Below are 57,671 nucleotides of genomic sequence, written 5' to 3'. Positions count from 1 at the left end.
GTGAGCGTGCCCTCGGCCACCAGTTTTCCCGCGGCGATGACGCCGATCCGGTCGGCCATCCGCTCGGCGACTTCGAGAATATGCGTCGTCATGATCACGGTGCAGCCGGCGCGGACGCGTGCCTGCAGCAATCCCTTGACGTGACGCGCGGAGAGCGCGTCGAGGCCGGTGAGCGGTTCATCGAGGATGATCAGGCGGGGGTCATGGACCAGTGCACCGGCCAGCGCCACCTTCTGGCGCATGCCTTTCGAAAATCCTTCGCATCGTTCGTGCAGATGCGGCTGGAGCCCGAGCGACACCAGCAGATCCTGCGCGGAGGATTCGGCAATCGATGCATCGACGCCCCAGAGGCCGGCAACGAATTCGAGATATTCCAGTGGCGTCAGCTTGTCATAAATCATCGGCTCGTCCGACACCCACGCCATGATCTGTTTGGCGGCGACGGGATCGGCGAGCGCATCGATGCCTAATATAGAGACAGCGCCGGCGTCGGGCCGCAGCAGGCCGGCCACCATGCGCAACGTCGTGGTCTTGCCGGCACCGTTGGGGCCGAGCAGGGCGTAGAATTCGCCGCGGTGGACGGTGAGATCCAGCGCATCGACCGCAGGGCGGTCAAAACGCTTCGTTAACCCTCGCACCTGCAGCGCTGATACATCGGGGTTCATGAGGTCGGGACGGTCCGGGTTTCATGTGTCGCCGCGAACCATGGACCCAAGAACTTTCGGTGCGGTGAATCGAAGACCCCAAATCGCGCCGATATGAAGGCTTCCAAGGCCCCTTCGAAGGCCACTTCCGCCCTGCGGCATTTCTGCGCAATTGTTAACGCAGGCCGCAACCAGCGCTCTGTTGACAGTCGTCGGCGCTTTGGTCTCAATGGGGACGGACATATGTGGCTTTCAGCGCTTCGACACAAGAGCGCGAAGGCAGGATGCGTTAAGGCGATCCGTAGAATCGCGGGGCATCCGGGGGAGGGGAATCAATGCTGGACTTCGTTCAGCAACTGGTGAGTGGCATCGCACTTGGCTGCGTTTACGGCCTGATCGCGCTCGGCTTCGTGCTGGTGTACAAGGCCACCGAGGTCGTCAATTTCGCTCAGGGCGATTTGATGATGCTGGGCGGTTTCTTCGCCTTCACTTTCATCGGTATGCTCGGCCTCAATTACTGGCTCGGATTCGCCGGCGCCGTCATCTGCATGGCGCTGTTTGGCATGCTGGCCGAACGCGTGGTGGTGCGTCCGATCCTCGGCTATCCCCAGTTTTCCATCATCATGGCGACGATCGGGCTCGGATACTTTCTGCGCTCCATCGCCGGTATGATCTGGGGCACCGACGATCTCAAGATCGAGACGCCGTTCAGCCAGGGCGTGTTGCGGATCGGTTCGCTGGTGCTGGCCCACGACAAGCTCTCGGTGATCGCCGCGACCGTCATCCTTTGCGGGTTGCTCTATCTGTTTTTCAACCGCACCACGCTCGGCACCGCGATGCGCGCCAGTTCCGAGAACATGCTGGCTGCCTATTACATGGGCATTCCGGTCAAGCGGGTGGTGTCAATCGTCTGGGCGATCAGCGCTGCGGTCGCTACCGCCGCCGGCGTGTTGCTGGCGCCGATCACCTTCATTCATTCCAACGTCGGGCTGGTGCTGGGATTGAAGGCGTTTCCCGCCGCGGTGCTCGGCGGCTTCGGATCGATTCCAGGTGCGGTGGTCGGTGGCGTCCTGATCGGCGTGATTGAGAGCATGGCCGGCTTCTATCTGCCGCAAGGTTGGAAAGACGTCGCGCCTTACCTCGTTCTCCTCGTGGTGTTGCTGCTCAAGCCCGAAGGCCTGTTCGGCGTGCACACACGCAAGAAGGTTTAGGGGCCGCGATGCGTTTTCTCTTCAAGACCGACTACGAAGACGACATCCGGCTGATGCCGCACAGCGGCTATCTGGTCACCTACGGCGTGCTGCTGGCACTGCTGGCGGTCGCACCGTTTGTGCTGTCCAGCTATATCGTCAGCCAGCTGGTGTTCGTCTGCATCTACGCCACCGTCGGTGTCGGGCTGATGATCCTGACCGGCTTTACCGGGCAGGCGTCGCTGGGCCACGCCGCCTTCCTCGCCATCGGCGCCTATACGGCGGCCTTCCTGCAGCAATACAACGTCCCGTTTCCGGTATATTTCCTGGCCGCAGGCCTGCTGACCGGCGTGGTCGGCGCGCTGGTCGGATTCCCGGCGCTGCGGCTGCAGGGCATCTATCTCGTCATTGCGACAATTTCCTTTGCCTTCATCGTCGAGGAAATCCTGGCGCGCTGGGAAAGCGTGACCCATGGCAATGAGGGCATGCGCGTCAAGACCATGCAGTTGTTCGGCATGGCGATATCGCGCGATAGCCCGAGCTTCTATTTCCTTTGTCTGGGTTTCCTGATCCTGACCATCGTCGGCACCCTGAACCTCTTGCGTTCACCGACCGGCCGCGCCTTCGTCGCGATCCGTGACAGCGAGACGGCGGCGCGCAGCATGGGCATCAACGTGTCGCTCTACAAGGTGAAGTCGTTTGCGATCAGCGCCGCGATCACCGGGTTCGCAGGCTGCCTGTTCGCGCACAAGCTGTCGTTCATCAGCCCGGAAATGTTCACGCTGCTGCTCTCGATCGAGTTCATCATCGTGATCCTGATCGGCGGCTCGTTCAGTCTGCACGGCGCGGTGCTGGGCGCGATCTTCCTGGTCATGATCGATCCGCTCCTGACCTATCTGAAGGACGACTTGCCCGGCATGATCGCGGGCGTCGCCTCGACGTTTGGCGCGGGCAAGGAGAGTGCGTCTCAGATTCAGGACAAGGCCGCCGCCATCGCTTCCGCCAACGGCCTCAAGGGCGCGATCTACGGCCTGATCATCGTGCTGTTCGTGCTGTTCGAGCCGCTTGGCCTCTACGGACGCTGGCTGAAGATAAAGCTCTTCTTCCAGCTGTTCCCGCTCTACAAGCGCGCCACTTTCAAGCGGCAGAAAATCTATGTGAAGTCGGAGCGGAACCGATGAGCTATTTCCGGGCCGAGGACCTGTCCTTGCACTTCGGTGGCCTCAAGGCGGTCGATGCCGTCAGCTTCGCGGTGGAGAAGGGCGAAATTCTTTCGATCATCGGTCCCAACGGCGCCGGGAAGAGCTCGATCTTCAATCTGATATCGCGCATTTACCCGCCGACCTCGGGCAAGATCTACTTCGAGGATCAGGACATCACCCAGCAGCCGGCTTACGAAATTGCCGGCCTCGGCATTGCCCGCACCTTCCAGAACATCGAATTGTTCGAGAACGCGACGATGCTGAGCAATCTCTTGGTCGGCCGGCACCGCCACTCCACCACGCAGCTGTGGCAGGAGTTGCTGTTCCTGCCGAGCGTGCGCGCCCACGAAAAGGCGCATCGCCGCCGCGTCGAGCAGGTGATCGAGTTCCTCGACCTCGAAGTCTATCGCGACAAGCTGATCTCGGGGCTGCCCTATGGCGTCCGCAAGGTGATCGAGCTCGCGCGCGCGCTGTGCTCGGAGCCGAAGCTGATCCTGCTCGACGAGCCGTCCTCCGGGCTGAATGTCGAGGAGACCGGCGACATGTCGTTCTGGATCCGCGACCTGAAGACCGACCTCGGCATCACCGTGCTGATGGTCGAACACGACATGTCGCTGGTGAACCGGGTGTCGGACCGGGTGATCGCACTGAACTACGGCAAGGTGATCGCGATGGGTTCGCCCAGCGAAGTGCAGCGCCATCCCGACGTCGTCGCCGCCTACTTGGGTGCATGAGGATGTTGCCATGAGCGCTCCCGACATCATCCTGAAGCTCAGCAATATCGAGAGCTATTACGGGCCGATTCAGGCGATCAGGGGTATCAGCCTCGAAGTGCCGCGTGGCAAGATCGTCACACTGCTTGGCGCCAACGGCGCCGGCAAGACCACCGTTCTGAAAACCATTTCCGGCATCCTCGATCCGCAGAAGGGCACGATCGAATTTCTGGGCAAATCGATCCAGCGCGTGGAAGCCGACAAGATCGTGCGGCTGGGCCTAAGCCACGTGCCGGAGGGGCGCGAAGTGTTCCCGTTCCTCTCCGTGCGCGAAAACCTGATGATGGGCGCCTATCCGCGTAAGGATCGCGCCGGCGTCGCTGAGGACCTCGATCGGGTCTACGGTTATTTTCCGCGGTTGAGAGAGCGGATCAACCAGCCGGCCGGACAGCTCTCCGGCGGCGAACAGCAGATGCTGGCGATCGGGCGTGCATTGATGAACCGGCCGACGCTGTTGCTGCTGGACGAACCCTCGCTCGGGCTGTCGCCGATCCTGGTGAAGGAGATTTTCACCATCATCAAGCGCGTCAACGAAGAGCAGGGCATGTCGATCCTGCTGGTCGAGCAGAACGCCAAGGTGGCGCTGGAGACGGCGCATTACGGCTATGTGCTGGAAATCGGCCGGGTCGTCATGAACGACAGCTGCGAGCGGCTGATGCATTCAAAGGACATCCAGGAATTCTATCTCGGCGCCAAGGAAGAGGGCGCTCGCGGTGAGCGACGCTGGAAAAAGAAGAAGACATGGCGCTAAACGACGCAGTTAAGACCTTGGCGTTCCTAGTGATTTGGAGCTAAATTCGAGCCTGCTTCGAAAACAAGACCGGCTGACAAGACCGGCGTCGGACGCAGGCGAGAGAGGGAGGAAGACGCATGGCCAGACCGGCAGTGCTGACGGTCGCCGACACGATCGCGAAGAGTTTTTTGCTGGCCGCGGAAACGCGCGGCGACCGGCCGGCGATCCGCGAAAAGACGTTCGGTATCTGGCAGCCGACCAGCTGGCGGCAGTGGCTGCAGATATCGAAGGATATCGCCTACGCCTTGCATGCCACCGGCTTCAAGACCGGCGATGTCGCCTCGATCATCTCGAACGCGGTCCCCGAGTGGGTGTATGCCGACATGGGCATCCTCTGCGCCGGCGGCGTCTCATCCGGGATCTATCCAACCGACTCGTCGGTCCAGGTCGAATACCTCATCAACGATTCCTCGACACGAGTGATCTTCGCCGAGGATGAAGAGCAGCTCGACAAGATCCTGTCGTGCCGCGAGCGCTGCCCGACCTTGCAGAAGATCGTCGTGTTCGACATGGAGGGCCTCTCTGGCTTCAGCGACCCGATGGTGATGTCGCTGGCCGAATTCACCGCCTTCGGGCGCAACCACAGTCACGACGATCCGGCGCTGTGGGATGCGATGATCGCAAGCCGTGGCGCGGGCGATCTGGCCATCCTCGTCTACACATCCGGCACGACCGGTCCGCCCAAGGGCGCGATGCATTCCAACCGCAGCGTCACGCACCAGATGCGCCACGCCAACGATCTGTTCCCCTCCACCGACGCCGAAGAGCGGCTGGTGTTCCTGCCGCTCTGCCACGTCGCCGAGCGGATAGGTGGCTATTACATTTCGCTGGCGCTGGGATCGGTGATGAATTTCGCCGAAAGCCCGGAAACCGTGCCGGACAATCTGCGCGAAGTGCAGCCGACCGCGTTCCTGGCGGTGCCGCGGATCTGGGAAAAATTCTACTCCGGGATCACGATTGCACTCAAGGACGCGACGCCGTTCCAGAACTGGATGTACCGCCAGGCGCTGGGAATCGGCAATCGCGTGACCGAGAGCAAGCTCGAGGGTAAAACGCCGCCGCTGACCTTGCGGATCGCCAATCAGTTCGCCTATTGGCTGGTGTTCCGCAACATCCGCCGCATGCTCGGGCTCGATCGCTGCCGTCTGGCCTTCACTGGGGCTGCGCCGATCGCGCCGGATCTGATCCGCTGGTATCTCGCACTCGGCATCGACATGCGCGAGGTCTACGGCCAGACCGAGAATTGCGGCGTGGCCACCGTGATGCCGCCCGACCGCATGAAGCTGGGTTCAGTCGGCAAGGCCGCGCCCTGGGGCGAGGTCGCGATTTCCCCGCAAGGCGAAATCCTGATCAAGGGCGACTTCCTGTTCATGGGTTATCTCAACCAGCCGGAAAAGACCGCCGAGACCATCGACGCCAAAGGCTGGCTGCACACCGGCGACGTCGGTTCGATCGACAATGAGGGTTTCGTCAGGATCACGGACCGGATGAAGGACATCATCATCACCTCGGGCGGCAAGAACATCACGCCGTCCGAGATCGAGAACCAGCTGAAGTTCTCGCCCTACGTCTCGGACGCGGTGGTGATCGGCGACAAGCGGCCGTACCTCACCTGTCTCATCATGATCGACCAGGAGAATGTCGAGAAGTTCGCGCAGGACCACGACATTCCCTTTACCAACTACGCGAGCCTGTGCCGTGCACCCGAGATCCAGGACCTGATCCAGCGCGAGATCGAGGCGGTCAACGTCAACTTCGCGCGGGTCGAGACCATCAAGAAATTTTTCCTGATCGAGCGTCAGCTGACGCCCGAGGATGAGGAATTGACGCCGACCATGAAATTGAAGCGCAGTTTTGTGAACAAGCGTTACGCGGCCGAGATCGGCGCCATGTACGGCGAACGGGCGGTGGCGTAACGGACGAACTTTGAGCAAAATTTGTAGAAACGGCGAAGGACAAGAAGGCCCCACCCTTCGCTCAACACGGGCCAACGAAGAGGAGACTGCAATGTCGAAATCGTCTAGGGCGTTGTGCCTTGCGGTGAGCGCCCTCGCGCTGACCCATTTGCCGGCCCACGCCCAAACCAAAGTCACCAATGAAGGCGTCTCGGCGAGCGAGATCGTCATCGGCACCCATCAGGATCTGTCCGGCCCGATCAAGGGCTGGGGCGTTCCGGTTTCCAACGGAATGAAGATGGCGGTCGAGGAAGTCAACGGCGCCGGCGGCGTTCACGGGCGCAAGATCAAGTTGGTCCTGGAAGACTCCGGCTACGATCCGAAGCGTGCGGTGCTGGCGTCGCAGAAGATGGTGGAGCGTGACAAGGTGTTCGCGATGGTCGGACCGATGGGCTCGCCCACCGTGCTCGCCTCGCAGGACATTCTGTTCGATGCCGGCGTGTTGCAGCTGTTTCCGCTGACCGCGGCCGAATTCACCTACAAGTTCGACCCGGCCAAGCCGCAGGAACGGCTGAAGTTCAATAATCTGCTGCCCTATGTCGAGAGCACCCGCGCTGCCGTCAAATACATGATCGAGAACAAGAGCTTCAAGAAGCCCTGCATCATGCATCAGGACGACGAGTACGGCAAAAACGTGCTCGATGGCTTCAACCAGCAGGTCGCCGCGATGAAGCTGACGCCGGCATCGGTGACCAGCTACAAGCGCGGCGCTTCCGACTTCAGTGCGCAGGTCGCCAAAATGAAATCTGACGGCTGCGATATGGTGGTGCTCGGCACGGTGCTCCGCGAGACCATCGGTGCGATGGGCGAAGCCAAGAAGCTCGGATGGGACGTGACGTTCCTCGGCGCCACCCCAACCAACGTGCTTGAAGTGCCGGCGCTCGGCAAGGAAGCGGTGGAAGGGCTGTATGCCGCCTCAGGCTTCGAAATTCCCTACGAGGACACCGCGAAGGGAAAAGTGAAGGACTGGCTCGTCAACTACAAGAAAATGTTCGGCACCGACGCCAACACCCAGGCGATCATTGGCTACAATGCGGTGATGACGTTCGCGCATTATGCCAACAAGGCCGGCAAGGACCTCTCCGGCCAGAAGATGCTCGATGCGCTGGAGTCCGGCGACAAGTTCCAGGATATCTTCAGTTCGCCGCCGACCGTGTTCTCGAAAACCAACCATCTCGCCACCACCATCACCCAGGTCCAGCAGGTCAAGAACGGCCGCTGGGTGTTGGTGAAGGAAGGCCTGATGTTCTGAGGAAGGCTCACCTTCTTCTTCCAAACGGCAAAGGGCTGCGCGATTGTCTCGCGCAGCCCTTCTCTTTTGTTGGCGGCTATCTCCGTCATGCCCGGGCTTGTCCCGGGCATCCACGTCTTGGCGACTTCAGAAAGAAGACGTGGATGGCCGGGACAAGCCCGGCCATGAAAGGTAATGATTCGCTAGAGCGGCCACGGTATTGAAGCACGATGACGCGATCAGTTCGGATATTGTTATCGGTTCTAGGAGTGCTGGCTTCCGTTGTGCTCGGGTTGGCAGCGCACGAAGTAGTGATTTTCGCCACGAGTACCGAAGCGAGCGCGCGGGACGAAGCCAAGCAAGGCTTCCTCAGTGAATGCGAACGTCGTCGGTTGGATCCAGATGAATTCAAGGGTCCGCAACGAATCAAATCGCGAGAGAGGACGTATGGATTTGTTTGGATGAATCCATCGAGCGGGGATCAGATCGTGACTATGGTTCGGTATTTTCCTGCGGGAGTAGAATCCTGGATGAGCCGCGCGCGGGACGGAAAGTTCGAGCCTTACTGCGACGTGAACGGTCGAGCCTGTCAGTAATGCTCTCGTCCTAACGAGAAAAACAAAGGGCTGCGCGATCATCTCGCGCAGCCCTTCCTTATTCGGCTTGAAGCCGCTTCGTTACTGCTTCGGCTGTCCCGCGGCTTCGGCGGGCTTCGGCCGGATTGCATCCGCCGTGCCCTGGATGAAGGCTGCGATCTTCGTCACGTCGGCCTCGGTCAGCTTGCCGGTGAAGTCAGGCATGCCCTGGTCGCGGAACGGACCCTTGAACACGAAGTCCTTCAGGTTCTCGATCGTCTCCTTCGGAACATAGCCGAGGTTACGGACATTGCCGCCCTTGTCTATGCCGGGCACGCCGTGGCACTGGGCGCAGGCGGTGACGTAGAGCGCGGTACCGTCCGGCACGTCCTTCGGGTCGTACTTGACGCCGGCGAGCAGGCCTTCGGTCTGATACTTCACGAAGGCCGGCAACGGCGCCTTGCCGTCGACCGCAAAGGTGTAGACCGTGCCCGGGCTCTGCAACTCGGTGGCGCGCATCGCAATCCCGTACACGCCGCCCCAGCCGACCGCGATCGACACATATTGCTTGCCATCGAGCATGTAGGTCGAGGCCGCCGCGACCACGCCGGTGCCGGTCGGCGACTCCCAGAGCTTTTCGCCTGACGTGGCGTTGTAGGCGATGAAGCGACCGTCAGCAGTGCCCTGGAAAACCAGATTGCCCGCGGTGGTCAGCGTGCCGCCGTTCCATGGCGAGACATATTCGGCGCGCCAGGCTTCCTTCTGCTTCACCGGGTCCCAGGCGATCAACCGGCCGAACGGTGCTGATTTCGGCGGCGTCGCATTCAGCATGAAGCCGACATTCCAGCCCGCAGCGGACGCGAATTTGCCCGGCTCCTGCGCATTGTGCTTGAAGGTCTTTTCCGGCGTCAGATTCACCGGAATGTTCTGCGCCGGCAGATAGACGAGGCCGGTCTGCGGATTGAACGACATCGGGTGCCAGTTGTGGGCGCCGTACGGGCCGGGAATGCTGTCATATTGTTCTCGCCCGCGCGCCGCCGGCACTTCGATCGGTCGACCATTGGCGTCGTAACCGGTCGCCCAGTTCACATCGACGAAGTTCTTGGCCGAGATGAACTTGCCGTTGGTGCGGTCGACGACGAAGAAGAAGCCGTTCTTCGGCGCATGAAGAATGACCTTCCTTGGCGCGCCATCGATGTTGATGTCCGCCAGGATCATCGGCTGCGTCGATGTGTAATCCCAATGATCGCCGGGGGTTTCCTGATAGTGCCAGACGTACTTGCCGGTGTCGGCATTCAGCGCCACCAGTGACGCCAAATAGAGATTGTCACCGCCGGATGGGCTGCGGATGTCCCGATTCCATGGCGAGCCGTTGCCGGTGCCGACATAGACCATGTTCAGGTCGGGATCGAAGGTGATGGTGTCCCACGCCGTTCCGCCGCCGCCGTTGAGCCAGTATTTCCCGGCCGGATCCCAGGTCTTGGCGGCTGCCGCCATCGATTCATCTTCGAACGGCTTTGAGGGATCGCCGGGCACCGTGAACCAGCGCCAGGCCTGGTTGCCGGTCTCGGCGTCATAGGCGGTGATGTAGCCGCGCGCGCCATATTCGGCGCCGCCATTGCCGATCACGACCTTGCCGTTGAATACGCGCGGCGCGCCGGTGATGGTGTAGGAGTGCTCCTTGCTGACGATGGTGTCCTTTTCCCAGACAACCTTGCCGGTGACGGCGTCGAGCGCGATCAGGCGGCCGTCATAGGCACCGAGGAAAACCTTGCCCTTCCAGAGCGCCACGCCGCGATTGACGACGTCGCAACAGCCCTTGTAGCCCTTCTCCTTGTCAATGCCGGGATCGAAGGTCCAGAGTCTCTTGCCAGTTCGGGCGTCGATCGCGTGCACCACGCTCCAGGAGGCGGTCTGGTACATGATGCCATCGACGACCACCGGGGTTGCCTCGACACCGCGGGAGGATTCGAGCGGATAGCTCCACACCAGGCCGAGCTTCTTGACGTTGTCGGTGTTGATCTGGTTCAGCTTGGAAAAGCGCGTTTCCGCATAGTCGAGGCCGATGGTCGGCCAGTCGTTCGATGTCGCGGTGTTGGCCTTGATCGAGGCGCCGTCGACTGCCGAGGTGACGGCCTTGATGTGCTCCGGCGATCCCTTGGCGGGACTTTGCGCGAGCGCCGCCGCGGAGGAGATCGCCAGCCCAAACCCGATCGCCAGCGCAAGGCGAACCGGCCGATGCAAATTGGAAAAGCTTTCAGGAAAAAAACGGCAAACAGAGTCACCGCACGGCGAACGCGTCATCCTAGTCCCCTCCAATGATCTCTAGCGGATCTGTCGGGATGGTATGCCGGTGAGAATGACGGCGTCAATCAAGCGCGAGCGCGAAAAGAAAAAGAGAAAATTTGTATCGTCATGCTTTCGCCAAACAGAATGCAGCGTGCGTTCCGGCTGCACTGCAGCATGGCATGATGACTCTCGTTGATCACGCAATGAAAATTGCGGGACGCCTTGTATCCGATATTCCAGATGCGCGATCATGGATCGCGCGGCGCGACGTCCAGTCCGGTCGGCTGCAGCGAGGCGTGAAGCGGCACTCAGTTGCTCAATCGTCGCCGCGGATGAAATTGCGGCCGGATTGCTGTCAATCGGCTTTCGTCGGAACCTGATTGGCAGGCGCGACAAGGCCGGGCGCTGCCAGCGCGCTGATGACGACCGGCGCTTCGGGATTGCCGGATGCGGCGGTGAGCAGGGGCGCATCGGTGTATCGCATGACGCTGTGCTGATCGATCACGAAGGTGGGCCGGTAATTCCGGATGTCGGAATCCTCAACCATCGCCATGCGGCGGTTATCGAGCGTCAGCCAGCGCCCGTCCAGCCGCGCCGCGGCAACGGCATGGTCCCCGCCGTGAATGGTGTCGCGCATGATCACGATTCGCAGATCGCCGGGCGCAATGCCGGCCAGGCGCAACGCCACGAATTTCGCAATCGCGTAATCCTCGCAGTCGCCGCCCCGCGTCAGCGTCGCGAGCGGCGAGGCCCAGACGTCGAGTTCGCCATATTGTGCGAGGTCGCTCATCGGCTTGACCGCAAGGTTGACGGCGCGGTTGATCTCGCCGAGCCGGGCGCGGCCCTCGCGGAGCTTGGCGGCATCGACGATCGCGAGGAATTGCAGCGCCGCTGGAGAGACGCAGCCTTCGCGGTCGCCCTCGCACAGCGCGAGCTGCACCATTTCGTCCTCAAGGCGGCGCTGTATGCGCTGCCATTTCTCGTGCAATCCGCCGTCGAAAAGCATGGCGGTGGGTTGGCCGAACGGCTCGACGGATTTCTTGATCAGGACCGCAGCGCCAGGTGACAGCAGCGTTCCGGCGGCCGCCGGTCCGAACCAGGCCAAGCCGCTTATGGACAGGCCGCACGCGAGGAAGGCTGCGCGCAACGCACGCGGATAATTTGAGATCGCCATCTGACACCCCTAGTCCGGGCATTATCGGCAGGCTCGCTAACCTACTCGTGACCGGATCATTTCGCTGGGGGCATAGTGGGTAGGTGGGCTTTTGATCTGCTTAAAACCGACGATTTCAGGCTGGAAAGCGCAAAACAGCTTAAAATTAGTCTCGCCGGTTTCTCGAAAATTTTATCGAACCTTTGTGGAGCCGTGACTGCCCTATCCATGGGATGGTGCTTAACCGTGCGTTATCGTTGTTTTCAGGTTAATATGACTAATCTGGTCAGATTCGCGTGAGTTGTAAGCCAAGTCACAGTTTTGACTTGGAAAATCGCATCATATGCCGGGGTTATACGGGGGAAGAGAATTGGTATGTATAAATCGAAGACGTTTTACTGCGAATACCTCAACTAATCTCCCTGGTGCTCAAGCTTAACTATGTATTCCTCCGTGTATGGCAGAGGAGTACTAGATCAGCTTGAGAAAAAACAGAAGACTGATCTGGAAAACGGCTCTAACCTAAGCAAACTGCACAAAAAATGGATGGTTCCGTAGAAGACCATCCGTGATATGCAAGCTTAGATCTTTGAATATTGTATTTGTATTAACCTTAGCGGCGGCGGGGCTCATTTGACTTTGGCCGGTAAATTTACCGACGTGCTGCCTGACGGCCACGGCGCTCACCTCCTGGGTGGGCACCTCCAGGTCGACAGTGTTTCCACGCATGCGCCGTCGGGCGCCATTATCGTTCCAGACGCCCATTTGCTCTTCACCGGCGATTTCAAGCGCGCGGGTGTCGACCTCGTTCTATCAGGCGACGGCCGCGAGCTCGTGCTGCATGACTATTTCAAGGGCGAGAAGCGCGCAGCCCTGGCATCACCCGATGGCGCCCATCTGACCGGCAATATTGTCAACGCGCTGACCGGTCACACCCAGCTGGCGCAGGCCGACGGCAGCCCGAGCGTGGCCCAGGTCATCGGCCATGTCACCAAGCTGGTCGGCACCGCGACCGCGATCCGCAACGGCGTTTCGATCATTCTGAACAATGGTGACAACGTCAACAAAGGCGACGTGGTCCAGTCCGGTTCCGATTCGACGCTCGGCATCACCTTCATCGACGGCAGCGTGTTCGGTCTCGCATCGAACGCCAAGATGGTGCTGAACGAAATGATCTACGACCCGAACGGGTCGAACAATTCGTCGCTGATCAGCCTGGTGCAGGGCACCATCTCGTTCGTCGCCGGCGCGACCGCCAAGAAGGGCGACATGAAGGTCGACACGCCGGTTGCGACCATGGGCATCCGCGGCACCGCGGTGCTGGTCGAAATCGATTTCGTGGTGCCGGGCCAGGGTGGCGCGCCGCCGGCGAAATTCCAGGTCCTGGTCGAACCCGACGGCACCACCGGCTCCTACATCCTGTTCGACAAGACCACGATGACGCCGATCGCGACCGTCAATCAGGCCGGAACGCAGACCATCGTCAGCGGCCAGGGCACGGTCAATTTTCTCTCCTCCGTGCAGCTGTCGCCCGATGCGCAGAAGATCATCTCCGATGTCTTCCAGCTGAAATTCACCGACCTGAACAATCCTCAGCAGCTGCACCGGTTCACCGATACGCCGGTTCCTATTACGGATTTCGTCAGAACGGCGAGCTTGCAAGACGCCCTCGTCACGTTAAAATTCACCCAGGTTACGGACGCTCCCCTCGTTACGACCACCCCCACGACCGTCAAATCGGGCGACCACATTCCGGGGAAGCCTGACGTCGTCACCTCCAATGCGGCTTTCACCGAGCGCGCAGGCCTGACCGGCAGTGCCGCGCAAGATACATTGACCGGCGCGATCGAGTATTCCGACCTCAATCCGGGCGACGTGCCGACCGCCCAGGCGAGTTTTGCCTCGTTCAAGTATGAGAACGCGCAGCACAGTGACGTCACCGCAACGCTGACGGCCGAGCAGATAGCCGCGATCAAGGCGGTAGAAGTGCCGCTTATCGTGGTGCAGGATCCCAACCAGAAAAACCGCGGCACGGCGACCTGGACCTACAGCGTCCCGGACGGCGCCTTCGACTTCCTGGCCGCCGGCGAGACCCTGACGCTGACCTATCTGGCGCGGGTCGACAATAATTTCGCGGCGAACAACGAGATCACGTTCAAGACCTTCACCATCACGATAACCGGCACCAATGACGCGCCGACCGTTGCCACCAGCGGCGGCACCGTCATCGAGCGGGACGGCACCGGCAATACCACCATCGATACGATCTCGGGCACCGTCACCTTTACCGACACCGATTTGACCGACCGTCCGGTGGTGAGTGCGGCGCTCTCGACCAACGAGCCGTTCCGATATCTCGACGCGCAGGGGCATAACGTCACCGCGACGCTGACGCAGGCGCAACTGGACGCGATTGCGACCGTCAAGGTTCCCTTGAAAGTGGTACAAGGGGGCGGAAACGGCCATAACGGTTCGGCGACCTGGACCTACAGCATCGCCGACCATGCCTTCGATTTCCTCGCCAAGGGCGAGACGCTGATCCTCAACTACGTCATCAAGGTCGACGACGGCCATGGCGGCGTGGTGTACACGCCGGTCAGCATCTCGATCAACGGCGCCGACGTCACCGTGATCGGCACCAACGACGTCCCCACCATCGCGACGACGGACGGCGCGTTCGACGAACTGTCGAACCCGGCTCAGCCAAATCCAACGGGATCGCCGACGCCGGATACGGCATCAGGCACGATCACCTTCACCGACGTCGATTTGACTGACCGTCCGGTGGCGAGCGCGGCCTATACTTCCTACGCCTACATCGACGCTTCCCAAAGCGCGCGGTCGCTGACGGCGCAGCAACTGGCCGACGTGGCCGTGACGCTGGGTGTGACGCAGACGCCGGGCAACACCCATAATGGTTCGGCGAGCTGGTCCTACAGCGTCGCCGACGGCAAGTTCGACTTCCTCGCGGTCGACGAAATCCTGACGCTGACCTATACCGCGACCATCGACGACGGCCATGGCGGGGTGGTTACGAAACCCATCACCATCACCATCACCGGCACCAACGATACACCTGCGATCACGGGCGGTCCGCTGGTCGGTACGACCACGGAACTTGTCGACACGCACGATTCGGCCGCGCCGGATGAGGCCTATGGCACGATACAGTTCGCCGATGCCGATTGGAGCGATACCCACGACGTGACCATCACCGGTGTCAGCGCATCAGGCGTGACCACCGGCCTTGCCGGTTATAGCTATGGCCTGCAACTCGGCTGGCTGTCGCTCGATACGCTGGTCGATTCCACCGGCGGCGTGACCGGCACACAGGACTGGTCGTTCTCGGCGTCGGATCATTATTTCGACTATCTCGCCGATGGCGAGTGGGTCAATCTGACCTACACGGTGAAGATCGACGACCATCATGGCGGCATCACGACACAGAACGTTGTCGTCACCGTCAACGGCAGTAACGACGCGCCGGAAGTCGCCGCAGATGTTTCCGGCGACGCCGGGACGGCGTTGCACGCGATCGCCGAACAGGCTGATGTCACCGGCGATTCCACTGTGCACATCGCCACGGGCTCGCTGGCGTTTCGCGACGTCGATCTGAGCGACACGCATGCGGCTGTCAGTTCCAAGCTGGAATTTGGCTGGCTGAATTCGAGCAATGATACGTTGTCTTTCGCCCAGGAGGGCATGCTGACGGCGGCGAGTGCGCTGACGCTGACCCTGAACGGCAGCAACGACAGCACCGGCACCGGCCTCGGCTCGGTTGATTTCAGCTACAGCGCGGTCGATAGCGCTTTCGATTTCCTGGCCTATGGCGAAACACTGACAGTCACCTACGACATCACCGTATCCGACGAGCATAACGTCGCCTCGACCCAGCCGATCACGTTCACCATCACGGGCGCCAACGACGCCGCGACGATCGATGGCGATTCGACCGGCAGTCTGGTGGAGGATGCGACCACCACGATCAACAGCGGCGAAGTCGTGCCCCTCGATACCGTCAGCGGCATGCTGACGGTCCACGATGTTGACCACGGCGAAGGTCATTTCGGGGCGGTTGATCCGGGCGCGCTCACCGGCACCTACGGCACCTTCACGTTTGACAGCGGCACGGGCGGCTGGGCCTACCAGGTCGACAGCTCCAAGGTTCAGTCGCTGGGCGACGGCGTCCACGTAACCGACACGCTGACGGTGACGTCGGCCGACGGCACCACGCACGAGGACATCGTGGTCACCATCACCGGCACCAACGATACCGCGACGATCAGCGGCGATTCGACCGGAAGCCTGGTGGAGGATGCGACCACCACGATCAACAGCGGCGAAGTCGTGCCCCTCGATACCGTCAGCGGCGTGCTGACGGTCCACGATGCCGACAGCGGCGAAGCTCATTTTGCGGCGGTTGCGCCGAGCGCGCTCACCGGCACCTACGGTACCTTCACGTTTGACAGCGGCACGGGCGGCTGGACGTACCAGGTCGACAGCTCCAAGGTTCAGTCGCTGGGCCAGGACGACCACGTAACCGACACGCTGGCGGTGACGTCGGCCGACGGCACGGCGAGCGAGAATATCGTCGTCACCATCAACGGCACCAACGACGCGCCGGCGTATTCGAATACGTATCTGGACTCGACCTACCATGCCGGCGACGCTCCGGTCGCGATTGTGGGCAGCGGCGTTGCCGTAAGCGACATCGACAGCGACAACTATGCCGGCGGAACGCTGACGGCGACGGTGATCGACGGAAGCCACGACGGCGACACGCTATCGATCGCCAGCGATCATATCTCGCTCATCGTCGCGAGCGGCACCACCGTGATGTATGATGCCGACGGCATTGGCGGTGCCGATGCGATCGAGATCGGGACGCTGACGAATTACGACTACAACAGCCTCTTGGTGACGCTCAATGCCGATGCCGGCGATGCGGCCGTTGCCGCGTTGACGGAGGCGATCAAGTTCTCGAATTCGACCGGGAACCCGGCCGCCGGCACCCGCACGGTGGCGTTCACGCTGCATGATGGCGGCGGCACCGCCCATGGTGGGCACGACAGCGACTATTTCGAAGCGCATGTGACGGTGCCTGAGAGTGCAGGGGCGGCGCCCGTGATCCAAACGGACCTGTTCACCATCTCCCAGGAAGGCCTTACAACGACGGTTGCCGGGCTCTACGTCACCGATACCGACGCCACGGGCGACGACGGCTTCGCGCTTCACGCAACGACGGGCGCGCCCGCGCAAAGCAGCGTCGATCCGTCGTCGAGCTCAGGCTATTTCTCGGATATCAACACGACGCTGCACGACGGCATCACTTACTATGCCGGCGAGATCGATCAGCCGGAGACGGACTCCGTCACCTTCACCGTGACCGATGGCTTGGGTCATTCCGACACGGTCAATTTCATCTTCAACGTGACTGGCGAAGGCAATGTCGAGCTGACCGGTACGGACGGGAAGGATGTTATCTTCGCGACCGGCAATACCGATGCGCTGACCGGTGGCGCGGGCGCGGATCAGTTCGTGTTCCGGGTTGGTGACGGCGACGACACGATCACGGACTTCACGCCGGGGCAGGACCACATCGACCTCAGGGCGTTTTTCGCAACGGTCGATGCCGACAACATCGCTGACTGGCTTGCTTCCAGTAACGTGACGACCAATGCCGGCGACACCCTGTTGAAGCTGGGCGATGACAGCATCCTGTTGAAGGGCGTCGATCTCCAGATCACGAGCCTCACGGCCAACGACTTCATCCTTCATCCCGGCCACATCGTCTGATCGCGCAGGCGCTTACAGCAGCCGTGGAATCCCGAGCCGCTCAGCCTCCTCCCGCACCGTCGCCGCGTTCTGATAACCCGCGCCAACCTTGCTTTTCGGATCCTGCAGCTTGATGGTCGCTACGTCCGGCACAGCATAATATTTGTCGTGAACCAGGCAATGGTTGCGGATCAAGGGCCACAGCATCAGGCCGAGCATGCGCTGGTCGTGGCCATATTTTGCCGTAGGCCCGGCGACGAAATAGCGGCGCATCAGTTCGACGACATCGATGCCGCAATCGGTCCGGCCGGCCCACATGCCGCCCATCATGAGTTCATTGTGCATGACATGGTCGCGGGCGACGTGGAACGGCAGGTCGCTGTCGATCCATTGTCGGACCAAATCGGCCTCGGCCTCCGATATCCGCGCATCGCAGTCGCGTACCAGAAACCGTCCGACCGTGGAATCGTTCATGACCAGGAAGCGCTGGAACAGTCCGACGCCGGGATACTCGTCCGCCATGTTGCGCAGCTCGGCGCCATTGTCGCGCAGGAACGCAATGCAGGGGGGCGGCACGGTGTCATCGACATAAAACCGGCAACGCCAGGCGGGATACACCGTGCGACTCAGCACCAGGTTGATCATGGCGCCGTAGCTATAAAAGGGTGTCGTGCCCCACAGCGAAAAGGAAAGGACGTTGTCGCCGGCAGGCGGCCCTTGCGGCGCCTTCAGCGCGAAGGGAAGCGGATTGCGGCGGGCTTCCGCGTCCCGCAGATCGAGCGCCCGCTGTCCGTGCCGGATCGCCTCCGCCGTCTTGCCGGTGTGGAAATTGGCGACCTTGAGCGTGTCGAGGATGGTCAGGTCCTCGCCGTGCCGCGCGACGTAATGCGAGGCCTTCTCGATGGTCTCCTCGTAGCGTTTCATGTTCGAGAGCGTGGCGATCAGGCCTTTCTGTAATCGCGGACTATCCGGCTGGCGGCGAGCCAGTTCCTCGGCCAGCACCAGCGCCGGCTGCCATTGTCGCTTCTGGAAAAAGGCGTCGAACAGCAATTCCTTCGCGGCCAGATCGTGGGGATGGGTGAGGATAACTGCGCATAAATGAACGATCGCGGCGTCGTTTTTGCCGGCCCGCAGCAGCGCGCGAACAGGATCGTGAGGCCGTGGCGGCGGCCGAAGGGTCCCGCCTGCAGTGTCTGGTTTCATCAATCTAGTTTGTCCTCCATGCCACCATAGCCAGCCATGGCCCGCCGGGAAAGCGGGCGAGCGCAGCCCTTTGGAAGCGTCGGGGTCCCATAATGCCGCGGCGCGAGGGCGCAACCCGTTGGAACAATCTGCCTGACCGTGATACCGAAGCAGCATGAAGCGGCTGAGAGTATTTTGGCGGTGGTTCAAGCGGCGCTTTGGCTATGCCCGGCTGGCGTGCGTTGCGCTGCTGATCGGGTTTGCCGCGCTGCGCGTGCTTGACCCGGCTCCGGTCGAGGAGATCCGCGTTCGAACCTTCGACGCCTTCCAGCGCGTCGACCCTCGGAAGAAGACCGCACGCCCGGTCACCATCGTCGATATCGACGACAAGAGCCTGGAAAAGCTCGGACAGTGGCCGTGGCCGCGGACGCGGCTTGCGGATCTGGTAACGGAGCTGACCAATCTCGGCGCCGTCGTGATCGCCTTCGACGTGGTGTTTTCGGAGCCCGACCGGCTCAACCCGGAATTCGTCGCCGATAGCTTCCGTAATCTCGACGAGGAAACCCGCAGCCGGCTGCGCGCGCTGCCGAGCAACGACCAGGTTTTCGCCGACGCCATCCGCGCCTCGCGCGTGGTGCTGGGTGAATCGGGTTTGCCGGAAGAACTCGGTGTGCTCGACAAGACGCTTCCGGTGACCGGGCTTGCGATGCTCGGCGAGGAGCCGCAGCGCTTCATGTTCGAATTCCCGGGCCTGCTGCGCAACACCAAGGTGCTGGAACACGCCGCCGCCGGACGCGGACTCTTCACCATCCGGCCCGAACGCGACGGCATCGTGCGGCGGGTGCCGATGATCATGCAGGCACAGGGCCAGACCATGCCCTCGCTGAGTTTCGAGATGCTGCGGGTCGCCACCGGTTCGGGCACGATCCTGATCAAGGCCGAAAAGGCTGGCATCAAGAGCCTCGGCATCAAGGGCTTTCAGCTGCCGACCGACGGCAATGGCCAGCTTTGGGTCCATTACGCCCGGCACGATGCGACGCTCTATGTCCCGGCAATCAACGTGCTGGAAAAGACCGTTGCGCCCGAGAAGATCGCCGGCAAACTGGTATTGATCGGCACCTCGGCCGTCGGTCTCAACGATATCAAGACCACGCCGGTGTCGCGCGCCATGCCCGGCGTGGAAATCCACGCCCAGGTGCTCGAGACCGCGCTGACCGGGGAGGTGATCTCGCAGCCGATCTACGGCATCTCGATCGAATTCGGCACCGCGGTTTTGTTCGGATTGCTGGTGATCGCGTTCGCGCCCCTGTTCGGACCGGTCACGCTGGTTGCCCTCGGTGCGGCGTTTGCCACCGCGCTGATCGGATCGTCCTGGTATTTCTATTCGCAGCATCGGCTGCTGATCGATTTCACCTATCCCTTGATATCGACGACGTCGATCTATCTCACGCTGATCTTCTCGAGTTTCGTCCGGGAGCAGCAGCAGCGCAAACAGATCCGTAACGCGTTCTCCCAGTATATGTCGCCCGCGCTGGTCGCCCAGCTGGCGCAGTCGCCGGAAAAGCTCGTGCTCGGCGGCGAGGAGCGCGAGATGACCATCATGTTCTCCGACATGCGTGGCTTCACCTCGATCTCGGAGACCTACAAGCGAGACCCGCAGGGCCTCACCGCGCTGATGAACCGCTTCCTGACGCCGCTGACCAACGCCATCCTCCACCGCAAGGGCACCATCGACAAATACATGGGTGACGCCATCATGGCGTTCTGGAACGCGCCGCTCGACGACAAGGATCACCAGATCAACGCCTGCGAGGCGGCGCTCGATATGCTGGAGCGTGTCGACGAACTCAATCAGGAGCGGATGGAGGAAGCCGAGGAAGAGGGCCGCCCGTTCATTCCGCTCAATGTCGGCGTCGGGCTCAATACCGGAACCTGCGTGGTCGGCAACATGGGATCGGACATGCGGTTCGACTATTCGGTGTTCGGCGACAGCGTCAATCTGGCCTCACGGCTGGAGGGCCAATCCAAGGAATACGGCTTCCCGATCATCGTCGGCTCGAAAACCGCGCTCGCGGTCAAGGACAAGTTCGCGATCCTCGAACTCGACTTCATCATGGTGAAGGGCAAGAAGGAGCCAGAGGTGATCTACGCGATCGCCGGGCGGGAGGACACCGCGCAGTCCGGCCGTTTCCAGCGCTTGCGCAACCTGACCATCGAGATGCTGGCCTGCTATCGCGGCCGCGACTGGGAAGGCGCGCTGGCGGCGATCGAACGCGGCCGCCGCACCGACGAGGTGCGGTCGCTCGAGCTGTTGTTCAATCTGTACGAAGCGCGAATTCGCAACTTCGAGCAAGCCCCGCCGCCGGAAGACTGGAACGGCGCGTTCGCGCTGCTGACGAAGTAGCTTCTGTCGTCCCGGCCTTGAGCTCAGATGCGCAATTGCGCATCGGGGGACCCATACGCAGCGGCCCATCCTTTGAAGAACGACGTTCGACGACTTGCGCATAACCACGAATGCCTGTGGTTATGGGTCCCGGCCTTCGCCGGGACGACAACTACCCTCAATCCAGCCCGATCGTCGTCAAATCCTGAAACCAGTGCTGCGCCTGCACGAATTTCTTCACCTTGGGCGAAAGCGCATGCGGGTTGGTGTCGTGCACCACCCACACCAGCACGGCGTCGTCGACGATCTGGGCGTGGGCCTGCGCCAGCAGCTCGTCCTGCTTGGTGGCATCGAAGGTCTGCTTGGCTTCGTCGATCAGCGCGTCGACCTTCGCAGACTTGTAGCCGCCCCAGTTGACGCCGACAGGCGCGATCTGGCCGGAGTGGAAGAAGCGCACGATGGCGTAGAGCGGATCCGAGGTGACATAGGCGATGTTGTTGGAGGTGATGCCGGCGTTCATCTCGTCGGCCGCGCCCTTGCGCCAGGCCGTATACAATGTCTCGAGCTCGACCACCTTGAAGTCGATCTCGATGCCGATTTCCTTGAAGCTCTGCTGCAGGAATTCGTTCATCGGCAGCGACAGCATCTGTCCGGTGCCGCCCTGCGCGATGATGAAGGTGGCCTTCAGCGGCTTCTGCTTGGAGTAGCCGGCTTCCTCGACCAGTTTCTTGGCCGCCGCCACATCATGTTTAAGCTCGAAGCTGGGCTTGCCGAACCACGGGCTCGACGGATCGACCTGACCCTTGGCGGGCTTTGCCAATCCGTTCATCAGGCCGACGACGCCTTCACGGTCGATCGCAAGGTTGAGCGCCTTGCGCAAGCGGATGTCGGTCCAGGGCGAACCCGGCAGCACGCTGAGATGATAATTCCAGACATGCGGCGTGATGTTGTCGACGATGCGCATCCCGGCGGATTTCAGCTGCGGCACCGCATCGGGGGCCGGCGTTTCGATCAGATCGACCTGGCCGGCGAGCAGCGCATTGGTGCGCGTCAGCGCTTCCGGCATCGGAATCAGGACGATCTTGTCGGCCTTCGGAATCCGCTTCTTGTTCCAGTAATCCGCATTCTTCGTGAGCTCGGCGAGTTCGCGCGGCACCAGCTTTGTCAGTTTGAACGGCCCGGTGCCGGAAGGCTGGCTGGCGAACTTGTCCCAGTCCTTGCCGAGCTTTTCATATTGCGCGGGGCTCGAGACCAGGAACCAGAGCATCTGGTAGGGGAAGAACGAATCCACCGTCTTGGTGGTGATCTCGATGGTGTCGTCGTCGATCTTGGCGTAGCTCGCGACCGAGGGCAGGCGGGTCTTCACCTGCGCGCTTTGGCGCTTGTCGAATTGCGGTGCCTTTTCGTTCAGCACCTTGTCGAGATTCCAGATCACCGCGTCGGCGTTGAACGTGCTGCCGTCATGGAATTTGACATCCTTGCGCAGACTGAAGCGCCATCTGGTCTTGTCCTTGTCGTCGACTTTCCATTCAGTCGCGAGCCCCGGCACCAGCTTGCCGGGCCGGTCAGCCACGTCCATTTCCCAGGCCACCAGCGGATCGTAGATCGTGTAGGCGCTGAACTGATAGGCGCCGGCGCCGCGGTCCGGCTGACCCGTGGTCAGGGGAATATCGGCCATCGAAATGCCGTAGCGCACCACGGATTCGGCCTGCACCGGCGTGGCCGGCAGGGCGCCAATGGCGAACGCCATAGCGGCGACGAGTAGCATCGAATTGCGGGTGCGCATGAACTAAGCTCCGTTGGCAGTATGCTGAATACCTAATGCCAACTTGCAAGCTTGATGCCAGAATAGGCATCACTGGCTTTTCTTCGTGCGGAGCGGGAAGAAACCATATGTCACATGGCTATTTCGCGAAGAACTATCTCTTTTGGCATAGGCGTTGCATAACTTTGCATAAGAAATAGTCACCTGAAGTAGAGAAGGGATTGCTGCAAATGCGTTACGAGAAATCAAAGAAGACAGCGACGGCGATCGCGCTGGCGATGGCACTGGCGGCGGGATTGCCGCTGGCCGCCAGCGCTGAAACCGTGCTGCGCATCGGCATGACGGCTGCCGATATTCCGCGCACGTTGGGTCAGCCGGACCAGGGCTTTGAGGGCAACCGTTTCACCGGCCTCACGATGTATGACGCGCTGACCATGTGGGACCTCTCCTCGGCCACCAAAGCGAGCGTGATGATCCCGGGGCTTTCGACCGAATGGAAGGTCGATGATGCCGACAAGAAGAAGTGGACCTTCAAGCTGCGTCCCGGCGTCACCTTCCACGACGGCTCGCCGTTCAACGCCGACGCCGTGGTGTGGAATGTCGAGAAGGTGCTGAAGCAGGATGCGCCGCATTTCGACGCCAGCCAGGTCGGTGTCACCGCCTCGCGCATGCCGACGCTGGCCTCCGCGAAAAAAATCGACGATCTGACGGTGGAATTGACCACCAAGGAGCCCGACAGCTTCCTGCCAATCAACCTGACCAATCTGTTCATGGCGAGCCCCTCGAAATGGCAGGCGTTTTACGACAAGGCTGAAGGCGCCGACGCCAAGGCGAAATCGCAGGCCGCCTGGGCGGCATTCGCGAGGGAGGCGTCGGGCACCGGTCCCTGGAAGATGTCGAAGTTCACGCCGCGCGAGCGGCTCGAACTCGTCAAGAACGAAGGCTATTGGGACAAGGCGCGCGTGCCCAAGGTCGACAAGATGGTGCTGCTGCCGATGCCGGAAGCCAATGCCCGCACCGCGGCGTTGCTCTCCGGTCAGGTTGACTGGGTCGAGGCGCCCGCGCCCGATGCGGTCAAGGAAATCAAGGCACGCGGCTTCGCGCTGCAGGCCAACGAATCGCCGCATGTCTGGCCGTGGCAGTTCTCCCGCATCGAGGGTTCGCCCTGGAACGACATCCGCGTGCGCAAGGCGGCCAATCTCTGCATCGATCGCGAAGGCCTCAAGGAGGGGCTGCTCGCCGGCCTGATGGTGCCGGCGACCGGCACGTTCGAGGCCGGTCATCCCTGGCGCGGCAAGCCGACCTTCGAGATCAAGTATGACCTGAAGGCGGCGCAAAAGCTGATGCAGGAAGCCGGTTACGGTCCGTCGAAGAAGCTGACGGTCAAGACCCAGACCTCGGCGTCCGGCTCCGGCCAGATGCAACCGCTGCCGATGAACGAATATCTGCAGCAGGCGCTGGCTGAATGTTACTTCGACGTCCAGCTCGACGTGATCGAATGGAATACGCTGTTCACCAACTGGCGCCGCGGCGCCAAGGATGCGTCCGCCAACAACGCCAACGCCACCAACGTGACCTATGCGGCGATGGATCCGTTCTTCGCGCTGGTGCGCTTCCTGCAGTCGTCGATGGCACCTCCGGTGTCGAACAATTGGGGCTACATCAACAATCCCAAATTCGATGAGCTGGTGACCAAGGCACGCCAGACCTTCGACCCCGCGGCGCGCGATGCGGCGCTGGCCGAACTGCATGCGGCCTCGGTCGACGATGCCGCCTTCCTCTACGTCGCCCATGACGTGTCTCCGCGCGCCATGAGCCCGAAGGTGAAGGGTTTTGTGCAGCCGAAAAGCTGGTTCGTCGACTTCTCGCCGGTGACGATCGCGCCGTAACTGCCACTACCAGCGACGGCGCGTTCCCCCTCTCCCCTTGTGGGAGAGGGTGGCGCCTCACGAAGTGAGGCGACGGGTGAGGGGTTCTTTCCGCGGGCGCTTCTCTCTCGTTCGATATGACCGTATCCGCGGAGAGAACCCCTCATCCGCCTTCGATGCTCTGCATCGAAGGCACCTTCTCCCACAAGGGGAGAAGGAAGGGAGTGGCACTCGTTGCCGATACGGCAACGCTAGTGTCTATATTCTATAATTGTGCGAACGGATGACCCGATCTACATTGGGTCTGTTCGACCTCGGCCGTTCGCGCGCAAGGTTGTCCGGCGATAACTGCCGAACCTCATCCACGCGGCGGGGTTGGCCATCAGAGAAACCGTATGGACCAGCCGAAAATCGCGGTATTCGCCTTGGGCGGAACGATCGCAACGCAGCCGGGGCAATCCGCCGGACTGATTCCGACACTGACCGGAGAAGCTCTCGTCAGAACCGTGCCCCAGCTGGCTGAGCTCGCGCGGCTCGAGGTTGCCACGTTCAGGCAACTGCCGGGCCCCGACCTTGCCTTCGCGGACCTCGAAGCGCTCGCGGCCGCAATCGAGAACGCGGCAAGTGAGGGCGCCGATGGCATCGTCGTCACGCAAGGCACCGACACGATCGAGGAAACCGCCTTCGTGCTCGACCGTATCGTGGCAAGCGATATCCCGGTCATCGTCACAGGTGCGATGCGCAGTCCGGTCGCGCCCGGCGCCGATGGGCCGGCCAATCTTCTGGCCGCCGTTCGGGTTGCCGCAAGTCCGGCAGCCCGAGGCCTTGGTACGCTCGTTGTGTTCGATGACGACATCCATGCGGCACGCTTCGTGACCAAGGCGCACACCAGCAGGCCGTCGGCGTTTCGATCGCGCCCCTCCGGACCCCTCGGATTCGTCGTGGAGCAGCGCGTCCGCATGGTGGCCCATGTCAACCGGTTGCCGCCGATCGGCCGGTGTGCGGCCCCGCAGCGCCATCGTGTTGCCCTCGTGACCTTGGGGCTCGATGACGACGGCGCGCTCATCGAGCTGGCTGCAAATCAGGGATACGCGGGCATCGTGATCGAAGGCTACGGCGGTGGTCACGTGTCAGGTGTGGCGGCGCAGGCCGTCAGCAGGGTATCGCCGAACATTCCAGTTGTTATCGCATCCCGTACCGGAGCCGGCGAGGTGCTCAGCTGCACCTATGGCTTTCCGGGTTCGGAGATCGATCTTGGTAAGCGCGGCGCGATCCGCGCCGGCTGGCTTGACGGAATCAAGGCGCGCATTTTGCTGACTCTCTTGCTGCGGCATGAGGCGAACGACATAGCTCGTCACTTCGCATTGTGGGGTGGCGGCACAGCCGCTTAGCCTGAGCGCAGACTTTCGCGGTGATCCTGCCATCCGGCGAGCGGATCTCGGAGCGATCCTAAGGAGAATAGTATGTCAGAAGTGCGGGTCTTTGGCGCCGGCGGCTATCGGTACGCCGAGGGCGTGTTCCAGTATTCTGCGGGAGTTGCCGCCGAGCCTGGTTTCGAGATCGAGCGTGCGCAATTCCAGGAGCCGGTGCCGATTTCGGTGGGGTTCGCCGCCATCGAAAGTCACCTCAGGGCAAGAGGCCGGCCAACGACCGCATTTTGCGCATGCGAGCTGCGTTCGCCTGGCCCGCTGTCCGATCAGGATTTCCTCAGCTTCAACCGGGACTATATCAGAACGCTCGAACGATGGGGCCTCTATCGCGACGGGGCGAACCCGGTCGCGCGCACCAATGTTTGCCCACAGATCAATCCGCCACCGACGCCGTCGCTTCTGGCATTTTGTTACACCGTTCCCGCCGCGCGCTCGCGGCTGGAAACGTTCGTGGTGGCGGGCGGCGGCGAGGCCCCTGAAGGCAAGCCGAATTACCGCGACTACATTGTTCGCCGCGGGGACCTGACGGCGGACGGGCTGCGCGAAAAGGTACGTTTCGTCGTGGTCGAGATGGAGCGTCGCCTGACGGCGCTTGGCTTCGGCTGGCGCGATGCGACATCGACCCAGGCCTACACCGTGCACGACGTTGGCGCGCTTCTGATCAACGAGGTGTGGGCGCGCGGCGCTGCCCCTCGCGCGGTCGCGTGGCACTACACGCGACCGCCGATCGCCGACCTCGAATTCGAGATGGATGTACGCCGGACGGCCCGCGAGATGTTGATCCAGCAACCGTGATGCCGCCTTCAACGGTCGATGGCGCGCACCAATTCACTCAGGTGTTTCAGAAAGCGCTCGGAGGCGATCGGAAGTGGTCTCAGCCGGAGCGTGAAAGCCTCGAAGAACGCTCTGGTCAGAATTGGATCCGTCAGGGGAATTTTCACCAGGGTGTTCGCCTTCAAATCGCGCTCGATCGACAGGCGCGGCAGAACGGTAACCCCGCCGTTCTGGCGTGCGAACGCCCTCAGCGCTTCGATCGAATTGGTCTTGACCATGGGGCGTAGATGCAGACCGTTTGCCTTGCAGGTGGTGTCGATCAACTGCCGAATTCCGAAAACCGACTCCGGTACGGCGATGGGGTATTGGATCAGCTCGGCAAGCGAGAGCCGCTTGCGGCCACTGGCCGGATGATCCGGCGCCATCACCGCGAAAAGAGGATCCCGTATGCGAAACGCCGTCGTAAAGGCCTCGTCGGGTTGCGGATGGAACGCAATGCCGATGTCTGCCTCGCTGTTCGCGACGCTTTCGGGCACCTGTGCCGTGCCCTTGACGGTCACACTGAACTCGATACCCGGATACAGCTCTCTGAACGTCACGATCGCGCGGGTCAGGAGATCGCCGACGATACCTTCGATCGAACAGATGCGCACAAGACCGGAGCGAAGCTCCTTGAGATCGTCCAACTCTGAAACGACCCGCTCGATCGCGAGCTTGGTGTTGCGCGCATGGCGCAAATACACCTCGCCGGCAGGTGTCAGTTCGACACCATATGCCTTGCGTTCGAACAGGCGAACGCCGAGTTCGTTCTCGAGCTTTGTGATCTGACGACTGATCGCCGAGGCGGCGATCCGGAGTTCCGTGGCCGCTCCGTTGACGGAGCGGCTGTGTGCAACCGCCATGAAATAGCGCAGCGATGGCTCCATCTGCGGTCTCCCCCTTGTTGGCGCAGGGCTCGCCGAGCCTAGATGCTGATTGCCGATAAGGCAACGCTCATGTCTATATTATATAATTGTGCGAATGGGTGGCCCGCTCTAAATTGATGCCATCGGCGGCTTGGGCGGCCTCGGCCGTTCGCGCACCAAGGCACCCGTCGGGAATAATTGCCGGACTTGAACTGCGCGGCCGGCTTTGGCCTTCGGAGTAACCGCATGAACAGACCTGCATCGGCGATCTTGATGTTGACGATCATGTCGGTGGTCGCTCTGCCGCAAATTGCCGGCGCCGAGACCGTTTTGCGCATCGGCATGACCGCCGCCGACATCCCCCGCACGCTCGGACAACCCGATCAGGGATTTGAGGGCAACCGTTTCACCGGCGTGACGATGTACGACTCGCTGACGATGTGGGATCTGTCCTCGGCCACCAAAGCCAGCGTCGTCATTCCCGGACTTTCGACCGAATGGGCGGTGGACGCCGCCGACAAGACGAAGTGGACCTTCAAGCTTCGTCCCGGCGTCACGTTCCATGATGGCTCGGCATTCAACGCCGATGCCGTGGTCTGGAATGTCGACAAGGTCCTCAAGCAGGATGCACCGCAGTTCGATGCCAGCCAGGTCGGCGTCACCGCATCGCGGATGCCGACACTGGTCTCGGCCCGCAAGATCGACGACCTGACCGTGGAATTGACCACAAAGGAGCCGGACGGTTTCCTGCCGATCAATCTCACCAACCTGTTCATGGCGAGCCCGGCGAAATGGCAGAAGCTCTACGACGGCGCGCCAGGCGCGGATGCCAAGGCGAAATCGCAGGCGGCGTGGACCGCGTTCGCGCGGGACGCGTCGGGTACCGGTCCCTGGAAAATGTCGAGCTTCACGCCGCGCGAGCGGCTGGAGCTGGCGAAGAATGACAATTACTGGGACAAGGCCCGCGTTCCCAAGGTCGACAAGATGCTGTTGCTGCCGATGCCGGAAGCGACCTTGCGCACCGCCGCACTGCTCTCCGGCCAGGTGGACTGGATCGAGGCGCCCGCGCCCGATACCGTTGCGCAACTCAAGAAGCGCGGCATCGTCATTCAGGCCAACGAGCAGCCTCATGTTTGGCCGTGGCAGTTTTCACGCGTCGAAGGCTCGCCATGGAATGACATCCGCGTCCGCAAGGCCGCCAATCTCTGCATCGATCGTGACGGCCTCAAGGACGGCCTGCTCGCCGGCCTGATGGTGCCCGCGACCGGCACCTTCGAGGCCGGGCATCCCTGGCGCGGCAAGCCCGCCTTCGAGATCAAGTACGACAAGGCTGCGGCGCAGAAGCTGATGCAGGAGGCCGGATACGGTCCGTCCAGGAAACTGACGGTCAAGACCCAGACATCGGCGTCCGGTTCCGGCCAGATGCAACCGCTGACGATGAACGAATATCTGCAGCAGGCGCTGGCCGAGTGTTATTTCGACGTCCAGCTCGACGTCATCGAATGGAACACGCTGTTCACCAACTGGCGGCGCGGCGCCAAGGATCCCTCCGCCAACGGCTCCAGCGCAACCAATGTGAGCTATGCGGCGATGGACCCGTTCTTCGCCATGGTGCGTTTCCTGCAATCGTCGATGGCGCCGCCGGTCTCGAACAATTGGGGCTTTATCAACAATCCGAAGTTCGATGAACTGGCGAAGAAGGCGCGCCAGACCTTCGAGCCGGAAGCGCGCGACGCGGCATTGGCCGAATTGCATGCGGCCTCCGTCGACGACGCGGCATTCCTTTATGTCGCACATGACGTCGGTCCGCGTGCCATGAGCCCCAGGATCAAGGGTTTTGTGCAGCCGAAGAGCTGGTTCGTCGATTTCTCGCCGGTGACGATCGCGCCGTAATTTGCGGGCTTGCGCTCTCCTCGTTATGGTCGGGCGCGCTGCTCCTTCACCCCTGTGGAAGAGGGGGCCTTCGCAAAATGAAGGCGGGTGAGGGGGATCTCGTTCGGGAACGCCCCTTGGCACGGACTTCGCATAGCCGATCAGAGGTCGGCGTCCTGTTGAAAATGGCGGCGGCCACCTATGGCCACCCTTTCCCACCGGGGAAGGGGAAGCAGAGTGAAAGTGATCTATGCTCGTCTATATCGCCCGCCGTATCGTCTATGTGATCCCGATCGTGGCCAGCGTGGCGTTGGTGTGCTTCCTGCTGGTCCACATCACGCCGGGCGATCCCCTGGTGGCGGTGCTGCCGGCGGACGCGAGCCAGGAACTCGCGGCGCAATTGCGCACCGCCTATGGCTTCGACCGCCCGCTGCCGGTCCAGTTCGGGCTCTGGCTGTGGCGTGCGCTGCACGGTGATCTCGGCAATTCGATTGCGACGGGCCGTCCGGTGCTGTCGGAGGTGCTGCGCGCGGTTGGCAACACGGTGACGCTGGCGATTGCCGCGGCGTCGATCGGCTTCACGTTGGGGCTGTTTTTCGGCCTGATCGCCGGCTATTTCCGCGACACCTGGGTCGACAAGGTCGCGACCTCGATCGCGATCGCCGGCGTCTCCGTGCCGCATTACTGGCTCGGCATGGTGATGGTCATCATCTTCTCGGTGCAGCTCAACTGGCTGCCCGCGGTCGGCGCCGGTCCCGGCGGCTCCGGCGCCTGGGGCTGGGATTGGGAGCACATGAAATATCTCATCCTTCCCGCGATCACGACATCCGTCATTCCAATGGGCATCGTCACCCGCACGGTGCGCGCTTTGACCGGCGACATCCTGAGCCAGGACTTCGTCGAGGCGCTGCGCGCAAAAGGCCTGCGCGAGACCGATGTGTTCCGCCATGTCATCAAGAACGCCGCGCCGACGGCGCTTGCGGTGATGGGGCTTCAGCTCGGCTACATGCTTGGCGGCTCGATCCTGATCGAAACCGTGTTCTCATGGCCGGGTTCGGGGCTGCTGCTGAATTCGGCGATCTTCCAGCGCGACCTGCCGCTGCTGCAGGGCACGATCCTGGTGCTGGCGTTGTTCTTCGTGGCCCTCAACCTCCTGGTCGATATCGCGCAAGCGTCGATCGATCCGCGCATCAAGCGGAGCTGACATGAGCGCGATTACAGATACCGCCCTGCAGGCGGCACCGGCCACCCAGGCGCGGGGCTATTGGGCCACCGTCGGCCGCCGCATCCGGCGCGACAAGGTCAGCATGGTCTGCGCCTTCATTCTGGTGCTGATCTTCATGTCCGCGCTGCTGGCGCCATGGCTGGGCCTCGCCGATCCCTATCAGGGCTCGATGATCCGCCGGCTTCGCCATATCGGCACGCCGAACTATCCGCTCGGCACCGATGAGCTCGGCCGCGACATGCTGGCGCGGCTGATCTACGGCGGCCGGCTGTCGCTGATCATCGGCATTTTGCCTGTTATCCTCGCCTTCTTTATCGGCACCTCCCTGGGGCTCGTCGCCGGCTATGTCGGCGGCAAGCTCAACACTGCGATCATGCGCACCGTCGATGTGTTCTACGCATTTCCCTCGGTACTGCTGGCGATCGCGATCTCGGGCGCGCTCGGCGCCGGCATCGTCAACTCCATCGTCTCGCTGACCATCGTGTTCGTGCCGCAGATCACCCGCGTCGCCGAGAGCGTCACGACCGGCGTGCGCAACATGGATTTTGTCGAGGCCGCGCGTGCCTCCGGCGCCGGGCCCTTCACCATTATGCGCGTGCACATGCTCGGCAACGTGCTGGGCCCGATCTTCGTCTACGCCACCGGCTTGATCTCGGTGTCGATGATCCTCGCCGCCGGCCTGTCGTTCCTCGGCCTCGGCACCAAGCCGCCGGAGCCGGAATGGGGCTTGATGCTCAACACGCTGCGCACCGCGATCTATGTCAATCCGTGGGTCGCGGCGTTGCCCGGCGCCATGATCTTTGCGGTGTCGATCTGTTTCAATTTGCTCAGCGACGGCATGCGCAGCGCCATGGACATCAGGAACTGACGCGATGAACGAGAGCAGCCCATCGGTAGAACTGCTGGAAAAGATCGAGGACGTCGGCGGCGCCGCACAGCCGCTGCTGCAGGTCAACGGCCTGACCAAGCATTTTCCGGTGCGCGGTGATCTGTTCAGTGCGCGCAAGACGGTCCGGGCGGTCGACGACGTCTCGTTTTCGATCGCCAAGGGCGAGACCGTCGGCATCGTCGGCGAATCCGGCTGCGGCAAGTCGACCACCGCGCGGCTTCTGATGCATCTGATGAAATCAGATGCCGGCGATATCATCTATGACGGCATGCAGGTCGGCCGCGCATTGTCGCTGCGCGATCTGCGCCGCGGCATGCAGATGGTGTTTCAGGACAGCTACGCCTCGCTCAACCCGCGCCTCACCATCGAGGATTCGATCGCGTTCGGCCCGAAGGTGCATGGCATGGCGGATGCCGCCGCGCGCACGCTGGCGCGCGAACTGCTGGGTAAGGTGGGCTTGCGGCCCGAGACCTTCGCCAACCGCTATCCGCACGAGATTTCCGGCGGACAGCGCCAGCGCGTCAACATCGCGCGCGCGCTGGCGCTGTCGCCGCGGCTGGTGATCCTCGACGAGGCGGTGTCGGCGCTCGACAAATCGGTTGAAGCCCAGGTGCTCAACCTGCTCGCCGATCTCAAGCGCGAATTCGGGCTCACATACCTCTTCATCAGCCACGATCTCAACGTGGTGCGCTATATCTCGGACCGCGTGCTGGTGATGTATCTCGGCGAGGTCGTCGAGCTCGGCCCGGTCGACAAGGTGTGGGACGAGCCGGCGCATCCCTATACGCGCGCGCTGCTGGCGGCGATGCCGTCGGCCGATCCTGACAATCGCACCCAGACGCCGCCGATCACTGGCGATCCGCCCAACCCGATCGATCCGCCGCCGGGCTGCCGGTTTCACACCCGTTGTCCATATGCGGAGCCGCTCTGCTCAAATGCGACGCCAAAACTCAGCGACCTCGATACAATGGGCCACCAGGCGGCGTGCTACATGGCCATTCCCGGCTCCGGGCACAGCCGCGCACCGGCTAAAGAAAAGCAATAAGGGAGAGGATGTTCAGATGACAAAACCCAGTCCAAAAGAGGTCAAGGTCATGACCGATGTCGCGGGCGTGCCGGCGAGCGCCGAAGTCGCCGAGCGGATCGCCACTTCCATCGGGCCGGCGTTCGAAGGCTTTGCGCCGGTCGCCGGCACCCTGCCGTTCGATCTGGAACCCGCCAGCTTTCTTCTGGTGCAGAACCTGAAGGTGTCGAAATGAGCACCGAACCGGCCCTGATGTCGCTGGTGTCGGTCGCCAGGGCGATCGCCAGCAAGGAAGTTTCATCGCGCGAGGTGACAAAATCCTGTCTCGAGCGCATCGCGCAATGGCAGCCGCGCCTCAACGCCTTCATGGCGATCGAGGCGGAGGAGGCGCTGGCGGCGGCCGACGCCGCTGATGCTGATCTTGCCAAAGGCAAAGCAAGAGGTGTGCTGCATGGCGTGCCGCTGGCGCACAAGGACATGTATTACGAGGCCGGCAAGGTCGTCACCTGCGGTTCGAAGATCCGCCGCGACTTCGTCGCCACCACGACCTCGACCGCGCTGCAGCGCCTGAAGGACGCCGGTACCATCAGGCTCGGCTCGCTGCAGATGGTCGAGTTCGCCTACGGGCCGACCGGCCACAACCCGCATTACGGCGCGGTGCGCAATCCCTGGAATGTCGATCACATCACCGGCGGCTCGTCGTCCGGCTCGGGCTCGGCGGTCGCCGCACGGCTGACCTTTGCGGCGCTGGGATCGGACACCGGCGGCTCGATCCGGATGCCCGCGCATTTCTGCGGCGTCACCGGGTTGAAAACGACGGTCGGCCGCGTCAGCCGCGCCGGCGCGATGCCGCTGTCGCAATCGCTCGATACGGTCGGCCCGCTGGCGCAGAACGTGGAAGATTGCGCGCAGCTGCTCGGATTGATGGCGGGCGCGGATCCCGATGATCTCACCGCGTCCACGCTGCCGGTGCCGGACTATATGGCGGCGACCAAAGGCTCGCTGAAAGGCCTCAGGATCGGCGTGCCGACCGCATTCTATGTCGACGATCTCGATCCCGAAGTGGCGCGCGTGCTCGATGAGACGATCGCGACGCTGAAGAAAGAGGGCGCCGAGATCGTCTCGGTCGAATTGCCGGACCAGCGCCAGCTCACGGCCGCCTGTCAATTGGTCCTCGCGACCGAAGCCGCCGCGTTCCACAAAAGATGGATGATCGAACGGCCGCAGGATTACGGCGCGCAGGTCCTGATGCGGCTGCAGAACGGCCTCGCGATTCCCGCGGTGTCCTACCTCGAAGCAATGCGCTGGCGCGGTCCGGCGCTGGCGGCGTATCTGGCTGCGGTCACCGGCACCGATGCGCTGATTGCGCCGGTCGCGCCGATGCCGGCGGCAACCATCGCCGAGAGCGACGTCGGCAACAGCCGCGACGCCGAGGCCGTGATCCAGCGGATCACGAAATTTACCCGCCCGGTCAATTACCTCGGCCTGCCCTCGCTTTCGATTCCCGCGGGCTTCACCAAAAGCGGTTTGCCGGTCGGCCTGCAATTGATCGGCCGCTCCTTTGACGAGGCGATGCTGCTGCGGATCGGCGCGGCGTTCCAGCGCGCCACGGACTATCACAAACAGGTACCCAAACCGGCATGACCAACCTCGTCGAAATCCGCGATCTCAGCATCCGCTTCACCGGCGAGCGCACCGTGCATGCCGTCAACGACATCTCGCTCTCGCTCGGCGAGGGCGAGGTGCTCGGCCTCCTGGGTGAATCCGGTTCGGGCAAGAGCGTGACGTTGCGCGCGCTGATGCGGCTATTGCCGAAGAAGCGGACGCAGATTTCGGGCAGCGTGAATGTTCTCGGCCGCGACGTGCTGGCGTTGAACGACGAGGAATTGTCGGCATTTCGCGGCCAGACCGTGTCGATGATCTTTCAGGAGCCGGCGCTGGCGCTCGACCCGGTCTACACCATCGGCCGGCAGATTTCCGAATCCGTGATGCGCCACGAAGGCAAGAGCGAGAAGGAGGCTACCGCGCGGGCGCTGGAAATGCTCGAAGTCGTACGCATTCCCTCGGCCAAGCGCCGCCTCGATGCCTATCCGCACGAAATGAGCGGCGGCATGCGGCAGCGCGCGATGATCGCGCTGGCACTGGCCTGCAAGCCGAAGATCCTGTTGGCCGACGAGCCGACCACGGCGCTCGACGCCACCGTGCAGATCCAGATCCTGCTGCTGCTGCGCGAATTGCAGCGCGAGTTCGGCATGTCGGTGATTTTTGTGACCCACGACATCGGCGTCGCCATCGAAATCTGCGACCGCGTCGCTGTCATGTATGCCGGCCAGATTGTCGAGCAGGGCAAGCTGCGCGACATCGTGCGGACGCCGATGCATCCCTATGCGCGCGGGCTCCTGGCGTCGACCACCCACGGCGCCAAGCGCGGCCAGCGGCTGGAGACCATCCCGGGCACACCGCCATCGCTCGACAAGGCGCCGGTGAACTGCTCGTTCGCACCGCGCTGCAGTGTGGCGCAGCCGCGCTGTACCGAGCAATTGCCGCCCAATGTGCAGGTTGCGCCGGATCGAATCGCGCGCTGCGTCCTGGCCGAACCGGCCGCAGCCGCCGCGACCTGAGCTCGGGCGCTACCCACCCAACCCCGGATCCGCCCATTGTTCGATTTGGGCTGGCCCCACGATCTGCTTGGGCTGGTGCGGATTGAGCGTGCCCGCGCTCACAGACCAACCCTTTGCCAGAATCTGCATCGCGAACAGCTTGGCGTCGACTTCCGATTTAAATTTGCGGGTCGAACGGACCATGCTCGTCGCACTCTCGTCGGTCCGCTCCGGCCCAAAACTTACATACCAAATATCAGGTTGCGTCATTGCCGGATAACGCGGATTGCGATTGACAGTTCCACCACAGGCGGCGTGGCGGGCAGATTCAGGTCGTCACATCGGGGAATTGCCGGTAGTCTAAAACCGCGGGCGGATGACGCGCGCGAAGCGGGGATTCTTAGGTGCACATATCCAACCAGGGCATTTTGGTCATCCTGTTTATCGGGCTCGTCGCCGGCTGGCTGGCCGGCAAGATCGTCCGCGGCACCGGTTTTGGGCTGATCGGCGACATCCTCGTCGGCATCGCCGGCGCGCTGGTTGCAAACCTTCTTTTGCCCAAGCTCGGCATTCACATCGGCACCGGCGTGATCAGGGAGATCATCAATGCGGCGATCGGTGCCGTCATCTTGCTGCTGGTGGTGCGGCTGGTGCGAACCGGCGGCCGTTTCTGACGTCGCGCTACCCATTGGCGCGGCTGACGGCGTCTGCGATCCATCGCCGCACCGCGGCAATGCACTGGTCCCGCGCCTGCCCGGTGCGGGACGCGAGATAAATTGTATCGTCCTGCGTTGCCTCGAAATCAAACGGGGCGACCGGCTTCTTGCCGGAGTCTGGCCGAGCCTTTGACGGGCGTCTTTGCTGGCGCGACGGCGAGCGCCACGAGGCCATCGATGGCCTGATCGACGTCGCTGAAGCCCAAGCGCGTCAACAGGGTTCGCAAGATGAGAGCAGTCGCGCTGTGATCCTCGACCACCAGAATCGGCATCGACAAACTCACAGCCATTGTTTTTCTCCCGTTCGCCGCCGTCCCACCCAGCCTACAGCAGCCGACCGGATCTTAAGCGTTTGGGCCCGCGGCGTTGCAGCGGCCGGGACAGTTATCAACGTGCCGGAACACTGCGCTCAATACAGGCAATATGTCCGGAACTATACGGGTTCTAAGATTTACGCATTCTTTAGCATATCCGGTTTAATCTCACTTCCATATCCGATTCTGCCGCGCGACGGATAGTTGGGAATTCCGCGCATGAGGAATTCCGATCGGGCTCCCCGACCAGTTCAGTGGATGCTGGGGTGCCAGCGCGTTCAAGCCATATCAGGGCAAGAGAAACGGCGCTCCGCAATGAATCTCAACATCCGGACCCGGCTAAACGTACTCGTCGCGGTGGCCATCCTGCCGTTGCTGGCGCTGGCGGGCGGCTTTCTGTTGGAGCGAATCAACGCCGACTACGCCGTTGCTCGGGCCGATGCCCGCGAAGCGGCGCAGCTCAGCGCGGCGCGCATCGACGATTATTTCGACCAGATGAATACTTTCTTGATCACGATCGGTCGAATGATCTCCAGCGATCCCGCCGACATCGAGAAGAACGATGCTCTTCTCCGGTCCGTCAAAGCCGACCTGCCGGCTTCCCTTAACAACCTCCTGATCTTCGATCTCAAAGGCAATAACATCGGAACGTCGCAATGGCCTTTGACCGAGACGAGCCGCATGTTTGCTGGCGATCGCCCCTATTTTGCCGCCGCGCTGCAGAAAAGAGTCACGATCAGCGAACCGATCGTCAGCCGGATCGGCCACAATTGGGTTGTTGCCATAGCGCGGCCGCTGATTGACGATGCCGGCGTCGTTCGAGCCGTTCTGGTTCTCGGCACCAACCTGGCGCGCATCAACGCAGTGACCGATGCGGCAAGTCTGCCGCACGGCAGCGCGGTCAGAATTCTCACGGAGCGTGGCACTATCGTTGGCCGCACCGATCGCCCCGACTGGACCGGGCGCGACGTCGGAAAAGATCCGATTGTCGTCCGCCAGCTTGCACTCGGAGAGGCTAGCGAAGAGACGGGTTGGCTCGACGGCACTATGCGCATGACGGCGTCGGCCAGGGTGCGGTTCGTCCCGTGGGTTGTGACGGTAGGGCTAACCAAGGATACAATTGCGAGGGCATCTGAGCGCGCGCAATGGTGGCTTTTCCTGATCTCCATTGCGATCGGCGCGGCATTTCTGCTTGCGTGGTCGTTCTCATCGGGCATAGTTCGCCCGATACGGCAATTGCAACGGGACGCAGATGTTATCGGAGCTGGTGAGTTCGGCCATCGGTCACACGCCAGGGCCACGGGCGAGCTGGCGCATTTGATCGAAGCCTTCAACAAGATGGCGGATTCGTTGCTGCAGGCCAAGGAGACGGCCGAGGCGGCGACGAAAGCCAAGTCCGAATTCCTGAGCGTCATGAGCCACGAGATCCGCACGCCGCTCAATGGCGTGATCGGCATGATGGGGCTCCTGACCGATACCAAGCTCGACCCGAAGCAGCGCAACTACGCTGAGATGGCGAGGCAGTCGGGAGAATCTCTGCTGGATGTGGTCAACGATGTTCTCGACTTCTCGAAAATCGAAGCCGGCAAAGTCGAGCTCGAAATCATCGATTTCGATCTCTACGACATTGTCGAGAGCGTTACCGGCATGGTGGCCCTGCGCGCCGCCGCCAAGGGGCTGGAGCTGGCCAGCCTGATCGACCACGATCTGCCAGAGACCCTTCATGGCGATCCTTTCCGCCTGCGTCAGATCCTCGCCAATTTTGCCGGCAATGCGATCAAGTTCACCGAACGGGGCGAGGTGGTGTTGCGCGCCAGGCGGCACGCCGGGACCAAGGATGGGGTGACGATCCGTTTCGAAGTCACCGATACGGGAATCGGCGTCTCCCCGGAGCAACAGTCACGCCTGTTCGAGGCGTTTGCGCAGGCTGACCTTTCGACGACGCGGAAGCATGGCGGAACCGGTCTCGGTCTCGCTATCTCCGCGCAGCTCGTAAGACTGATGGGCGGTGAAATAGGTGTGGATAGCGAACCCGGAAAGGGCAGTACATTCTGGTTTTCTGTTCCGCTGGGTCTCTCGTCCGCCCAGGCGCGGCGTCCACACATGGACCTGCGCGGCTTGCGCGTGCTTGCGATCGACGACAACGCGGTCAACCGTACGATTCTGCATGAGCACATTGTCGGTTGGCAGATGCGCAACGGCAGCGCCGAATCCGGTGCCCGTGCTCTCGAGATGCTGCGCGCGGCAGTGGCGCGGGGCGAGCCTTACGACGCGGCGATCGTCGACATGCAGATGCCGGGCATGGACGGGATGGCGCTCGCGCGCGCCATCAAGGCGGACCGTTCGATCGCAGGTACGCGACTAATCCTCCTGACCTCGATCGGTCAAATCGGCGGCGACCCGAACCACGATGGATTTTTCGATGCCTGCCTCACGAAGCCAGCGCGGCAATCGGAGCTTTATGACTGTCTGGCGCGCGTCATGGCGGGTGCCGAACCGGCCGAAGGCGAATTCCTGCGTGTTGAAATCCCTTCGGCCTCTCAAAAACGCGCGAAGAGATTGGTAAAGCCGCGGGCCGGGCGTATCCTGATCGCCGAAGATAATGTCGTCAATCAACAGGTAGCGATCGGTGTCCTCGCGACGCTTGGCTATCGCGCCGATGTCGTGGCCAATGGCCGCGAAGCCGTCGAGGCCGTGGACCGCGTGCCTTACGCTGCGATCTTGATGGATTGCCAGATGCCGGAGATGGATGGCTATCAGGCGGCCCAGGAGATCCGGCGACGCGAAGGAACCGGCCGGCATACCCCAATCATCGCGTTGACCGCCGACGTGTTGAAGGACGCGCGTGGCAAGAGCTTGTCAGCGGGAATGGACGACCACATCACCAAGCCTCTCAACCCGCTGGAACTGGCCGCCGCTCTCGACCGATGGCTGCCGGGTGTTGACGAACTCGAAAGCCGAGCTGTCGCGGCTGCGCCGCGACCCGAGGGCGCCGTCGATCACACCGTGCTTGACGATTTGCGCGAACTCGAACGCGCGGGAGCGCCCGGATTGGTGAAAGAAGTAACGGATCTTTTCCTTCAGGATACGCCGCGGCAACTGGCCGATCTGCGAGATTCCCTGCAGGAAGGCGATTCGGCCCGTCTGGTTAAGGTCGCCCATACCCTCAAGGGAAGCGCCGCTAATCTGGGCGCCCGCGAAATGGTTCGGATATGTGCCGAACTCCAGGAACTCGGGGAAGCTGAAAACATCGGTATAGCACCGTCGCTGGTCGCCGACCTCGAAAGACAGTTCGAGCCAGTTCGCGATGCGCTCTTGTCCGAGGATGCAAAGGGGTAAGCCATGCGCATCCTTGTTGCGGAAGACGACGCCGGCTCACGTCGGATCCTCGAAGCCGCGGTAACGTCGCTTGGTCATGAATGCGTCGCAGCAATCGACGGTGAAGAGGCCTGGCGCCTGTTCGAGACTGTCGATGTGGATGCCGTCATCAGCGATCGCATGATGCCCGAAATGGATGGCATCGAATTGTGTCGCCGAATCCGGGCGTCTGGGAGAGACACATACACCTATTTCATCTTTCTGACGGGATTCGACAAAAAGGCAGACGTGCTGAGCGGCATGGAAGCCGGCGCGGACGATTATCTCAGCAAACCTCTCGACCTCAATGAGCTGAGGCCACGACTGCTCGTCGCGTCGCGGGTCACATCCCTGCACCGGCAACTATCCCAGCAGTCAGCGCAACTGGAGCGACTCAATCGTCAGCTCTTCGAGCAGGCACGTACCGACCCGCTGACCCAGCTTGGCAGCCGGCTCAAACTGAGCGAGGACCTCGAAAACATCCACGCGAGGGCGGATCGCTACGGCCACAGCTATAGCGCCATCATGTGCGACGTCGATTTTTTCAAGGCATATAACGACAGCAAGGGGCATCTCGCCGGCGATGACGTGCTCCGGGCCGTGGCGCGGACACTCATGAATACGGCTCGGCGCGGCGACCAGCTCTATCGTTACGGGGGCGAGGAATTTCTGATCCTTTTGCCCGAACAATCCCTCGACGACGGATTGATGGCGGCCGAGCGCTACCGGCAGGCAATCGAGGAATTGGCGATCCCGCACGATTCCAATCCGACGGCCAAGGTCGTGACCATCAGCGCCGGGGTGGCGTTGCTATCGCGCATTAAGGGCAAATCGGTGGGTGCATGGTTGAATGAGGCGGACGCCGCGCTCTACCGCGCAAAACAGCAGGGACGCAACCAGGTTGTGCGGACCGACGCGGAATGAGGCCATCGACAACACGCTGTGGGCAGCGAACGAAGACCAGCCTTGCGCCACCGTGCGGGTGACACTGTCGCGCGAGCGCGCGGTGGAAATCCCCGGATTTGCCGACGAGACAAGCGAAGCCGTCGATCCCACGCGATATCCGCTGCGCGCCTTGAAAGCCGCCCACGGCCGGCCGTGGTTCATGGACGCCATGGAGGCGCGCGCCGGCGATGGTGTCGCCTGGTTCCGCCTCAACCACGCGATAATTGACGGTGCCGGGCCGCTCTCGTCGGTGCTGGGGCCTGCGGATTGGACCCATGGCATCGCGCGGCCGTTCCAGAACGTGGTGACGGATCCCAACCCGAATCTGACGGCTCAGGCAGCCCAAGGCGAATGGGTGGGGGTTCGCGCCCAGACAACGTGGCGGCCCGCTGCCGGCCTCGGAATCGGAAGCGGCGTGCTGCTGGACCTGAACGGCGAGGTCGGCCGGGTCGCGATGTCGGTGATCCTGGTGCCGTTTCCGAAGCCGGAAACGGCAGCAAAGCCCGCGCCGGCGCCGATTTAGGCCGTTTTATCGGCTGATTTCCCCGTGTCCGCGCCAATGTCACGGGATGAACCGCATTCAGGTTAACGTGACTTAAATAGACGCTGGCCACAAACATCGGTAGAACCAGCCCGTTAGCTAATCCCTTTTGCAGAGACACGAATTGATGGCAGCTGCTCCCGGTGTCCGGCGGTCCGAACTCGGTATTGCGCTGCGCGCCTGTCGCAACGCGTTTATCGGCGTCGGCATCATGAGCTGCATGATCAACTTGCTGTATCTGACCGGCTCGATTTTCATGCTGGAGGTCTATGACCGCGTGATTCCGAGCCGGAGCGTGCCGACCCTGATCGGCCTGGTCGTGCTCGCCGGGGGACTATACGTCGCCCAGGGTGGCCTCGACCTGATCCGGGGCCGGATTCTCGGCCGCATCGGCACCGCGCTCGATGAAGCCATCAATGCCCGCGTGTTCGATACCATCGTGCGCCTGCCGCTGATGGTGGGCGCCCGCAATGAAGGCCTGCAGCCGCTGCGCGACCTCGATAACGTGCGCTCCTTCCTCGGCAGCCAGGGGCCGGGCGCGTTTTTCGACCTGCCCTGGCTGCCGTTCTACCTCGCCATCTGTTTTGCATTCCACTGGCTGCTGGGCCTGACCGCGCTGGTCGGCGCCATCATCCTGGTGATCCTCACCGTGATCACCGAAGTGATGTCGCGCCAGCCGGCCAAAGACGCCATGACACTGGCGGCGCGGCGCAACGATCTGGCGGCAACCAGCCGGCGCAACGCCGAAGTGCTGGTCGCGATGGGCATGGCCGGACGGCTGACCAAGCGCTGGACCGAGGCCAACGAGACCTATCTGGCCGGCAATCAGCGTGCCAGCGACGTCGCGGGAGGCCTCGGCGCAATCGCCAAGGTGCTGCGCATGATGCTGCAATCGGCGGTGCTGGCGGTCGGCGCCTATCTGGTGATCCATCAGGAGGCGTCCGGCGGTATCATCATCGCAGGCTCGATCCTGAGCGCGCGGGCGCTGGCGCCGGTCGATCTGGCGATCGCGCACTGGAAGGGTTTCGTCGCGGCGCGCCAGAGCTGGCATCGCCTCAACAAGCTGCTTGAACAGATACCGGCGCAGAACACCCAGACCTTGCTGCAGAGCCCGTCGAAACGATTGTCGGTCGAGGGCGTCACCATCGTGCCGCCCGGCGATCAGCGGGTCATTGTTCAGGATGTCACTTTTGCGGTCGAGGCCGGCACCGGCGTCGGCGTGATCGGCCCCAGCGGATCGGGCAAGTCGTCGCTGATACGCGCACTGGTCGGCGTCTGGATGCCGGTGCGCGGCAAGGTGCGGCTCGATGGCGCCGCGCTCGACCAATGGTCATCCGATGTGCTCGGCCGTCACGTCGGCTATCTGCCGCAGGACGTCGAATTGTTCGCCGGCTCGATCGCCCACAATATTTCCCGTTTCGATCCCGACGCCAAATCGGATGCGATCATCACCGCGGCCAAGGAGGCCGGCGTGCATGACATGATCATCAAGATGCGCGAGGGCTATGACACCCAGATTGGCGAGCAGGGGACCGCGTTGTCGGCCGGGCAGGCGCAGCGCGTCGGGCTGGCGCGGGCGCTGTATGGCCATCCCTTCCTGATCGTGCTCGACGAGCCGAACTCCAACCTCGATACCGAGGGCGACGAGGCGCTGACCCGTGCCGTTCGCGCCGCGCGCGAGCGCGGCGCCATCGTGATCGTGGTGGCGCACCGGCCGATCGGCATCGAGGCGGTCGATCAATTGCTGGTGCTGAAGGACGGCCGCATGCAGGCGTTCGGGCCGAAGGAAACCATTCTCGGCCAGGTGCTGCAGCGCGCCGTCCCGGCGCCGCCCGCGCCGATCAAGATCGTTGCCCCTGGAGCCAAATCATGAGCGAGGAGTTGAAAGGCGCCCGCCGTTCGATACGGTCGCATCTGGTTGTCGGCCTGGCGCTCATGCTGGTGCTGGTGGGCGGATTCGGCGGATGGGCCTCGACGGTGCCGATCTCAGGGGCGCTGATCGCGCCGGGATCGGTGGTGGTCGATTCCAACGTCAAGAAGGTGCAGCACCCGACCGGCGGCGTGGTCGGCGAAGTGCGGGTGCGCGACGGCGATACCGTCAAGGCCGGCGATGTCGTGGTCCGTCTCGACGAGACCGTGGTCAAGGCGAGCCTTGCGATCGTGGTCAAAACCCTCAACGGATTGTTGGCGCGGGCGGCGCGGCTGGAGGCCGAACAGCGCGGCACCGACAAGATCAAGTTTCCCCCGCTGCTGGCTGATCGTGCCGACGATGCCGACGTCAGGGACGTCATGGCGAGCGAAACCAAATTGTTCGAGGTTCGTGTCCACGGCCGCGCCGGGCAAAAGGCCCAGCTGCGCGAGCGGGTCATGCAACTCAATGAGGAAATCGAGGGCCTCTCGGCGCAGGAGAAAGCCAAGGACAAGGAAATCTCACTGGTCGAAAAGGAACTGGTCGGCGTCCGCCAGCTCTATGACCAGCGCCTGATCCAGATCTCGCGCCTGACCACGCTGGAGCGCGATTCCGCCCGCCTGTCGGGCGAGCGCGCGCAATACATCGCCTCGCGCGCCCAGGCCAAGGGCAAGATCACCGAGACCGAGCTGCAGATCATCCAGATCGACAAGGAACTGGTCAGCGAGGTTTCAAAGGATTTGCGCGAGACCAACGACAAGATCGGCGAGTTCGTCGAGCGCAAGGTCACCGCGGAAGATCAGCTCCGCCGCATCGACATCCGGGCGCCACAGGCCGGCATGGTGCTGCAATCGACGGTGCATACCGTCGGCGGCGTGATCACCGCCGGCGACGCCATCATGATGATCGTGCCGCAGGCCGAGGATCTGTCGGTCGAGGCCAAGGTCAATCCGCAGGATATCGACAAGCTGCAGATCGGCCAGAAGACATTGCTGCGGCTATCGGCCTTCAACCAGCACACCACGCCGGAGCTGAACGGCAAGGTCACCAGGGTGTCGGCCGACGTCACCACCGAGCAGCGCACCGGGCAAACCTATTACACGATCCGCGTCTCGTTGCCGCCGCAAGAAGTCGCCCGCCTCGGCGACAACAACAAGCTGATCCCGGGCATGCCGGTGGAAGCCTTCGTGCAAACCGGCGACCGCACCATGTTCTCGTATCTGATGAAGCCGCTGAGCGATCAGCTGATGCGCTCGTTCAGGGAGAAGTAGTTCGTCGTCCCGGTTTGGGTGGATCTCGTCGTCCCGGCGAAGGCCGGGACCCATAACCACAGGCTTTAGTGGTTGGCAAAATTCGTCGAACAGCGTCCCTTAAAGCGAGCGACACGGCGTATGGGTCCCGGCCCCCGTGCGCAATTGCGCACTAGGCCGGGACGACACTGATGGCCGATCAATAGCACCGCGTGATGTTGATGGTCGTCTGGCCGTTACGTCCGGGAACCGTGACGGGCTCCGAGGAACAGCTCGACACATAGGGCCGGTCGGACGGCACAACGTTCGGCGGATAGCGATGCGCCCAATCCCAGGGCACGTCATAGGTATAGGTGTAACGGATGTCGCGCGTGGTGGACTGCGGCGCCTCGACCACGGTCTCGCCATTCGACGGCGAATAGTAATAGCCGCCGCCTCCCGGCCAGTAGGTCCCGACATTGTGCCGGCGGTGATGTCCGAAACCGTGGACGCCCGGCGAATGGGGCCCCGAACGCACGCCACCTGGCGCTGTTCCTGATCTTGCGAATGTATCGCCCGCGGCAAGCAAAATTACGGCTGCGCTGAGAGACGCGACAAGCGCCGAATGCATTCTATACGCCATGGCACATACCAATCGTTGGTTTCCAGGCGGCTCCCCCAAGCCGCTCCCTGACGTACGCTAGGTCGGGCCTTTCGGGCCCGCAAACGCATACTTAATGATTGGTTAAGATGTAACGTTAATAGGGGCGTCTTTCGAGTGAATCCTGCCGTCCTGGCTCAATAAACCTCCGTCGTCCCGGCGAAGGCCGGGACCCATAACCACAGGCGCTCGTGTGGCGCGAAAGCTGTCGAACAGCGTCTCTCAAAATATGGGCCGCGGCGTATGGGTCCCGGCCTTCGCCGGGACGACGTCAAAATTACCGCCTGTCATATTCGTCCGGTCCCATCGCCCAGGCCCATTGTTCGTGGCCGGGCGCGTAGGTGCGGTTGGTCTCTGCCGGGTTGCGATTGACCAGCGGCCGCATGAACATCGGGTGCGTGGCGCTGCGCACCTCGTGCTCGACCGTGAACAGATGCTTGCCGCTGTCGAGGTCGACGATGTCCTTGAAGCGGTACTGGTACGGGTTGTCTTCCTGCGAGACCAAATTGCGCTCCAGGAGCTTGCGGTAGGGGCCCGAGAAGTCAGTGATGTAGATCTGCACGTGGTGGCCGTCGAATTCCGGCTGCTTCCGGTCGGTCTCGCGGAATTGCAGATATTGATCCTTGCCGACCTTGACGCGCGCCGTGGCGCCGTCGCCGTTTTTGAGTTCGGCCGGCATTCCCATGATCTCGGGGTAGAAGCCGCAAATGGCTTTCGCGGAGCCGACCGGCACGTCGAATTCGACATAGGGAATGCCGAGCGTGATGCGGCCGAAGCGCGCGGCGTCGGGTTCATAGCAGCGTACGCGATTGCCCCACGGGCAGATCGCCTCGACATAATCATTGTGTTCGCGATACGCGAATTTGGTGCCTTCGAGCTTTTTGGCGACCGACGCCAGCCGTTCGAGCAGCGCCTCACGGCCTGATATCACGATGCCGGTATGGCCGCGCAGCACCTGTGCCTCACCGCTCGGCAGATGAAACTGGCTCTTGCCGACATTCACCCACATGTTGCTGTCCGACACCATCAGATAGGGATCGCGCGTCAGTCCGAGCCCGGTGACATAGAACAGCGTCGCCAGCCGCTGATCGGGCACGAAGACATTGACGTGCTCGAAATGGATCGAGTTGCCGAGGTCTTCGGCGGCGCGGTCGAACGGCTGTTGCATGGCTGCGATCCCTGGAGGTTCCAGCGGATTATAGTCAGGCGCGGTGCCATGATCCAGCCGTCGCCGCGACGGCAGAGCAGGTATCTTCCCCGAGCGCATCACGGGCATCGCCGATCAGACATTCAAAGGGTGCGGCGGATATACCCAGCCGGTCGTGCAGGGATTGGTGATAGGATAGCTTCGATAAGTGAGCGATCGGAAAGCCGGGATGCTGCGGCGCAGGCCGTCGTCGCGGCGCGACCACAGACGGGAGCGGGTGCCGAGATGATCACAATCCCCCAATTGACCGCGCAAGCCCTGGGTTCGTTCCTGTCACGGGAAACCGAGGGACGGTTCGGCGCCTCGCATTCCGATTTGACGAAACTATTGCCTTTTGCCGCGAGGCTGACCCTGGAGTGCATCGGTAACAGCGATGCGCTGTATCACAACATCGAGCACACCATGCTGGTGACGCTGGTGGGCCACGACATCCTGGTCGGCCGCGCGCTGGCGCGCGCCACCACGGCCGACGATTACGCCAACTTCATCATGGCCTGCCTCGCCCATGATATCGGATATGTCCGCGGCGTCGTCCAGGGCGACGAGGATGATGCCTTTGTCGCTGATCTCAGCGGCCGCAAGGTCCATCTGCCGGTTGGATCGTCCGACGCCGCACTCGCGCCCTACCATGTCGACCGCTCAAAGCTGTTCGTGATCGAGCGGCTCGATGCGATGGAGGAAGTCGACGCGGGCCGGATTTCCCGGGCGATCGAATACACCCGCTTTCCCTACGCCACTGGTCCGAACGACGGTGACGACCTCAACGAGGAGGAGGGATTGCTGCTGCGCGCGGCCGATCTGATCGGCCAGCTCGGCGATCCCAATTACATGCGCAAGTCGAATGCGCTGTTCTACGAATTCGAGGAAATCGGGCTGAACAAGACGCTGGGCTACGCGACGCCCGCCGACATCGTCTATCGATTCCCGCAGTTTTATTGGACTAACGTCGCGCCGCAGATCCAGCTTGCGATCCGCTATCTCAATGTCACCTCCAGCGGCCGGCAATGGATCGCCAACCTGCACAGCAACGTCTTCCGGGCCGAGCGGGAGGTGAATCTGTCGGGACCGCAGCGATAAGCGTCGCGCGATCAGGGTCTGGCGCATATTCCGGCGTCGTCCCGGCCTTGAGCCGGGACCCATAACCACAGGCATTAGTGATTAGGCAAAGTCGTCGAACAGTGTCTTTCAAAAACAGAGGACACGGAGTATGGGTCCCGGCTCAAGGCCGGGACGACGATGGTGGTTATCGCGACACATTCTCCAGCAACAGGCCCAGCGCCGTGCTCGCAAACTTCTGCATGTTCGCCTGGCGGTCCGCGCTGCCGGTCTCGAGCGTGAACACCGCATTCTGCGGGCCCGCGACCGCCATGCAGCTGTGGCCGGCGGCGTCGCCGTAGCGGTTGCCGGTCGGTCCCGTGGCGCCGGTCTCCGACAGGCCCCAGTCGGTGGCGAAGCGCTGGCGCACCTGGCTCGCCAGCAGTTTGGCATAGGGCTCCGACGCCGAGCGGAGGCCCTTCATCGCCTCATCGGAGATATCCATCAGGATGCGCCGCGCGTCGCGGGTGTAGACCACGCCGCCGCCGAGGAAATAGGCGGATGCGCCGGGCACCGAAAGCAGCGCCGCCGAGATCAGGCCGCCGGTGGAGGATTCCGCGATCGCGATGGTCTGTTTTCGCTCGATCAGTTTGACGGCGATCTTCTCGGCGATCGTTACGAGTTCTTTCATTCCTCAACTCCGGCGCAGCATTCGTTTCAGCAATGACTTCCTGTCGGGCTTGTCCGCCAGCGAATGATAGACGACGCGAATGAAGTTCTTGGAGGCGAGCTCCGTCGGCGCCCATTTCTTGTCGAGATCGGCGAACGGTTTGGCGGCCAGCACGTCGTCTTCGCTCTTGCCTTCCTTCACCAGGACAGCCATGCGGTCTCGCGCGGTCACCAGCATGGCGCGATATTCGGTCAATGCCGCCTTGTAGGCGATCGGCCCGTGGCCCGGCACGATGCGGCTCTTGGCGTTGGTCATTTTGAGATAGACGTTGGCCGCCGCGATCATGCCCTTGATGTTGCCGCCATTGGCGAAGTCGATGTTGGGATAGCGGCCATTGGTGAAGGTGTCGCCGGTCGACAGCACATTGGCGGTCTTGAACCACACATAGGTGTCGCCGTCGGTATGGGCGTGGGCGATGTGCCTGAGATCGGCGACGCGGCCGGGAAGCCGGATCTTGAGCGTCCCGCCGGCATAGGTCTTCTTCGGCAGCGCGCCGGCTGCGGCCGGCGGCGTCTTGACGCCGGTCAGGCCGTTGGTGGTTCCCTCCGCCAGGCGAATCTTGACGTTGACGTCGGAAACGATGGTGACGCCGTCCTTGGCGAAGGCTTCATTCCCGCCGGTATGGTCGCCGTGATAATGCGTGTTGATGAGGTATTTGATCGGCAGGTTCGAGATGGTCGATATCGCGGCCTTGATCTTGTCGTGCAGCGGCGCGAACTGGCCGTCGACCATGATGATGCCGGTTTTGCCGACCGCCACCGTGATGTTCCCACCCTGGCCCTCGAGCATGTAAACGTTGTCGCCGAGGTCGGTGGTCTTGATCTCGACCTTGGAGAAATCGACCGGCGGGGGGGCGGCAGGCGGGGCAGGGGGAGCTGTCTGCGCGGCTACCGCGCCAGCCAGCAAAAGGGTGATGGCAACCGCCGTGCTTCCAGTCCGAATCATCAAAATCTCCTAAGGGCCGACCCATGTTTTCCTAGCACAGGGGGCTAGCGTTTGCCGAGTTGCGGCGCACCGACCAGCCTGCTTGAATGCGGCCAAAGAACCAAGCGGCGTGGCTTACAAGATGCCGTGAGACCGCGGGCGCGCACGGGAAACCGGGCAAGAAAACCTGGGTTAGGAAACATGGGCAAGGAAACATCATGACGTCACCGATCGCAGGCGGCGTGGATTGCGACCTGCATCCCGCGGTGCCCCATCTGACCAGCCTGCTGCCGTACATGAACGATTACTGGCGCGACCAGGTGACGACGCGCGGCATGACCGATCTGGTGTCGCAATCCTATCCGGCCAATTCGCCGATCAGCGCGCGCCCCGATTGGCGGCCGGCGCAGGGCAAGCCGGGCTCCAGCCTCAGCGACATGCAAAAGCAGGCGCTCGATCGGTTTCAGGTCAGCTACGGCATCTGCAATCCCTTGTATGGCGTGCAGATGGTGTTTTCCGAGGACATGCAGGACGCCTTCTGCCGCGCGCTGAACGACTGGCTGGTGCAAGAGTGGCTCGACAAGGATTCCCGCCTGCGCGGCTCGATCGTGATCCCGACCCAGAGCGTGGAAAAATCAGTCGCCGAGATCGAGCGCTGCGCCAAGGACCCGCGCTTCGTTCAGGTTCTGATGCTCGTGATGGGCGACATGCCGCTCGGCAAGCGCGCCTATTGGCCGATCTATGCCGCCGCCGAGCGGCTCGGGCTGGCCGTCGGCATCCACGCCGGCTCCGCCTATCACAACCCGCCGACCTCGGTCGGCTGGGGTTCCTATCATGTCGAGGATTACGTTGCCCAAGCGCAGGCGTTCCAGACCCAGTTGACCAGCCTGATCGTCGAGGGCGTCTTCGCCCGGCATCCGAAGCTGAAGATGGTGATGCTGGAAAGTGGCTTCACCTGGCTGCCGTCTTACCTGTGGCGGCTGCACAAGTTCTGGCGCGGGGTGCGGATGGAAACGCCCTGGGTCGACCGTGCGCCGCTGGAGATTGTGCGCAGCAACATCCGCTTTTCGCTGCAGCCAGTCGACGCGCCGCCGGATCCCGCCACGTTAAATCGCCTGTTCGACCATATGCAGTCGGACGAATTGCTCCTATTCTCAACCGACTATCCGCACTGGCAATTCGACGGCGACGAGGTGCTGCCGGAGGGGATTTCGGAAGGTCTTGTGCGCAAGATCATGATCGATAATCCGCACGCGACCTATCCTCGTCTAACGCAGCCCGCGCTCAAGGAGGCAACGCCATGAATGTGCAGTTCCGCACCGAGCCGTCAGCGTCTGTCAGCGTCAAGACCGCGATTGCCGATTGCGACATCCATCCGGCGCGCGCCACCGGGACCGAGCTTTATCCGTTCCTGGCAAAACGCTGGCATTCGCATCTGGAGACCTACGGCAAGCACGCCTATCAGGGCATGATGGAAGGCCCGCCCTATCCGAAGGCGCAGCCGAATGCCTCGCGCCGCGACGCCTATCCGCCGGAAGGCGGCAAACAAGGCTCCTCGCTATCCTTCATGCAGGAGCAGCTGCTCGACCCCTACAATGTCGAGCTCGGCGTGCTCAATCCGCTCGACACCGGGCAGGGCCTGCGCAACCACGATCTCAGCGCGGCGCTGGCGACCGCGATCAACGACTGGCAGATCGAGAAATGGACCAGCAAGGATTCCCGCCTGAAGGGTTCGATCGTCGTCGCCAATGAAGACGGCCCCACCGCCGCCGCCGAGATCCGCAAGCGCGCCGGTGACAAGAACTTCGTGCAGGTGCTTTTGCTGAGCCGCAATGTCGAGCCGCTCGGCCAGCGCCGCTACTGGCCGATCTATGAGGCGGCGCAGGAGATCTGCCTTCCCGTCGGCGTCCACGCCTTCGGCTTCGGCGGCAATCCGATCACAGCTTCCGGCTGGCCGAGTTTTTACATCGAGGAGATGGTCGGCCATTCGCAGTGCCAGCAGACCGCGCTCGCAAGCCTCGTGCTCGAGGGCGTGTTCGAGCGCTATCCCAAACTGAAGATGGTGATGATCGAGGCCGGCTTCGGCTGGGCGCCCTCGCTTTCCTGGCGGCTGGACAAGAGTTTCGACCGGCTGCGCAGCGAGGTGCCGCATCTGAAGCGCCGGCCGTCGGAATATATCCGCGATCACATCTGGTGGACCACGCAGCCGATGGAAGATCCGGAACGGCGCGAGCATCTGTTCGAGGTGATCGAATGGATCGGCTGGGACAAACTGCTGTTCGCGACCGACTATCCGCACTGGGATTTCGACGAGCCCTCGCGCGTGCTGCCCCCCGGCGTCAGCGACGCCAACAAGCAGGCGTTCTATCTCGACAATGCCAAGAAGCTGTACGGGATAATTTGATGGCGCGGCATGTGATTGCCCCGGTGGACGAGTTGCCGCCGGGCACGCGAAAATTCCTCACCATCGACGAGCGGCCGATCGCGATCTTCAACGTCAAGGGCGAGTTTTTCGGCCTGTTGAACCGGTGCCCGCATCAGGGCGCGGCGCTATGCGAAGGGCCGCTGATCGGGCTCGCCACATCTTCGGACCCCGGCGAGATCGAGTACACCAAGTTGGGCGAGATCATCCGCTGCCCCTGGCACGGCTGGGAATTCGATATCCGCACCGGCCAGTCCTACTGCGACCCCAAGCGCTTCCGCGCCCGCGCCTATCCCGTCAATGTCGAGCCCGGCACCAATCTGGTGAAGGGGCCGTATGTCGCGGAGACCATCGCGGTCTCGGTCGAGAGCGATTACGTGGTGGTGGATCTGTAGCGGCCGCCGTTCCCGTGAACGCCGGCCGCCTCTTCCTCAAACCGCGTCTTTGGCAACCTTGAGCGGCGACGCCTTGACCGACTTGCTGGCCGGCTTGGCCGCGAACTCCATCGGCTCTTTCGTGAACGGATTGATGCCGCTGCGCGCTTCGGTCGCCGGCTTGTTCACGACAGACATTTTGACGAAGCCGGGAATGACGAACTCACCGGATTCATTCAGCTCCTTGTAGCCGACGGTGGCCATCTGCTCGATGACGGCCTTGACGTCATTCTTGGAAAGCTGCGTTCCCTCTGCGATTGCATCGATCAACTGATTCTTGGTCATCTTGGCCATTGAAAATTACCTTTCTGTGTGGAGGACTGAGAACGGATTGAAGCGCACGCGTTATGCTGGGTGCATAACCCGGTCTGGAGCGCGGCAAGGCCACGCAAACGCTTCCCGTTCATGGCTGCGGTCATGAAAGCTACCGGGCTTAAAACCTATCGAGGCCCAAAACGCAAGGCGTAGATCGGCCTGTGGGGAACCGCTTTCCGAATCGATCGGCACCTGCAGGAGGCTTGTATAGTTGCGGGCGCCGCCGGCGTTCTGCGAGGTTACGCGCTGCTACGGCTGCCCTGATCATCTTGCAATGACACAACAAAATCCCTTCAGCCGCGATGAGGGATGCAGGCGGCAGTTCAGCCCTGGCTTCGAGCTATGTGCCGGCCATCGACATGAATATTCAATCGCTTGTTGAAAAATCCGGAGGAAAAAATCTCCACAACACGGTTGGCTTCGCTCGTTTTCAACGCGCCACGCAGCAAGGCCGTGCGGTTGTAAAGCGACACACCGGAGGCTGAATCAACCAGCTGCCCGTCGATGTGCAACTTCAAAATCATCAATCCGGCTTTCTCCATATCCGGGACCGCGCTGCATGCGATCTGATGTCCTTCAAAGGTCGTCGTCACTTCCTCGGTAAACACACCCATTGCTTGATCTGCTCTATCCCGTTGCCCACCGAAATTGGCGGAGTTCGTCGAACTGCGGCGAGCCGTCCTGGCACGCCGCCTTCGCCTCTATGGCTTTAACGTTCTCTGCAGCAGCTTGATGCCGTCGGCGAGCGCGCGCTGCATCAATAGCGTATCGACGCCGTAGGCGATCATGCGAAAGCCTTTGGCGCGGAAATCGCGCGCCCACTTCTCGTCGCCGGCGAGGAAGCCCGGCGTCTTGCCGTGTTTCTGGCAGGCCTGGACCAGCTTATCGACAGCGCTGTGGAATTTCGGATTGTCGAACTGCCCCGGGATGCCCATGAAGTTCGTCAAATCGTAGTGGCCGAGCCAGACCACGTCGACGCCATCGACCGCCGCGATCGCATCGACGTTCGCGATACCATCAGCGGTCTCCACCAGCGCGATCACCATCGTGCGCGCGTTTGCCTCGGCGATCTTGTCGGTCTCGGCTCCGCCGGCATAGTCATCATGCGCCGCGACATTGAACGCGGCGCCGCGACGCCCAACGGGCGGATATTTCGTGCAACCAACGATCGCCCTGGCTTGCTCGGATGTTTCGACCATCGGCACCATGATGCCCATCGCGCCGATATCGAGCGCGCGGGCGATGTGATGATAGTCGCCGGAGGGAACGCGCACGAGAGGCACCAGATCGAGCCCGCGGCAGAATGCGAACTGCGCTTTCATTGTTTCGAAGCCGACGCCCGAATGCTCCATGTCATAGAGGATGAATTCGGCGCCGGCCTCGCGGCAGATCGAAGGATAGCCCGGCGTGAAAAACTCGAACGTCATCGTTCCGAACGCACAGCCGCCGGCCGCAAGCCGTGGTTTTATCGGGTTTGGACGCAACGGATTTTCCTCCGAAGGTGACGTTCAAGCGTCGTGCATGGTGAACACGGCGACGCAGCCGGGCACACGCGTTGATGCAACTTTACGCACGGCCGCAGTCCCTATCAATGCTGCCGTCCGGAATGGTGGGGTCTTGCACGCGGCCGGCGTAAACCGTCTGCCCGCTGACGATGGAAGCGCCGACATCAGGCGGTTGGACCGATATGTCGGTGAATGGACCCAAAGCGGACATATTCAAAGCGCTTATTGCGGGGCTACCACTGCGCCACGCCAATGGTGGTGGCCCATCATATCGCCAACAGGACGGATGGCGGCACCATCGACGGACAAGTCAATCCGCTTCTTTCAGCCGCGGAGACAGACGGCGCAGCCGACTCTCCGCCTGAGTAACGAGATTTGCATTTCGCACTCAGCCGTCGTTCGCAGGGGAACCTATGCGCTGCTGTGGACTATATACTCAAAGGGAGAAAACCAGATGAAGCTCAAATTCGCACTTCTCGCACTGGCCACTTTAGCTGGCGCTGCGCTTTCGACCGGAACCGCTTCGGCTATTCCGCTCGCCCCCTTGGGACAGCTCCAGCCTTCGAATGTCGAAAGTGTTGCAGTGGTCTGCGGTCCGCGCGGCTGCGTTCGCACAGCGCCCGTGTATCGGCGAGGAGCCTACGTCGTCCGCCGCCCGTATGTACGTCGCGGTTATGGATATCATCGGGGCTATCGTCGCTACTAATCTGGAAAGATGGCTTCGGCGATTTTGTCAGCTTTGGGATGAGATCCGAAGGGAGCCACACACGGTCAAAGCGAGCAAAATGCCAAAGCTGAATTGAAGTGACGTCCGCGGCCAGCTCGCGGATCAGCGAGCGGCCGCGGGAAAACCTGTGCGGCTAGGCCGCCGCAGGCGGTCCGAACCAGATGGTCAGCGCGTCGGCGAGTCCTACCTGGGTTGAATCGCCGACCCAGGCCACATATCCATCGGGCCGAATTAATACGGCGTCGGGAGCGGTGACCGCGCCAAGTGCCGGAAGCTCCCACGCGCCATCATACTTGGCGTCGATCAATTGGACCCGATCCGCCCATGGCGCGATGTCGAGGCTGCCGCGCTCGGCGAGATTGAGCAGCACCGGCCGGGCATCGTGCAGCAGGGTGAACACCCGCAGCGGGCCGCCTTCGGTGACCAGGTCGAGATCGGGCATGCGGCGTCCGAGCAGCTTGTGTCGCGCGCCGAGATCGTAATGAATACCGAGACCGGACATGTCGGCGGCGAACCGCTTGCGCGGCTCGTCCATGCGCATCAGTTCGGACACGGCCTCGCCCAAGGCGTTGCTGCGGTCGTCGGTGCGGAGCAGCGCGACTTGCGCCATCGTGTTGCGCAGCGCGATGGCCGCGACCGGGTGCCGCTCGGCATGGTAGGTATCGAGCAGGCTTTCCGGCGACGTCTGCTTGACGACCTGCGCCAGCTTCCAGCCGAGGTTCACCGCATCCTGCACACCGAGGTTGAGGCCCTGTCCGCCGGCCGGGTAGTGCACGTGGGCGGCATCGCCGGCCAGCAGCACCCTTCTGTCACGGTAGGAAGCGGCCTGCCGGGTCATGTCGGTGAATCGCGAAATCCAGGTCGGACTGTGGATTCCGTAATCGGTCCCGAAGATATCGATCAGCGCCTCGCTGAGATCGCTTAAGGTCGGCTCGCCGCCGGACCCGACGTTTCGCTCGGTCACCATGACCCGTAGCGGCCCCCCATCCAGGTAGACTATTTCGCCGTCGCGGATCTCGTAGTTCAACTTGCCGAAGGAATGGACACCAAAATCATTGCGGTGGATGCCCAGTTTCGGCTGCTCGGTCACCTCGACCTCGGCGAGCAAATTGCTGACGGTCGGGTCCGATCCAGGGAATGCGATGCCGGCGGCTTTACGGATCAGGCTGCGTCCTCCGTCGCACCCGACGAGATATTGTGCGCGCAGCGATGCGCCGCCAGACAGCGCGACGTCCACGCCGCGGTCGTCCTGCGCGAAACCTGTCACCTCCATTCCTCGATAGATCGGCACCGCCAGCTCGCGGGCCCACTCGGCCAGGATGCGCTCGATGTGGTTCTGCCATAGCCCGAGCCCGTAATTGTGCCGGGTGGGAAAGTCGCTGATATCGAGCGGAACGTGGAAGTGCACGACCCCGAACGTCTGTCCCTCTGAGAGGAACCGATCGGCGATGCCGCGCTGATCGAGGATCTCGATGGTGCGGGAATGCAGACCGCCGGCGCGTGAGCCCGCCAGTTCCTGGCTGGCCCGCCGCTCGACAATGGCGACGTCGATACCCGCCAACGCCAACTCGCCCGCCAGCATCAGCCCTGTCGGACCGCCTCCGGCGATCACCACCGCATGCTCAGTCTTTGCCGCACCCATGTCGTCCCTCCCGCTGTTGGCTTCGGCCGGCGTTCTACGGGATGACCGGGGTCTTGAAGCAAGCCCCTTGCGCGCTACATATCAGTGTGGGGAGGCTGGGTATTCCGCTTTTTGCGGACAGAAGCCCGCCATTCAAGCCATCACCGCGTTCAAGGCCGCCACCGGTTCGGGCGAGGCGATAAGGGTTTTTGCCGCCACTGGAACGGTTCGGGCAACCAGCCGCTCGAGATCGCGAACCGTCTGCTGCTCGACGAACTTGACCGCGATGCCGTTGGGCAACAGCCGCACGACGCGTCCGACGCAGGCGCCGACCGCGAGCGGCATGCCGACGGGCGGCTGCACGGCGGTCGACACCGCAACGCCCGTGACCGAGCAATCGATGATGAAGCAGGAGTGAATCGAACTATCCGCCAGGGTCAGCGTGGAATGCGGATTGGGCGGCACGAAGCGCGCATTCTTTCGCAGCTCCAGCATCGCCGGATTTTTCTGCTTCTTCTCCAGCCAGGTCAGCATGTCAGAGAGTTTTTCGCGCCGCTCGCGCGTCATCTCCAGCTCGATCATGAAACTGCGATTCATCGTGTCGCTGATGCTGCCCTCGAATTTTCCGAAGTCGCGGAAATACGACGTCAGGCGGTCGCCGATCTTGCCGACCACGGGCACCTCGACGATCATGCGGTACGGCGACACGCGCGTGGTGCGGCAGGCGAAGGTACGAAGCTTGCCCTGCGGGTCATACCAGTTCGGCAGCGTGTAGCTGCCGCCGACGATGACATTCACCGCTCGCTGGCTGAGGAAATCCTGAACAGGCACGATGGATCCTTGGGGCAAACGGGAGAGTTTGAGCGGCCGCTGATCTTTGTCAGCTTGATAGGCTGCTCCTCGGTCATTCGCGACCTCGGGCGCACCACGCGAAACGCCGTTCGCTCGTGGAGAGCTGAAGCAATCTCGAAGCGGTAGCCTTTAAGGGCACTTCCTGAAGGGGAGGTAAAAGGGTAGGCGGAATCGGCAACTATCCTAATTTTCCATGAATGGAACTCGATCGGCTCGCCGCCGACCGGCCCCGACGGCCGCGCTCGGCGTAGCCTTGGCGACCTGTCCGCCGTAGCTCAACGAGCGAAGGCGGAAGGCGGGGCAAATCGGTTCCGATTTTCGGAAATCGTGTCAAGCCCTGAAATAAAAAACATTTCTGTTTACCAGAAGGAAAATCAGGTGCATATCTTTGGCCATCCCGTCCTACTCAGAAGGGCGTCGGCCGTCGTCACGGACGTTGGACGGGTTGCGGTGGACGCTGATGTGCTGGCGACGAACGGCACTGACGCGTACGGCGAAGTCGTGTGGTCCTGGCGCCCCGTTGCTGGCGTCACGTTCGTGAGGAGCCAAACGCTTCTTGCGGGCAATGGTGGCAAGAAAGCCCGTTCACCAGGGAGAGCACGATATAAGCCGTAAAGCCATTGCGCAGGGAAGGCCGGGTGTTCTCCGCTGGACCTGTATGCTCGTGTGCATTTTGTTTTGTGCAAACCGCACGCGAGACCGCGGGTGCAGCGCGCACCCGGTCTTCCCT

45 protein-coding genes and 1 pseudogene (1 of these 46 running past the window's edge) are annotated in these 57,671 nt (G+C 62.3%); 28 read left to right on the top strand and 18 right to left on the bottom strand.

Going from position 1 to position 57,671, the window contains the following annotated elements; all coding sequences use genetic code 11:
• Positions 1-665, bottom strand: partial view of an ABC transporter ATP-binding protein gene (locus tag JQ567_RS31120; protein ID WP_212442367.1) — the 5' portion only. 85 nt of this gene lie to the left of the window's left edge; 665 of the gene's 750 nt are visible here — the first part of the coding sequence; it begins with the start codon at positions 663-665; the stop codon falls past the left edge of the window.
• A 314-nt stretch (positions 666-979) separates the two neighbouring features.
• On the opposite strand from JQ567_RS31120, the gene JQ567_RS31115 reads away from it, so the two are divergent.
• From JQ567_RS31115 to JQ567_RS31090, 6 genes are all read left to right on the top strand, one after another.
• On the top strand, positions 980-1,855 hold the full coding sequence (locus JQ567_RS31115; RefSeq protein ID WP_212391770.1) for a branched-chain amino acid ABC transporter permease: 876 nt from the start codon (positions 980-982) through the stop codon (positions 1,853-1,855).
• A gap of 8 nt (positions 1,856-1,863) precedes the next feature.
• Positions 1,864-3,015 (top strand): branched-chain amino acid ABC transporter permease, encoded by a 1,152-nt coding sequence (locus JQ567_RS31110; protein ID WP_212442366.1) that lies wholly within the window; start codon positions 1,864-1,866, stop codon positions 3,013-3,015.
• Complete coding sequence (locus tag JQ567_RS31105; RefSeq protein ID WP_212038740.1) at positions 3,012-3,770, top strand: ABC transporter ATP-binding protein; 759 nt, start codon at positions 3,012-3,014, stop codon at positions 3,768-3,770. Before JQ567_RS31110 ends, JQ567_RS31105 begins: the two co-directional genes overlap by 4 nt.
• Before the next feature lie 10 nt (positions 3,771-3,780).
• Positions 3,781-4,560, top strand: coding sequence for an ABC transporter ATP-binding protein (locus JQ567_RS31100; protein ID WP_212442365.1), 780 nt, complete (start codon positions 3,781-3,783; stop codon positions 4,558-4,560).
• Between the two features lie 119 nt (positions 4,561-4,679).
• Entirely contained in the window at positions 4,680-6,518 is a 1,839-nt protein-coding gene (locus JQ567_RS31095; protein WP_212442364.1) for a long-chain fatty acid--CoA ligase, read from the top strand.
• A gap of 91 nt (positions 6,519-6,609) precedes the next feature.
• Positions 6,610-7,809: an ABC transporter substrate-binding protein gene (locus JQ567_RS31090; RefSeq protein WP_212442363.1), complete on the top strand. Its 1,200-nt coding sequence runs from the start codon at positions 6,610-6,612 to the stop codon at positions 7,807-7,809.
• A 656-nt stretch (positions 7,810-8,465) separates the two neighbouring features.
• Here JQ567_RS31090 and JQ567_RS31085 read toward each other — a convergent pair.
• The gene (locus JQ567_RS31085) at positions 8,466-10,577 is read right to left on the bottom strand and encodes a PQQ-dependent dehydrogenase, methanol/ethanol family (RefSeq protein ID WP_409363644.1); all 2,112 of its coding nucleotides are present in this window, start codon (positions 10,575-10,577) and stop codon (positions 8,466-8,468) included.
• Positions 10,578-11,007: 430 nt separating this feature from the next.
• Positions 11,008-11,826: a transglutaminase-like cysteine peptidase gene (locus tag JQ567_RS31080; protein ID WP_212442361.1), complete on the bottom strand. Its 819-nt coding sequence runs from the start codon at positions 11,824-11,826 to the stop codon at positions 11,008-11,010.
• A 618-nt stretch (positions 11,827-12,444) separates the two neighbouring features.
• Here JQ567_RS31080 and JQ567_RS31075 point away from each other — a divergent pair.
• Positions 12,445-17,601, top strand: coding sequence for a VCBS domain-containing protein (locus JQ567_RS31075; protein WP_212442360.1), 5,157 nt, complete (start codon positions 12,445-12,447; stop codon positions 17,599-17,601).
• A gap of 12 nt (positions 17,602-17,613) precedes the next feature.
• Here JQ567_RS31075 and JQ567_RS31070 read toward each other — a convergent pair whose 3' ends face one another.
• Positions 17,614-18,783: a M48 family metallopeptidase gene (locus tag JQ567_RS31070; RefSeq protein WP_212442359.1), complete on the bottom strand. Its 1,170-nt coding sequence runs from the start codon at positions 18,781-18,783 to the stop codon at positions 17,614-17,616.
• Between the two features lie 154 nt (positions 18,784-18,937).
• Between JQ567_RS31070 and JQ567_RS31065 the strand changes: the two genes are divergently transcribed.
• Complete coding sequence (locus tag JQ567_RS31065; protein WP_212442358.1) at positions 18,938-21,166, top strand: CHASE2 domain-containing protein; 2,229 nt, start codon at positions 18,938-18,940, stop codon at positions 21,164-21,166.
• Between the two features lie 157 nt (positions 21,167-21,323).
• Here JQ567_RS31065 and JQ567_RS31060 read toward each other — a convergent pair whose 3' ends face one another.
• Positions 21,324-22,931, bottom strand: a complete 1,608-nt coding sequence (locus tag JQ567_RS31060) for an ABC transporter substrate-binding protein (RefSeq protein WP_212442357.1) — start codon at positions 22,929-22,931, stop codon at positions 21,324-21,326.
• Positions 22,932-23,140: 209 nt separating this feature from the next.
• Between JQ567_RS31060 and JQ567_RS31055 the strand changes: the two genes are divergently transcribed.
• From JQ567_RS31055 to JQ567_RS31045, 3 genes are all read left to right on the top strand, one after another.
• Positions 23,141-24,799 carry an ABC transporter substrate-binding protein gene (locus JQ567_RS31055; RefSeq protein WP_212442356.1) on the top strand — a complete coding sequence of 553 codons (1,659 nt, stop codon included), beginning with the start codon at positions 23,141-23,143 and terminating at the stop codon, positions 24,797-24,799.
• Positions 24,800-25,173: 374 nt separating this feature from the next.
• Positions 25,174-26,169 carry an asparaginase gene (locus JQ567_RS31050; protein WP_212442355.1) on the top strand — a complete coding sequence of 332 codons (996 nt, stop codon included), beginning with the start codon at positions 25,174-25,176 and terminating at the stop codon, positions 26,167-26,169.
• A 72-nt stretch (positions 26,170-26,241) separates the two neighbouring features.
• Positions 26,242-27,003 carry a hypothetical protein gene (locus tag JQ567_RS31045; protein WP_212442354.1) on the top strand — a complete coding sequence of 254 codons (762 nt, stop codon included), beginning with the start codon at positions 26,242-26,244 and terminating at the stop codon, positions 27,001-27,003.
• 8 nt (positions 27,004-27,011) lie between these two features.
• On the opposite strand, the gene JQ567_RS31040 is transcribed toward JQ567_RS31045, so the two are convergent.
• A complete protein-coding gene (locus JQ567_RS31040) occupies positions 27,012-27,908 on the bottom strand; it encodes a LysR family transcriptional regulator (RefSeq protein ID WP_212442353.1) in 897 nt (298 codons plus the stop codon).
• 225 nt (positions 27,909-28,133) lie between these two features.
• Here JQ567_RS31040 and JQ567_RS31035 point away from each other — a divergent pair, with 225 nt between their 5' ends.
• From JQ567_RS31035 to JQ567_RS31005, 7 genes are all read left to right on the top strand, one after another.
• A complete protein-coding gene (locus JQ567_RS31035; protein ID WP_212442352.1) occupies positions 28,134-29,780 on the top strand; it encodes an ABC transporter substrate-binding protein in 1,647 nt (548 codons plus the stop codon).
• A gap of 229 nt (positions 29,781-30,009) precedes the next feature.
• Entirely contained in the window at positions 30,010-30,963 is a 954-nt protein-coding gene (locus JQ567_RS31030; protein ID WP_212033414.1) for an ABC transporter permease, read from the top strand.
• A gap of 1 nt (position 30,964) precedes the next feature.
• Positions 30,965-31,852, top strand: a complete 888-nt coding sequence (locus JQ567_RS31025) for an ABC transporter permease (protein WP_212442351.1) — start codon at positions 30,965-30,967, stop codon at positions 31,850-31,852.
• Between the two features lie 4 nt (positions 31,853-31,856).
• Complete coding sequence (locus JQ567_RS31020) at positions 31,857-32,918, top strand: ABC transporter ATP-binding protein (RefSeq protein WP_212442350.1); 1,062 nt, start codon at positions 31,857-31,859, stop codon at positions 32,916-32,918.
• Between the two features lie 16 nt (positions 32,919-32,934).
• Positions 32,935-33,132 carry a hypothetical protein gene (locus JQ567_RS31015; RefSeq protein WP_212442349.1) on the top strand — a complete coding sequence of 66 codons (198 nt, stop codon included), beginning with the start codon at positions 32,935-32,937 and terminating at the stop codon, positions 33,130-33,132.
• Positions 33,129-34,541: an amidase gene (locus tag JQ567_RS31010; RefSeq protein WP_212442348.1), complete on the top strand. Its 1,413-nt coding sequence runs from the start codon at positions 33,129-33,131 to the stop codon at positions 34,539-34,541. The genes JQ567_RS31015 and JQ567_RS31010 overlap by 4 nt, the downstream gene beginning before the upstream one ends.
• Complete coding sequence (locus tag JQ567_RS31005) at positions 34,538-35,518, top strand: ABC transporter ATP-binding protein (RefSeq protein ID WP_212442347.1); 981 nt, start codon at positions 34,538-34,540, stop codon at positions 35,516-35,518. The genes JQ567_RS31010 and JQ567_RS31005 overlap by 4 nt, the downstream gene beginning before the upstream one ends.
• A gap of 9 nt (positions 35,519-35,527) precedes the next feature.
• Here JQ567_RS31005 and JQ567_RS31000 read toward each other — a convergent pair whose 3' ends face one another.
• Positions 35,528-35,701 carry a hypothetical protein gene (locus tag JQ567_RS31000; protein ID WP_212442346.1) on the bottom strand — a complete coding sequence of 58 codons (174 nt, stop codon included), beginning with the start codon at positions 35,699-35,701 and terminating at the stop codon, positions 35,528-35,530.
• A 200-nt stretch (positions 35,702-35,901) separates the two neighbouring features.
• Between JQ567_RS31000 and JQ567_RS30995 the strand changes: the two genes are divergently transcribed.
• Entirely contained in the window at positions 35,902-36,171 is a 270-nt protein-coding gene (locus tag JQ567_RS30995) for a GlsB/YeaQ/YmgE family stress response membrane protein (protein ID WP_212442345.1), read from the top strand.
• Positions 36,172-36,299: 128 nt separating this feature from the next.
• On the opposite strand, the gene JQ567_RS30990 is transcribed toward JQ567_RS30995, so the two are convergent.
• Entirely contained in the window at positions 36,300-36,485 is a 186-nt protein-coding gene (locus JQ567_RS30990) for a hypothetical protein (protein WP_212442344.1), read from the bottom strand.
• A gap of 357 nt (positions 36,486-36,842) precedes the next feature.
• Between JQ567_RS30990 and JQ567_RS30985 the strand changes: the two genes are divergently transcribed.
• The 5 genes from JQ567_RS30985 (at position 36,843) to JQ567_RS30965 (ending at position 44,550) form a co-directional block, all read left to right on the top strand.
• Positions 36,843-39,866 (top strand): hybrid sensor histidine kinase/response regulator, encoded by a 3,024-nt coding sequence (locus tag JQ567_RS30985; protein WP_212442343.1) that lies wholly within the window; start codon positions 36,843-36,845, stop codon positions 39,864-39,866.
• Positions 39,867-39,869: 3 nt separating this feature from the next.
• Positions 39,870-40,808, top strand: coding sequence for a diguanylate cyclase domain-containing protein (locus JQ567_RS30980; protein ID WP_212442342.1), 939 nt, complete (start codon positions 39,870-39,872; stop codon positions 40,806-40,808).
• Positions 40,786-41,352: a hypothetical protein gene (locus tag JQ567_RS30975; protein ID WP_249165842.1), complete on the top strand. Its 567-nt coding sequence runs from the start codon at positions 40,786-40,788 to the stop codon at positions 41,350-41,352. The genes JQ567_RS30980 and JQ567_RS30975 overlap by 23 nt, the downstream gene beginning before the upstream one ends.
• Positions 41,353-41,497: 145 nt before the next feature.
• Positions 41,498-43,243, top strand: coding sequence for a type I secretion system permease/ATPase (locus JQ567_RS30970; RefSeq protein WP_212442341.1), 1,746 nt, complete (start codon positions 41,498-41,500; stop codon positions 43,241-43,243).
• Complete coding sequence (locus tag JQ567_RS30965; RefSeq protein WP_212442340.1) at positions 43,240-44,550, top strand: HlyD family type I secretion periplasmic adaptor subunit; 1,311 nt, start codon at positions 43,240-43,242, stop codon at positions 44,548-44,550. Before JQ567_RS30970 ends, JQ567_RS30965 begins: the two co-directional genes overlap by 4 nt.
• Before the next feature lie 178 nt (positions 44,551-44,728).
• Here the strand turns inward: JQ567_RS30965 and JQ567_RS30960 are convergent, their stop codons facing one another.
• Together JQ567_RS30960 and JQ567_RS30955 are read right to left on the bottom strand one after the other, a co-directional pair.
• Positions 44,729-45,046, bottom strand: a complete 318-nt coding sequence (locus tag JQ567_RS30960; RefSeq protein ID WP_312017496.1) for a hypothetical protein — start codon at positions 45,044-45,046, stop codon at positions 44,729-44,731.
• Positions 45,047-45,446: 400 nt separating this feature from the next.
• Positions 45,447-46,337, bottom strand: coding sequence for a VOC family protein (locus tag JQ567_RS30955; protein ID WP_212442338.1), 891 nt, complete (start codon positions 46,335-46,337; stop codon positions 45,447-45,449).
• 264 nt (positions 46,338-46,601) lie between these two features.
• Here JQ567_RS30955 and JQ567_RS30950 point away from each other — a divergent pair, with 264 nt between their 5' ends.
• Entirely contained in the window at positions 46,602-47,453 is an 852-nt protein-coding gene (locus tag JQ567_RS30950) for a metal-dependent phosphohydrolase (RefSeq protein ID WP_212442337.1), read from the top strand.
• A gap of 166 nt (positions 47,454-47,619) precedes the next feature.
• Here JQ567_RS30950 and JQ567_RS30945 read toward each other — a convergent pair whose 3' ends face one another.
• Positions 47,620-48,102 (bottom strand): CinA family protein, encoded by a 483-nt coding sequence (locus JQ567_RS30945; protein ID WP_212415356.1) that lies wholly within the window; start codon positions 48,100-48,102, stop codon positions 47,620-47,622.
• A 3-nt stretch (positions 48,103-48,105) separates the two neighbouring features.
• Positions 48,106-49,086: an MBL fold metallo-hydrolase gene (locus tag JQ567_RS30940; RefSeq protein WP_212442336.1), complete on the bottom strand. Its 981-nt coding sequence runs from the start codon at positions 49,084-49,086 to the stop codon at positions 48,106-48,108.
• Between the two features lie 197 nt (positions 49,087-49,283).
• Here JQ567_RS30940 and JQ567_RS30935 point away from each other — a divergent pair, with 197 nt between their 5' ends.
• From JQ567_RS30935 to JQ567_RS30925, 3 genes are read left to right on the top strand one after another with little or no spacing between them, the layout of a single operon-like run.
• Complete coding sequence (locus JQ567_RS30935; RefSeq protein ID WP_212442335.1) at positions 49,284-50,369, top strand: amidohydrolase family protein; 1,086 nt, start codon at positions 49,284-49,286, stop codon at positions 50,367-50,369.
• Positions 50,366-51,469, top strand: coding sequence for an amidohydrolase family protein (locus JQ567_RS30930; RefSeq protein ID WP_212442334.1), 1,104 nt, complete (start codon positions 50,366-50,368; stop codon positions 51,467-51,469). The genes JQ567_RS30935 and JQ567_RS30930 overlap by 4 nt, the downstream gene beginning before the upstream one ends.
• Entirely contained in the window at positions 51,469-51,882 is a 414-nt protein-coding gene (locus JQ567_RS30925; RefSeq protein WP_212442333.1) for a Rieske (2Fe-2S) protein, read from the top strand. The genes JQ567_RS30930 and JQ567_RS30925 overlap by 1 nt, the downstream gene beginning before the upstream one ends.
• Positions 51,883-51,918: 36 nt before the next feature.
• Here JQ567_RS30925 and JQ567_RS30920 read toward each other — a convergent pair whose 3' ends face one another.
• From JQ567_RS30920 to JQ567_RS38410, 6 genes and pseudogenes are all read right to left on the bottom strand, one after another.
• Positions 51,919-52,215 (bottom strand): HU family DNA-binding protein, encoded by a 297-nt coding sequence (locus tag JQ567_RS30920; protein WP_212206028.1) that lies wholly within the window; start codon positions 52,213-52,215, stop codon positions 51,919-51,921.
• Between the two features lie 344 nt (positions 52,216-52,559).
• Positions 52,560-52,850, bottom strand: a complete 291-nt coding sequence (locus tag JQ567_RS30915) for a hypothetical protein (RefSeq protein ID WP_212442332.1) — start codon at positions 52,848-52,850, stop codon at positions 52,560-52,562.
• 87 nt (positions 52,851-52,937) lie between these two features.
• Entirely contained in the window at positions 52,938-53,663 is a 726-nt protein-coding gene (locus JQ567_RS30910; protein WP_212442331.1) for an HpcH/HpaI aldolase/citrate lyase family protein, read from the bottom strand.
• A 938-nt stretch (positions 53,664-54,601) separates the two neighbouring features.
• Positions 54,602-56,110, bottom strand: coding sequence for an FAD-dependent monooxygenase (locus JQ567_RS30905; RefSeq protein WP_212442330.1), 1,509 nt, complete (start codon positions 56,108-56,110; stop codon positions 54,602-54,604).
• 132 nt (positions 56,111-56,242) lie between these two features.
• Positions 56,243-56,920, bottom strand: a complete 678-nt coding sequence (locus JQ567_RS30900; RefSeq protein WP_212442329.1) for a PilZ domain-containing protein — start codon at positions 56,918-56,920, stop codon at positions 56,243-56,245.
• A 550-nt stretch (positions 56,921-57,470) separates the two neighbouring features.
• Positions 57,471-57,671, bottom strand: a pseudogene (locus JQ567_RS38410) (hypothetical protein); the annotation flags it as partial.

It is taken from the genome of Bradyrhizobium sp. AUGA SZCCT0431 (assembly GCF_018131065.1).
Taxonomy (GTDB): Bacteria; Pseudomonadota; Alphaproteobacteria; order Rhizobiales; family Xanthobacteraceae; genus Bradyrhizobium.
Note: the sequence above shows the minus strand (reverse complement) of the source record. Positions and strands in the feature narration are given on the sequence as shown.

What these genes read in the sequence shown, in the direction of transcription:
- JQ567_RS31115 (WP_212391770.1), top strand. Translation starts at nt 980, where the DNA reads ATGCTGGACTTCGTTCAGCAACTGGTGAGTGGCATCGCACTTGGCTGC.
- JQ567_RS31110 (WP_212442366.1), top strand. Translation starts at nt 1,864, where the DNA reads ATGCGTTTTCTCTTCAAGACCGACTACGAAGACGACATCCGGCTGATG.
- JQ567_RS31105 (WP_212038740.1), top strand. Translation starts at nt 3,012, where the DNA reads ATGAGCTATTTCCGGGCCGAGGACCTGTCCTTGCACTTCGGTGGCCTC.
- JQ567_RS31100 (WP_212442365.1), top strand. Translation starts at nt 3,781, where the DNA reads ATGAGCGCTCCCGACATCATCCTGAAGCTCAGCAATATCGAGAGCTAT.
- JQ567_RS31095 (WP_212442364.1), top strand. Translation starts at nt 4,680, where the DNA reads ATGGCCAGACCGGCAGTGCTGACGGTCGCCGACACGATCGCGAAGAGT.
- JQ567_RS31090 (WP_212442363.1), top strand. Translation starts at nt 6,610, where the DNA reads ATGTCGAAATCGTCTAGGGCGTTGTGCCTTGCGGTGAGCGCCCTCGCG.
- JQ567_RS31080 (WP_212442361.1), bottom strand. Translation starts at nt 11,826, where the DNA reads ATGGCGATCTCAAATTATCCGCGTGCGTTGCGCGCAGCCTTCCTCGCG.
- JQ567_RS31070 (WP_212442359.1), bottom strand. Translation starts at nt 18,783, where the DNA reads ATGAAACCAGACACTGCAGGCGGGACCCTTCGGCCGCCGCCACGGCCT.
- JQ567_RS31065 (WP_212442358.1), top strand. Translation starts at nt 18,938, where the DNA reads ATGAAGCGGCTGAGAGTATTTTGGCGGTGGTTCAAGCGGCGCTTTGGC.
- JQ567_RS31060 (WP_212442357.1), bottom strand. Translation starts at nt 22,931, where the DNA reads ATGCGCACCCGCAATTCGATGCTACTCGTCGCCGCTATGGCGTTCGCC.
- JQ567_RS31055 (WP_212442356.1), top strand. Translation starts at nt 23,141, where the DNA reads ATGCGTTACGAGAAATCAAAGAAGACAGCGACGGCGATCGCGCTGGCG.
- JQ567_RS31050 (WP_212442355.1), top strand. Translation starts at nt 25,174, where the DNA reads ATGGACCAGCCGAAAATCGCGGTATTCGCCTTGGGCGGAACGATCGCA.
- JQ567_RS31045 (WP_212442354.1), top strand. Translation starts at nt 26,242, where the DNA reads ATGTCAGAAGTGCGGGTCTTTGGCGCCGGCGGCTATCGGTACGCCGAG.
- JQ567_RS31040 (WP_212442353.1), bottom strand. Translation starts at nt 27,908, where the DNA reads ATGGAGCCATCGCTGCGCTATTTCATGGCGGTTGCACACAGCCGCTCC.
- JQ567_RS31035 (WP_212442352.1), top strand. Translation starts at nt 28,134, where the DNA reads ATGAACAGACCTGCATCGGCGATCTTGATGTTGACGATCATGTCGGTG.
- JQ567_RS31030 (WP_212033414.1), top strand. Translation starts at nt 30,010, where the DNA reads ATGCTCGTCTATATCGCCCGCCGTATCGTCTATGTGATCCCGATCGTG.
- JQ567_RS31025 (WP_212442351.1), top strand. Translation starts at nt 30,965, where the DNA reads ATGAGCGCGATTACAGATACCGCCCTGCAGGCGGCACCGGCCACCCAG.
- JQ567_RS31020 (WP_212442350.1), top strand. Translation starts at nt 31,857, where the DNA reads ATGAACGAGAGCAGCCCATCGGTAGAACTGCTGGAAAAGATCGAGGAC.
- JQ567_RS31015 (WP_212442349.1), top strand. Translation starts at nt 32,935, where the DNA reads ATGACAAAACCCAGTCCAAAAGAGGTCAAGGTCATGACCGATGTCGCG.
- JQ567_RS31010 (WP_212442348.1), top strand. Translation starts at nt 33,129, where the DNA reads ATGAGCACCGAACCGGCCCTGATGTCGCTGGTGTCGGTCGCCAGGGCG.
- JQ567_RS31005 (WP_212442347.1), top strand. Translation starts at nt 34,538, where the DNA reads ATGACCAACCTCGTCGAAATCCGCGATCTCAGCATCCGCTTCACCGGC.
- JQ567_RS31000 (WP_212442346.1), bottom strand. Translation starts at nt 35,701, where the DNA reads ATGGTCCGTTCGACCCGCAAATTTAAATCGGAAGTCGACGCCAAGCTG.
- JQ567_RS30990 (WP_212442344.1), bottom strand. Translation starts at nt 36,485, where the DNA reads ATGCCGATTCTGGTGGTCGAGGATCACAGCGCGACTGCTCTCATCTTG.
- JQ567_RS30985 (WP_212442343.1), top strand. Translation starts at nt 36,843, where the DNA reads ATGAATCTCAACATCCGGACCCGGCTAAACGTACTCGTCGCGGTGGCC.
- JQ567_RS30980 (WP_212442342.1), top strand. Translation starts at nt 39,870, where the DNA reads ATGCGCATCCTTGTTGCGGAAGACGACGCCGGCTCACGTCGGATCCTC.
- JQ567_RS30970 (WP_212442341.1), top strand. Translation starts at nt 41,498, where the DNA reads ATGGCAGCTGCTCCCGGTGTCCGGCGGTCCGAACTCGGTATTGCGCTG.
- JQ567_RS30965 (WP_212442340.1), top strand. Translation starts at nt 43,240, where the DNA reads ATGAGCGAGGAGTTGAAAGGCGCCCGCCGTTCGATACGGTCGCATCTG.
- JQ567_RS30955 (WP_212442338.1), bottom strand. Translation starts at nt 46,337, where the DNA reads ATGCAACAGCCGTTCGACCGCGCCGCCGAAGACCTCGGCAACTCGATC.
- JQ567_RS30950 (WP_212442337.1), top strand. Translation starts at nt 46,602, where the DNA reads ATGATCACAATCCCCCAATTGACCGCGCAAGCCCTGGGTTCGTTCCTG.
- JQ567_RS30945 (WP_212415356.1), bottom strand. Translation starts at nt 48,102, where the DNA reads ATGAAAGAACTCGTAACGATCGCCGAGAAGATCGCCGTCAAACTGATC.
- JQ567_RS30940 (WP_212442336.1), bottom strand. Translation starts at nt 49,086, where the DNA reads ATGATTCGGACTGGAAGCACGGCGGTTGCCATCACCCTTTTGCTGGCT.
- JQ567_RS30935 (WP_212442335.1), top strand. Translation starts at nt 49,284, where the DNA reads ATGACGTCACCGATCGCAGGCGGCGTGGATTGCGACCTGCATCCCGCG.
- JQ567_RS30930 (WP_212442334.1), top strand. Translation starts at nt 50,366, where the DNA reads ATGAATGTGCAGTTCCGCACCGAGCCGTCAGCGTCTGTCAGCGTCAAG.
- JQ567_RS30925 (WP_212442333.1), top strand. Translation starts at nt 51,469, where the DNA reads ATGGCGCGGCATGTGATTGCCCCGGTGGACGAGTTGCCGCCGGGCACG.
- JQ567_RS30920 (WP_212206028.1), bottom strand. Translation starts at nt 52,215, where the DNA reads ATGGCCAAGATGACCAAGAATCAGTTGATCGATGCAATCGCAGAGGGA.
- JQ567_RS30915 (WP_212442332.1), bottom strand. Translation starts at nt 52,850, where the DNA reads ATGGGTGTGTTTACCGAGGAAGTGACGACGACCTTTGAAGGACATCAG.
- JQ567_RS30910 (WP_212442331.1), bottom strand. Translation starts at nt 53,663, where the DNA reads ATGACGTTCGAGTTTTTCACGCCGGGCTATCCTTCGATCTGCCGCGAG.
- JQ567_RS30905 (WP_212442330.1), bottom strand. Translation starts at nt 56,110, where the DNA reads ATGGGTGCGGCAAAGACTGAGCATGCGGTGGTGATCGCCGGAGGCGGT.